The sequence below is a fragment of the Pseudomonas sp. EYE_354 genome (assembly GCF_023148575.1).
In the GTDB taxonomy this organism is placed as follows: Bacteria; Pseudomonadota; Gammaproteobacteria; order Pseudomonadales; family Pseudomonadaceae; genus Aquipseudomonas.
In genome coordinates this window covers 1-57,671 of record NZ_JAHXNQ010000010.1, presented here as the reverse complement: position 1 = coordinate 57,671, position 57,671 = coordinate 1, and the positions used below count along the sequence as shown (strand labels likewise).

Sequence of the window (57,671 nt, the reverse complement as noted above, 5' to 3'; positions counted from 1 at the left end):
GTCGGCGCGCACAAACACGCTGCGCATTTTCAATGCGCCGACGCAGCGCAGAGAATGCACATGCCCGCTGGGCATCCAAAAACCGCGGTTGGGAGGCACTGTCCATTGGCGCTGCGCCGAGTGCACGACCATGACCCCTTCGGTGGCGTAGAGCAGTTGGTGCTTCTCGTGGCTATGCTCGGGGATCAGCCAGTTTTCCGGATAATCGGTGGCCGAACTGATCACGGACCACTCGGCCTCGTCGATCTCTTGCAGGAATTTATCCAGGGATTTGATCATTTCGCCCTTTTTGCGACAGTTGCCGCCCCGATTTCGTGAGACAGGCATTTGTGGCGAATCTAGCATGAATGCCGAAACAATTTGAAATGGGCAACCGGCACACGTACCGGTTGCGCCTGTTCGCTGCCTTGTATGGAACGCCTGCATGTCGACACTTACCGCGTCACCCGCTGCTGCACCCAGTACACCCCAAGTAAGCCCACTGGTCATGCGCATCCTCGGCGCCTGCGCCCTGGCGCATCTGATCAATGACCTGATCCAGGCGGTGTTGCCGTCGATCTATCCAATGCTCAAGGCCAACTACGGCCTGACGTTTGCCCAGGTGGGGATGATCACCCTGACCTTTCAACTGACCGCCTCGCTGCTGCAGCCGTGGATCGGCTACCACACCGACCGCCATCCCAAGCCCTGGCTGTTGCCGGCCGGCATGGTGTGCACCTTGATCGGTATTTTGCTGCTCGCCTTCGTCGGCAGTTTCCCGCTGATCCTGTTGGCGGCAGGGCTGGTGGGCGTGGGCTCGTCGACCTTCCACCCGGAAACCTCCCGCGTGGCGCGCCTGGCTTCGGGCGGACGCTATGGCCTTGCGCAGTCAACCTTCCAGGTCGGCGGCAACACCGGCAGCGCGTTTGGCCCCTTGTTGGCGGCGGCGATCATCATCCCCTACGGCCAGGGCAATATCGCCTGGTTCGGCCTGTTTGCGGTGTTTGCGATCTTCGTGCTCTACGGCCTGAGCCGCTGGTACCGCAATCACCTCAATCTGTTCAAGCTCAAACAAGGCGGCCAGGCCACCCATGGCCTGTCCAAAGCCCGCGTGTCCTTTGCCCTGGTGGTGTTGGCCGTACTGGTGTTCTCCAAGTACTTCTACATGTCCAGCCTCACCAGCTACTTCACCTTCTACCTGATTGAGAAGTTCGGCCTGTCGGTGGCCAACTCGCAGCTGTACTTGTTCCTGTTCCTGGGTGCGGTCGCTGCCGGGACGTTCTTCGGCGGCCCGATCGGCGATCGGATCGGCCGGAAGAAAGTCATTTGGTTTTCTATCCTCGGCGCCGCGCCCTTCACCCTGGCGCTGCCCTACGTCGACCTGTTCTGGACCGCCGTGCTCAGCGTGGTGATCGGTTTTATCCTGGCCTCGGCGTTCTCCGCCATCGTGGTGTTTGCCCAGGAACTGGTGCCGGGCAATGTGGGGATGATCGCCGGTGTGTTCTTCGGTCTGATGTTCGGCTTCAGCGGCATCGGCGCCGCGTTGCTGGGGCTGCTCGCGGATAACCACGGCATCGAGTACGTGTACAAACTGTGCTCGTTCCTGCCGCTGGTGGGCATTCTGACGGTCTTGCTGCCGTCGACTAAAGGCGTTTAGCCATCTCGCTGCACAGTGTCAACGCACTGCGCAGCGCTACCGCGGCCGAATCGTGCTTAAATCCCTGTTTGGCAGCTCCGCGCGCGCTCTGCGTATTGCCACTTGCAAGGATCACCGCATGCGCCTGTCGGACTTTATCCTCAGTAACCTCGAACCGATCCTGCAGGACTGGGAAGACTTCGCCGCTACGATCCAGACACCAGGTATCGCCCTGGACCAGGAGGGTCTTCGCGATCACGCCGCGCAAATGCTGCAGGCCATCGTCGACGACCTGCGCACCAAGCAGACGATGCAGGAGCGGCTGGACAAAGCCCAGGGCCTGGCCCCGCAGCAAGACACCGAAACCCCTGCCGAAACCCACGCCGTAACACGCTTGATGGCGGGGTTTTCCATCGACCAAATGGTGTCCGAGTACCGCGCGCTGCGCACCAGTGTGCTGCGCCAGTGGCTCAGGCACATCAAGGGCAACACGGCGCTGGACGTGGAAGACATGAACCGTTTTCACGAAGCGATTGACCAGGCCCTCGCCGAATCCATCGCCAGCTATTCGCGCGCGGTGGAAGCCTCGCGCAATGTGTTCCTGGGTATTCTCGGTCATGACTTGCGCACGCCCCTGGGCGCTATTCTGCTGGGCGCCGACATGCTCAGACGCGCGCCATCGGGCAGCGACCGCGACATCCGCGTGGCCGGGCAAATCTACACCAGCGTTCAGCGCGCCAGCCAAATCGTGGGCGACCTCCTCGACCTGACGCGCTGCCAGATGGGCCCGGGCATTCCGGTAAGGCGCGTGCAGGTCGACCTCGCGCCGATCTGCGAGCGCATCGTGGCAGAGATCCAGGCGTTTGATCCGAAGGCAATGCTGCGCTTTGAATCACATACGGCGGCGGTTGGCCTGTTCGACGGCGCGCGAATGGAGCAGGTGTTCTCCAACATCATCAGCAACGCGGTGCATCACGGTGATCGGCACGCCCCCATCAACGTGGCGCTGACCGTCACGCAAGACAGCTGCGTGTTCAGCGTGCACAACCACGGCAACCCGATCCCGAACGACGTGCAGCCCTTCATTTTCAACCCCATGGGACGTTTTTCCCAACGTGCGGTGATTGAGCAAGGCCCTACCGAAGGGCTGGGCCTGGGCCTGTTTATCGCCTCCGAAATCGTCGCCTCCCACCAGGGGCTGATTGAAGTCGAATCAGACCGCCAAAGCGGCACGCTGTTTCGCGTGACGGTGCCGCTGAACGGCGCATGATTGCCGCAGTAGCCGTTCGCCACTTACGCTCCGAAAACGCCTGCACAACGCCTATAATCGCGCGTGTCCACGTCCCTCAGGCAGATTCGGCAGCACATGACACTCGACCCACCCACCATTTTGGCGCTCACCGTGGCCCTTGCGGCTGCGGCCGCGCTCTACCTCACCGTTGAATGGCGCAGCGTGCGTGAACCGTCGCTGCTGCTGTGGAGCGCCGGTTTCGCCACGATCACCGTCGGTTCCACCCTGGCCCTGCTGCGTATCAACGGTTCTCTAGTGATCGGTATCTGGTTTGCCAATGGCTTGCTGGTGACCGCGCACTTTCTGTTTTTACTCGGCGTAGCCCGGTTTACCCAAAGCCGCTTGTCGCCGGCATGGTTCCTGCTGCCCTTGGTCTGGTTCAGCATGCTCGCGCTACCCGCCGACCAGGCATGGTCCAAGGCCATGCTGGCAGTGCAGTCACTGTTGGTCGCCCTGCCCACCCTGCGCGCCAGTTTCCTGTTGCGGCCCCATGGCCGGTCGTTGAGCGTGGGCGCGGTGCAGCTGCGTTTCGTGCTGCTGATTCATGGGCTTTTTTATCTGGCCAAGGCGCTGTCGGTGGTGATCCCCGGCACCCTGATCGACTTGGCCGCATTCAAGGGCGAGATCATCCAGGTGTCCCTGGTGGAAGGCGCCATGGCGATCATGCTGATTGCGTTGTCCATGACCGGCTCCGAGCGCTACCGCCGTGAACAACAGATCGCGCGCCTGGCCGCCCGCGATCCACTCACCGCCCTGTACAACCGCCGTGCCCTCGACCTGCGAGCACCGCGCCTGTTGGCCCAGATCACGCCGGCCCAGCCGGGCGCGCTGCTGCTGATCGATATCGACAACTTCAAATCGGTCAACGACCTCCATGGCCACACCGCTGGCGACCGCCTGCTGATCGCCCTGAGTGAAATGATCCGTGGCATCGTGCCTCGGGGCGCCGTAGCGGCGCGCTTGGGTGGGGACGAGTTTGTGATTTTGCTCAACCAGGCCTCTGCCGAGCAGATCGTTGAACTGGGCAGTGCCTTGCGCGAGCAGTTTCAACACTTGGCTGCGCAAAGCTTCAGCACGCCGCAGCCAGTGACGTTGAGCATAGGCGCGAACCTGTTCGACCAGCCGCCAGCGAGCCTGACAGCGTTGATCGAACAGGGCGATTCGACGTTGTATGAATCCAAACGTGCCGGGCGCGACCGTATTCGGTTGGTGGATCGCACGGTGGGCCGCGCTAACGGCGCATCCTGACAACCGCCGCCTGCGGGGGCGGTGGCCTGCTGCGTTAAGTGGAAGTGGAAGTGGAAGTGGAACTGGATCGTTGATCACACCACAGACTCCAAGCGATTCAACATCAGCCTGGGGCGTGAGCTGCCTTATGAAAGAGGACGATCTGTGATCAACGGTAATTTTGCAATTAATGGGCACATCGATCCGCCGCGCCAAGTACAGCCCCCCACTGAACAACACGACACCACGCCAGTCTCGCGTGCCAAACGCGGCATCGCCAACACAGGCAAGCTATGGCCGCAAAACAGAGTGGTTACGGTCTCCTTCATGGACGTGCCGTCGCGCGCTCGACGCCTTATAAAACAATGCGCCGCCACTTACTCACCGCTGGTCAACATACAATTCAAGTTTGTTAAGGACCCTGACGCTGATATCCGCATATCGACGCACAAGGACATACAAGGGAACTGGTCGTGTCTGGGCACAGACGCCTTGAAAGTGCCCAAACACAAACCCACCATGCACTTCGATATCCAACACACGACTGAAACGATGTTAGCCATGACCGTACTCCATGAATTCGGGCACGCGCTGGGCCTGGAACACGAGCATCAACATCCGGACAGAACCCTGGATTTCAACACGCCGAAAACGTACACCATTTACAAAGACAGTACGGGCTTGGACAAAATAAAGATTTACTTGAATGTCCTTAAAAAACTGAACAGGGCCGAACACACATACTCAGCGTACGACGCCAACTCCATCATGCATTACAACTTCCCCGCCAGCGTGCTCTGGAAGCAAGACGCCACCGGGGATAACTTAGTGCTTTCGGAACAGGACAAAGCGTTTCTGGCGACCCTCTACCCCCTCGCGCCGCCGCCGTCCGAAGACGTCAACACCCTCAAAGAACTGGTCCGTTTTCTGTCCAGCTTGCTGCTTTCCCCGCTCTCGGCATGACGCGGCCAGCCGCACCGGCGTATCTGCAACGCGTTATCGGGCGGGCTCTGTTCAGGCCAGCCGGCCAATTGTCAGCGCGCCAAGCCCGAACAAACACACCACCCCTAGCCCATACGCCAGTGTGCGCCACGGCTGCGAACCGGCCAGGTAAGTCAGCGTGTGCACCAGCCTGGCCAACGTGAAGCCGCCGAAGCACCAGGCTGTCGCCACCGCGGATGTCTGCAGCGCGACGCACAGCCCGCCCAGCGCAAAAAACACGGGGATGTTCTCCAAGTCGTTGGCCCACGCTTTGCTCGCCCGCCCTACCTGCGGCAGCTCGACATCCCGCACAGCGCGCTTGAGGAATGCCGCATCTTCAGGGTTGGTAAACGCCAGCCGCCGAAGGCGGAAAAACCCCTGGTAGCAGGAAACCGCAAACATCTTCAGGCACAGCACCAGCACACACAGGGCATACAAACGCAGCAGCTCATTCATCGCGCACCCCGTTCACCACGAGGTAGAGCAGCGGCCCCACGGACACGAACACGGCCGTCAGCACCAGGTACGGCAGCACCGAAGCAGCCGAACGCCCACGTCGGCGCGTATCGCGGTACATCCACACCCCCGCCAGCGCTGCCATCAAATACAGGTCGATCAGCACTTGCGCGGTGTCCGGCCGTGACATCAGTTCCTGCCCAAAGGCCAGCAGCGATTGCTCGGCCGTCAACATCGTCACCAGGGTGTACAGCGAAAACCCAAGCAGAGCGGCCAGGGCGAGAGAGGATCGTTGCATGGTCTGTTCCTTGACGTGATCGAGGCCCACCTTAGTGATAAGGTCTGGCCCCTCGCAATGACCTCGGAGGTCATGAAAACGTCATGGACACGCGTGCCACCGCCGGCGCACAACTGCGCCAACTGCGCCGACAGGCCAACCTGAGCCAACTCGATCTGGCCTTGCTCACCGGCGTTTCCCAGCGCCACCTCAGCTGCATCGAGACCGGCCGCGCCAAGGCCGGGCCGGGCACGTTGCACACACTGCTGACGGCACTGGAAGCACCGCTGGATCACGCCAACCGCGTGTTCCTCGCCGCCGGTTACGCACCGCGCTACGCCGCCACTGCCCTCGCCTCGCCGGCCATGACCGCGATTCGCGAAGCGCTCAGCCATGTGCTGCACGCCAACAACCCGGCGCCGGCCATTCTGCTGGACAGCGAGTGGCGCGTACTGGCGGCTAACGCCAGCACCGGCGTGCTGTTTGAGTTGGTGGGGATCAAGCCGGACGCGGCCGATGGCCTTAATCTGCTGACCACGCTGCTGCAGGCGGGAGGCCTGGGCGACCACCTGATCAACGCCGAAGAGATCCGCCGCCTGGCCTGGCAGCGGGCGACACGCGAGGCACTGGGCAATCCGGCGCTGGCCGCTGTGCTGGCGAATCTGCCGGTGCCGGCCTGCCCCGAATTGCCCAGCGAATTGCCGCCGCTGGTGCTGACGCGCATCCGTTCAAGCCGGGGCGAGCTGACGTTTCTGTCGACTTTCACCACCTTCGGCATGCCTCAGGACATCACCCTGACCTCGTTGCGTATCGAGCATCTGATTCCCGCTGATGACGCGACCTGGCAGGTGATGCGCGGCGCCTGCGCCGATTATTCCGCGCTGGTTTTGTGAAATATCTGTACGTAGACTGCGGCGATACCACAACTGAAGGCGGCGAAGAAAACGTCATGCAAGTTACCGAAGTCTCCATTGCCCAATTGCGCGCTGCGCTGGAATCCGGCCAGACCACGTCTGTTGAACTGGTCAAGGCTTACCTTGCACGGATCGACGCCTACGACGGGCCGCAGACCGCCACCGCGCTGAACGCCGTGGTGGTGCGCAACGCCCATGCCCTTGAAGAAGCCCAGGCCAGCGATGCGCGCCGTGCCAAGGGCGAAACCCTGGGGCCATTGGACGGCATTCCCTACACCGCCAAAGACAGCTACCTGGTCAAAGGCCTGACCGCAGCGTCAGGCAGCCCCGCGTTTGCCAAGCTCGTCGCCCAACGCGATGCCTTCACCATCGAGCGCCTGCGCGCCGGCGGTGCCATCTGCCTGGGCAAAACCAATATGCCGCCGATGGCCAATGGCGGCATGCAGCGCGGTGTGTATGGCCGTGCCGAGAGCCCGTATAACGCGGACTACCTCACCGCGCCGTTTGCCTCCGGTTCGTCCAACGGTGCCGGTACCGCCACCGCCGCCAGCTTCGCCGCCTTCGGCCTGGCGGAAGAAACCTGGTCGAGCGGGCGTGGCCCGGCGTCCAATAACGGGCTGTGCGCCTATACGCCTTCGCGCGGGGTGATTTCGGTGCGCGGCAACTGGCCGCTGACCCCGACCATGGACGTGGTGGTGCCGTTCACGCGCACCATGGCCGACCTGCTGGAAGTGCTTGAAGTGGTGGTCGCCGAAGACCCGCAGACCCGTGGCGACCTGTGGCGCCTGCAACCCTGGGTGCCGATCCCCAGCGTCGCGCAGGTGCGCCCCACCGCTTACGCCGAGTTGGCCGCCGACAGCAGTGCCCTCGCCGGCAAACGTTTTGGCGTCCCGCGCATGTACATCAACGCCGACCCCGCTGCGGGCACCAGCGAAAAACCCGGTATCGGCGGACCGACCGGGCAAAAGATCAATACCCGCGCCAGCGTGATCGATCTGTGGAACGCCGCCCGCGAGGCGCTGGAAGCCGCCGGTGCCGAAGTGATCGAGGTGGATTTCCCACTGGTGTCCAATTGCGAAGGCGACCGCCCCGGCGCGCCGACGGTGTTTAACCGTGGCCTGGTGTCCAAGGCCTTCCTGCACGATGAGTTGTGGATGCTGTCGGCCTGGGCGTTCGACGATTTCCTGCGTGCCAACGATGACCCGACGCTTAATCGCCTGGCGGACGTGGACGGCCCACAGATCTTCCCCCACGACCCAGGCACCCTGCCCAACCGCGAAGACGACCTTGCCGCCGGCATGGACGAATACGTGCGCATGGCGCAGCGCGGCATCACCCCGTGGAACGAGATCAGCACCCTGCCCGACGGCCTGCGCGGTCTTGAACAAACCCGGCGCATCGACCTGGAGGACTGGATGGACACACTCGGCCTGGACGCCGTGCTGTTCCCCACCGTCGCCGACGTGGGCCCGGCCGATGCCGATGTCAACGAAGCCAGCGCCGACATCGCCTGGAGCAACGGCATCTGGGTGGCCAACGGCAACCTCGCGATCCGCCACCTGGGCGTGCCCACCGTCACCGTGCCGATGGGCGTGATGGCGGATATCGGCATGCCGGTAGGGCTGACGTTTGCCGGACGTGCGTATGACGACTCGGCGTTGCTGCGCTTTGCCTCAGCGTATGAGGCAACCGGCAGCAAGCGTCAGGTACCGCCGCGTACGCCGCCATTGCCTGCCGAGACCCGCTGAGTCAACGCACGCCTGCGGTGGGAGCGACGCCGCTCCCACCGTTGCGGCGCAACCACTCATCCACCACATCGCCCAGAGTCTTGGGCGTTCCGTTGCGAATCCAGGCCATGAACGGCCGGTCGAATTTAAACCTCGGGCCGCAGTGTTCGAGCATGAAACGCCGTACGTTCTGGGTGTTTTTGTAATGGGGCGTCACGGGGGTGACGCGTGTAAGGGGGTCGCTGTGCCAGTTAAAATCCATTTTTTTCTCGGGCAGTGGTTCAGTCGGCAATAGCATAGCGATGTGCCAGATTGCCAGGAAGCGCCAGGACCAATCGGTTGAAATCAATCTGAGCCACGCGGCTCACCACGCCACCACCGCTCGCACCGTCACCAATGCCTCGCACAGCGTCGGCAGGTCCACCGAGCCCAGCGCCAGGCGCAGCGCATGGGGGACGTGGGCCGACACCGCAAAGGGCTCGGCGGTGGACACCGAAATGCCCGCGCGCTGCAAGGTCATCGCCACTTGATCAGCGCGCACTTCCTCCGCCAGGGGTAACCACAAAAAGTACGATGACGGATGGGCGGTGTACGCCAGGCCCTTCAGTACCTGCGCCGCCAACACCTGGCGCGCCTTGGCGTCCTCGCGTTTTTGCGCTTCCAACCGCGCCACCGTACCGTCTTCGAGCCAGGCCACTGCAATGGCACTCATCACGCCGGGCACATTCCAGGTGGTGGCCATGATGCTGCGTTCCAGCGCTTTTACCCAAGCCATCGGCGCCGCGACAAACCCCACGCGCAGCCCGGTGGCGACACTCTTGGAAAAGCCACCGACGTACAGGGTGCGCTCCGGCGCCAGGCTCGCCAATGGGGGTGGCGCGTGTTCGGCCAGGAACGCGTAAGCCGCGTCCTCGATGATCATCAGGTTGTGCTGTCGGGCGATGGCGACGAGTTGCTCGCGCTGCGCCAAGTCCATCACCCAGCCCAGCGGATTGTGCAGCGTCGGCATGCTGTACACCGCGCGCACCGGGCGCTTGCGACACAAGGATTGCAGGCAATCCAAATCCGGACCGGTGGCGCTGACCGGGATCGCGACGATTTCCAGGTGCAGGGTTTCGGCCAGCACCTTGAACCCGGAGTAGGTCAACGCGTCCACGGCAACCACATCCCCGGGCTTGAGCAAGCTCATCAGCGTCACCGCCAGGCCGTGCTGGGCGCCGCTGACCATCAGCACCTGCTCGGCGTCCACCGCCACCCCCCGGCTCAGCAGGTGCCGCGCCACCGCCGCGCGTTCATGCACGCGGCCGGCATGGGGTTGATAGCGCAGCAGCGCTTCGAGGTCGCCGGACAGCGCCAACTGGCGCAAGGCACTGCGCAGCAGGTCAGCCTGGCCCGGCAACGCGGGGTAGTTGAAATTGAGGTCGAGCAGGCCCGCCGCCACCGCCATCTGGCCACCGCCCTGCCCCGGCGGCAGCGAAATCTCGCGAACGAAGGTGCCGCGCCCGGTTTCACCGCTGACCAGGCCCATGGCTTCAAGCTCGGCGTACACACGGGTGGCAGTGGCCAGGGCCAGGCCGTGGCTGGCCGCCAACTGGCGGTGGGTAGGCAGGCGCGTGCCGGGGGCCATTTGCCCTGAACGAATGGCTTGGGCAAACGTGTCGACCAGCGACTTATAACGTGCACGGGGCATCGGCGATGTATCCATGACAATTTTTTGATTGTCTTAATCTTCGGTCCTAGGATGGGCGCCACGCAACCGGACTTTGCAGGTCAACTCCCATGGAACGCACATCCCCCCTCAGCGCCCCGGACAGCAGCACCCGAGGCTGGATCAACGGTTTCATCGGCGTGGTGATTTTCAGCGGCTCATTGCCCGCCACCCGCCTGGCCGTGATGGAATTCGACCCGGTGTTCCTCACCATGATCCGCGCCACCCTGGCCGCCGTGCTGGGCCTGCTTCTGCTGTGGCTGTTCAAGGATAAACGTCCTGCGCACCGCCAGTGGCTGCCGTTGGTGATTGTGGCCCTGGGCGTGGTGATCGGCTTCCCCCTGCTCACCGCCCTGGCCCTGCAATACGTGACCTCCGCGCACTCCATCGTGTTCATCGGCCTGCTTCCTCTGGCCACCGCTGTGTTTGGCGTACTGCGCGGTGGCGAACGCCCGCGCCCGGTGTTCTGGCTGTTTTCGGTCCTGGGCAGCGGGCTGGTGATGGGGTACGCCGTCGCCCAAGGCCTGAGCGCGGCGCCCGCTGGCGATCTGTTGATGCTGTTGGCGGTGCTGGTGTGCGGCCTGGGGTATGCCGAAGGCGCCAAACTGTCGCGCAGCCTGGGCGGTTGGCAGGTGATCTGCTGGGCGCTGGTGGTGGCGTTGCCGGTGGTGTTGCCGTTGAGCCTGCTGCTGGCGCCGTCGAGTGTCAGCGGCATCAGCCTGCCGGCCTGGCTGAGCCTGGGCTATGTCTCGCTGTTCAGCATGTTGATCGGCTTTGTGTTCTGGTACCGCGGGCTGGCCCAGGGTGGCATCGCCGCCGTCGGTCAATTGCAATTGCTGCAACCGTTCTTCGGCCTGGCACTGGCGGCCGGCCTGCTGCGTGAACAGGTGAGCGCAGGCATGGTGCTGGTCACGCTGGCCGTGATCGCCTGTGTGGCTGGGGCGAAGAAATTCGCCCGCTAACGCTGCGGCGCGACCATCTTGAATTTGATGTGGATGTCGTTGGACACCACGCTGTTACCGGCCCACTCCCCCTCGCCGATCTTGAAATCACCGCGATTGAGGTCGAATTCGCCATCAAATATGCCAATACCGTCCAGTTCCTTGAGCACCACTTGCACCTCAACCGGGCGCGTGGTGCCCTTGATGGTCAGGTTGCCGGCGATCTGGAAACGGTTGTTGCCCAGCGCCTTGACCGCGGTTGATTCATACACGCCCACCGGATAGGTCGCCGTATCGAACCAGGACGCGCGTTGCAGGGTGTCATTGGCGTCCTCGCTGCCCGCATTGATGCTGGCGAGCTGAATCTTGAGCATCGCATGGCCCGCCTCGGGCGCCTGGGTATCGAAGCTCAAGGCCCCCTCGAATTCGCCGAACGTGCCATACATACGCTGCCCCAACTGGTCGTAGGTAAAACTGATCTGGCTGGCGGTAGGGTTGACGTCTTTGTACTCCACCGCCTGGGCGCTGGTGATAAGCCCCAGAACAAGGGCAACCGGCAACAATCGTCGTGTCATGCACCGCTCCGCAAAGGTTGGATATATTCCCATCAGGCGCTCGTCCTGCTAAACAGAGTAGCTGCCTGCGCCACAACAATAAGAATAAGGACTTTGCATGCACAACGCTTCCCTGCAAGACACCACCGCCGCCCATGGCCGCGAAGACTGATCCTGGTCTACATTGACTGTCACCGCTACTCGAGGATTGCACCGATGACTCGTCTCACCGCCAAGGACTTCGCCCCCGAACTGCTGGAACTCTACGACGGCTACGCCCATGGCAAGCTCAACCGCCGCGAATTTCTCGACCGCGCCGCGCTGTTCACCTTCGGCGGCCTCACCGCCTCGGCGTTGCTCGCAGCGCTGAGCCCCAATTACGCCCTGGCCGAACAGGTGAAATTCACCGACCCGGATATCATCGCTGACTACATCACCTATCCGTCACCCAAGGGCAACGGTAGCGTGCGTGGCTATCTGGTGCGCCCGGCCAAGGCCACGGGCAAGTTGCCGGCGGTGGTGGTGGTCCACGAAAACCGTGGCCTGAACCCCTATATCGAAGACGTGGCCCGTCGGCTGGCCAAGGCCGGGTTCATTGCCCTGGCACCGGACGGCCTGACGTCCGTCGGCGGTTACCCCGGCAATGACGAAAAAGGCGTGGCGCTGCAACAGACCGTCGACCCCACCAAGCTGATGAACGACTTCTTCGCCGCCATCGAATGGCTGATGCACCACGACAGCAGCACCGGCAAAGTCGGCATCACCGGTTTCTGCTACGGCGGCGGCGTCACCAACGCAGCGGCGGTGGCCTACCCCGAACTGGGCGCGGCGGTATCGTTCTACGGGCGGCAACCCGAGGCCAAGGACGTGCCGCGTATCAAGGCGCCGATCATGCTGCACTTCGGTGAGCTGGACACGCGGATCAACGAGGGTTGGCCAGCTTACGAGCAGGCCTTGAAGGCGGCGGGCACGACCTACGAGGCGTTCATCTACAAGGGCGCCAACCACGGCTTTCATAATGATTCGACGCCACGCTATGACGAAGCGGCGGCAAACCTGGCGTGGGAGCGCACACTGGGCTGGTTTCGCAAGTACCTTGGCTGACGACAACGGTGTGTTTTTCGTAAGATCGACGCTTTCAGAGCCCTACCGCCTAACGAACGAATCACTCGCGAGAAAGCAACAGCATGCCTGAACACCGTCAATTTGCCCTACGCCCTGTCACCGCTTTGATTGCCCTGCTCGCCACTGGCAGCTGCCTGGCCGCTTCCGACCTGCGGGGGTTGGTGGATGCCAGCGTTGAACCCCTGATGCAGCAGCAAGGTATTGCGGGCCTCTCGGTGGCCGTGGTGAACAAAGGCCAGGTGCATTACTTCAACTACGGCGTCGCCGCCAAAGACACCCGGCAACCCGTCACTCAGGACACGCTGTTTGAAATCGGCTCACTGAGCAAAACCTTTACCGCGACCCTCGGCGGTTATGCCCAGGCCACCGGCGCGCTGACACTCACCGACAAGGCCAGCCAACACCTGTCGGCGCTCAAAGGCAGCGCCTTCGACAACATCAGCCTGCTGCAACTGGCCACCTACACCCCGGGCGGCTTGCCGCTGCAATTTCCGAACGCGGCCGACAGCCCCGAGACCATGCTGGGCTACTTCCAGCACTGGAAACCCGCCTACGCCCCTGGCGCTCAACGGCTCTATTCCAACCCGAGCATCGGTCTGTTCGGCTACCTCACCGCGCAAAGCCTGGGCCAGCCGTTCAATGTGGCGATGCAGGACACCTTGCTGCCCAAGCTGGGCCTGACGAACACCTATGTCCGCGTGCCGGCCGACAAGGCCGCGCTGTATGCCCAAGGCTATGACAAGAATCAACAACCGGTGCACGTCGGCCCCGGCGCCCTGGACAGCGAAGCCTATGGCATCAAGACCAGCACCCGCGATCTGGCGCACTACGTCATGGTCAACATGCACCCCGGCACCCTGGAAAAGCCGCTGCAACAAGCCATCGCCACCACCCACACCGGGTATTACACAGTCAACGGCATGACCCAGGCCCTGGGCTGGGAGTACTACCCCTACCCCATCAGCCGACAAGCGTTGATCGACGGCAACTCCACATCGATGGCGATGGAGCCGCACAAGGCTCAGTGGCTGGCCACGCCCCAGGTACAGCCGGCCAATGTGCTGTTCAACAAAACCGGCTCCACCGGCGGGTTCGGGGCGTACGTGGCGTACGTGCCGAGCAGGGACATCGGCGTGGTGATCCTGGCGAACAGGAACTACCCGAACGCGGAGCGGGTGAAGGTGGCCCATGTCATCTTGAGCGCGCTGGACCAATAAGCCGCTACTTGAGCACGCGCTTGTAGTAGTCGTCATCTGGAGCCGGCTGGAAGTGAATATCACGAATAAACACTTCCAACCTTTTGAGCCTGGGCTTGGCGCAATGCTGTCCAATGACGAACAAGTGCTCGATAAGTTGCTTGTACGTCGCGTCCATCAGGGCGCTTGCGCGATCGAGTACACCCGCGTCGCCAAAGGCTCGGACGATCTCGTTCTTTTGTTCAGAGGAGCGCTTTCCTTGGCCAGGGGCTGACCGGCCAGGATCATTAAAAATGACTTTGGCCCACCCTCCAGATCCGTTGCGAATCCTTTTTTTTCGAAGTGCGGAATATGGTTCACATCGCAATAGTCATTGACGTATCGGTAGTAAACGGCCAACTCATACAACAAGGCTTTCAACGCGAGATAAAGTGCTTCATCCACCGGTTTCAAACACTGGCACGCGTTCAATAAAAACACGAAAAAACAGCCCGTATTGGCTTGAGCAATCAGGCGGTATTCCTCCAGCGTCGGCAGCACACTGCCATCACTGACTGACACGTCGAGGTGTTGCCCTATATGCAAGGCTTCGAGGCTGTCCAGGCCGGCGCTCAGGACATCCACATTGCCCAATTCAGCCAGGCGCTGAAGACCGCCCAGGTAACCGTACATCCCGGAGATAATCGCCACCGTCGAACCATACGCCGCCCAAACCGACGGCTGCCCCCGGCGCAAACTGTCACCATCGAACACGTCGTCATGTATCAATGAAGCCGTGTTCATCAGTTCAACCGCCTCACACAGCACACGTGCCTGCGCGGCAGACAACACACTCGCCAATGGCTCAGCCGTATGGGACTGGGCGATACCCCCCACGCGGCCCATCAATTGGATATCTACGTGCCGGGAACTTATGCCGGTTATATGTGGAGTGATGCGCCGGCGGACATCTTGATGATTCTGTCCGACCTGGTGGGCTGGTTCAGTTGCCAGGACGAGTTCGCCGATGAGGACTGTGACGACCCCGAGGTGCTCGAACGAGTGATTCGTGACGTCCACACCCGTGCGTTCACCTCAAACAGCGTGAGCCGCGCGCCCCTGGCCTGCGCACTGGCGGACATCGTGCATAGAGCCCCCCGCCTCATGCCGCCGATCTGGAAGCAACGCGTGGCCGAGCAATATGCAAACTACCTCGCGCCGTGCGCCATCGCACTGATGCATCGGCGGCACCGGACACAGCCAGGTATCGAAGGTTACGAGCACATTTGGCAAAACGCCGGTGGGTTTCAGGTCTGCGTGGAGTTCACGTACCTGGCGCAAAACATCAATTTATCAGCCGAGCTCTACTACAGCCCGCCGTGGCAGGAGCTGCGCAGCCTGGCGCTGAACGTGTTCAAGGCGGTCAACGATGTGCTGTCGTTTCCAATCATGGAAAACCCCGACGAGGACGTTTTCAACCTGCTGACTCATTTCAGGCGCACCCACGGCTATAGCGTGGAGCAAGCAACCCGGATGGTGTCCCAACGCATTGAGCAGTGGGCCGAGCGGTTCGCCCTGGCCCAGGCGGCGCTGCCCGCACGGCTGGCAGCCCTGGGATTTGACGAGCGCAGCCAGGAACAAGCGAGGATCTGCGCCCAGGCCCTGCATAACCAATGGCGCTGCAACATCGCCTGGCATCTGGCGGTGCCGCGTTATCGAGAGATACGCTTTTCTGGCTGAAGCCAAGGTAGCGGTCTTGCCTACGCACCTGACGGCGCGCTTGAAGGCGAATCCGCATACGCCCACGTCATGCGAAACGACGCGCCGCCCCACTCCGAGTCCATCACGCGCACGTGCCCGCCGTGCCACTGCGACACCCGCTGCACCAGTGCCAGGCCCAGGCCAAAGCCGCCGGTGCGGCGGTCGCGGCTGGCGTCGAGGCGCATAAACGGTTGGAAAATCTTTGACCGGCCCTCCTCCGGCACGCCAGGGCCGTCGTCGCACACACGCACTTCATAGCCGTCGCCAAACCTGACCAGCGACACGTCCACGCGGTGTTCGGCGTAGCGGATGGCGTTGCGCAGCAGGTTGATCACGGCCCGCGCCATAAAGCGCGGTTCGATCTGGATCACGTCCACGTCGCAGGTGCGCAGCGACAATTGAATACCGGCAGCCTCGGCCTCCAGGGCCACGCTGCCGATCACGCTGTCGAGCCAGCTATGGGCTTCGATGGGTTCGCGGGTGACTTGGGTGGCGCCGCGTTCCAGGCTGGCGTAGGTCAGCAACTCGGAGACCATTTCTTCCAACTCACCGAGGTCGGCGTACATGTCGGCGATCAGTTCGACGCGCTGGCGCGGGTCGGCCTGCTGCTTGAGTTGGTCGAGTTCGAACGACAAACGCGCAATCGGCGTGCGCAGCTCGTGGGACACTGCGTTGGTCAGTTCACGTTGGTTGGCGATCAGGTGTTCGATGCGCTCGGCCATCTGATTGAAGTGCCCGGCCAGCTCGCGCACGGTGGAACGGCGCGGCAGCAAAATGCGCGAACCCAAGTCGTTGTCGCCAAAACGTTGTGCGGCCAGGCGGATGTGCTCCAGGTCACGCCAGTGCGGACGCACCCAGAAATACAGCACGATGGCCAGGCAAACCCCAAGAAAACCATAGGCCCACAGGTACAGCCACTTGGGCTCTTCGGGCAGTTTGATTTCCAGCACCTGCGGCCCGCCATCAATACGGGCGAGGAACTCCACGAAGTCGCCACGCACCACCAGCAAGCCGCTGTTGAGCAGCGCCTGTTCGCGCTCAGTCAGGGCCAGCGCGTCTTTTGCCACCAACTTCAAGGGCAGGCCGTAATGCGGTTGCAGCTCGGCCAGCCGCGCCTGACGCGCATCGGCGGGCAGCCCGCGCAGTTGCTCGACCAGGGCGTAGGCCGGGCCGCGCATGGCTTCGCGGTTATAGGTTTCGTTGGCCTCGGGCAGCAACTCATCGAAGGTGTAGTTGACCAGCCAGATAGCTCCCGCCAGGCCCAGGGCCAGGATCACGTACAGGCGCAGAAACAGGCGCAGCATCTAGACCTCCCACGCAAACGGATTGAACAGATAGCCCTTGCCCCAGATGGTCTTGATGCACACCGGCTCACGGGGGTTGTCGTTGAGCTTGGCGCGTAGTTTGCTGATGTACACGTCAACGCTGCGGTTGAGGCCGTCGAAGGCGATGCCGCGCATGCGGTTCAGGATGTCATCGCGGGAAAGGATGGTGCCTGCGCTGCTGGCCAGCAGCCACAGCAGCTCGAATTCCATGGTGGTGAGGTCGATCCTGTCGTCCCCGAGGCTGACCACGCGGCAACTGCGATCAATCGTCAACCGACCGAATTCCACGGCACCACGCACCGTCGGCTCCGGCGCCTGGCGGCGTTGCAGCGCTCGCAGGCGTGCCAGCAGCACCGGTGGCTTGATCGGTTTGATCACATAGTCGTCGGCACCGGACTCCAGGCCGAGGATGTGGTCCAGGTCATCTTCCTTGGCGGTGAGGATCACAATCGGCGTGTCGGACACCGCGCGAATCCCGCGACACACCTGCAGCCCGCTCTGCCCCGGCAGCATCAGGTCGAGCACGACAATCTTGGGTTTGAAATCCAGGAAGGCGGCCAGGGCCTCATCGCCACGGTGCACCACTCGCACCTCGAAGCCATGCTGCGCCAGAAAATGCGCGACCAGCCCCGCCAGCCTCTCGTCGTCCTCAACGAGCAGGACCTTGCCCAGCCCCAGGTTTTCCATATGTTCTCAGTGCAGACGCAGATTGAAGAGGCGCCATTATAGGTGGCAAGCTGGGCAACTGACGCAACCGGTCGCCCCCCAAAGACCAAGCTTCATGCTTTTAAGAGTTTTTAACAAATAGCCCGCACTCTTTAACGCCATTCACAGGGAGCTGTATGCGCAAGGACTATCTGGCGTTCTTTGTTTCGCTGTTCCTGTCCCGCCTGGCGGACCAGATTCTGTTGTTTATCGTGCCGCTGATGGTGTTCCAGACCACCGGCAGCGTGTCCTGGGCCGGGCTGGCATTTTTTGTCGAGTCGCTGCCTCGTTACCTGGCCTTCCCGGTGTGTGGCGCCTTGTGCGACAAGTACTCGCCGCTGCGCATCCTGCACATCAGCCAGGTTTACCGGGCAATGGCCTGCGTTGCCGCGGTGGCGCTTCATGGGGTGTTCGACGGCATTTACTGGCTGGTGTTGTTGTCGGCGCTGTGTGGGGTACTGACCACCCAGGGCATCATGGCGCGGGAAGTGGTGATGCCGCACATTTTCAAGCACTACACCTACGCCAAAACCCTGTCCTACTCACAGATCGCCGACCAGGGCGGCCTGGTGCTGGGCCCGCTGGCGGCGGCGCTGATGCTTGAGGTGTGGGCGTGGCAGTGGGTGGTGCTGGGCGTTGGCGGATTGTTCGTGCTGGCGGACGTGGCGATGCGGGTCTGGCAGCGCAACACCACGGTGCGCCTGGAAACCTATGCACAGCATCGCGATATCTGGCTGAAACCTCTGCGTATTGCGTTCGGGCATATCCGCAGCCTGGCAGCGCTCAGGCGCGTGATCACCCTGGCCATCGGCGTGAACCTGTTGATCGGCGTGACGCTGGCCACATCCGCCGCCATGATCACGGGCCAGTACGCCGCCGGCAAAGACGCCTACGCCCTGCTGCAAGCCGCCGGCGCCGGGGTCACGATCGTGATTCTGTTTTATCTGGCGCGGTCTTCGTTGCCGCTGAAAGTCATGGGCGGCGTGTCGTATTCGATGATTGCCGCAGGGGCATTGATCATGGCGATCAGCCCCAACGCGGGGGCCTATACGCTGGGTTTCCTGCTGGTGACCGGCTTCGACAAGATGTTCAACGTGTACCTGCGCAGCACGCGTCAGCAGGTGATTCCCGTGGAGGATTTCGGCAAGACGGTGGGCGTGATCACCCTGCTCAATAACCTGCCGCAACCGCTGGCAGGCTTGACGGTGGCGGTGTTGGCCGCACCACTGGGCACGCAAACGGTGATCCTGTTGCTGACCGGGATCGCCGCCGTGATCGGCGTGGCCGTGGCCTCAGGCTGGCACGCCACTGTGAAAGCGGAACTCGACGTCGGGTGACTCAATCAGCTCCTGTTCGGCTGCCCTGACGCGCTCGATCACCTGGGCGATGTCCTTGGCGTCGCCGTATTGATAGGCCAGCTTCAGGTAACCCTGAAAGTGCCGCGCCTCGCTTTTGAGCAGGCCAAAGTAGAACTTGCTGAGTTCTTCGTCCAAATGTGGCACCAGCGCTTCGAACCGCTCGCAACTGCGCGCTTCGATAAATGCGCCGACCACCAGGGTATCCACCAATTTCACCGGCTCGTGGCTGCGCACCACCTTGCGCAAGCCCGAGGCATACCGGCTGGCGTGCAACTGACGCAGTTCGATCTTGCGCTTTTTCATCAGGCGCATGACTTGCTCGTGGTGCACCAGTTCTTCCCGGGCCAGGCGCGACATCATATTGATCAGGTCGACATGGCCGTAGTACTTGGCGATCAGGCTCAGGGCGGTGCTGGCGGCCTTGAATTCGCAGTTCTTGTGGTCGATCAGCAAGGTTTCCTGATCGGCCAGCGCGGCCTGGACCCAGGCATCAGGGGTGCGGCAACCGAGGAATTCGTGGATTTCTGGCAGGTTCATCGGGCTCACGGGCAAAAGGATCACAAAAGGCCGGCGATTATACCGACCACGCCGCAGACCACCAGCCACTGGCCTTGATGTGCATCAACATGACGTGCGGCGCGGGGCAACTATAGTGAATGAACGCCCACCCCTTTTGGAGATTCCGAGCATGCAAGCCATTCGCAGCATTTTGGTGGTCATCGAGCCCGAGCATTCGGATAGCCTGGCCCTCAAACGCGCCAAGCTGATCGCCGGGGTGACCGGTGCAAAGCTGCATTTGCTGGTCTGCGACAAAAAGCATGAGCATTCGGCGCTACTCAGCCTGCTCAAGACGGGTTTGCAGGAAGACGGCTACAGCGTCACCACCGAACAGGCCTGGAACGAAAACCTGCATGAAACCATCATCGAGGCGCAGCAGGCCGAGGGCTGCGGCCTGGTGATCAAGCAGCACTTTCCCGACAGCCCGTTGAAAAAGGCGCTGCTGACCCCGGCGGACTGGAAGCTGCTGCGTTACTGCCCGACAGCGGTGCTGCTGGTCAAGACCTCTACCCCCTGGGCCGGCAAGGTGATTCTGGCAGCCATCGACGTGGGCAATACCGATGACGAACACCGCTCACTGCACACCTCGATCATCGACCACGGTTTCGATATCGCCAGTCTGGCCAAGGCGCAGTTACACGTGATCAGCGCCCATCCGTCGCCGATGCTGTCGGCGGCAGACCCGACGTTCCAGCTCACCGAAACCATCCAGGCGCGCTATCGCGAGCAATGCAAGGCATTCCAGGCGGAGTTCGATGTGGATGACAGGCATTTGCACATTGAGGAAGGTCCGGCGGATGTGTTGATCCCTTTCGCGGCGCAAAAGTACCAGGCCGCCGTTACCATCATCGGTACAGTGGCACGCACCGGTCTAACCGGCGCCTTGATCGGAAATACGGCAGAAGTGGTTTTGGATAAGGTGGAGGGCGACGTGCTGGTGCTCAAACCACAGACACTTATGAACCAATTGGAAAAGCTGGCGAGCAAACCCTGACGGTCAGGGGCCTAGCGCCTCTTTGAGAAACCCCGGCGCGATATAGCGCTGGTAGTGGGCTTCGGACAGGATAAAGAACTCACGGTCGATGGCGTCGCGCAGATCCGGCAGCGGCCAGTCGCGAAACTCCGGCAGCAGCACCATGCCATAGGCTTGCAGATTGGAAATCACCCGCGCGCCCCGAGCGATCAGTTGGTAGGCCCAGCAGTAAGGCGACTGGTGCGGCACGAAGCGGATCTTGCGCTGCTCAAGCTGGCCGCGCAGGGCCGCGGGATCGAACACCTCCAGCTTGCCGGCCATCACCTGCACCAGCAATTGCTCCAGGCGCAGCCAGACCGCCCGTTTTTCCTCTTCGTGATAGCCGTTCCACTGGACCACTTCGTGGTGGAAGCGCTTGCAGCCGCGGCACACCAGATCACCGTAAACCGTGGAGCACAGGCCGACACAGGGGGTTTTGATGGTTGGGCTGGGCATGGGCAACGGCACGCTAATCAGCGAAACAATGCGCCATGTTAGCCCTTTGTCTAAGAGTGATCACCCAGCAAACTTGCGGTGGCAACTTACCTTTAGACATTTTTTGCCGTAGAATCACCCGGCCTTGTAAGGCGCCAATAATCCGCTGGAAGCTGTTTTCAAAGCGTCACGAGCACAGTCGTTCCTTCAGAACGGTGTTGGCGATGGTTATTACCCGGTAGGTAGATAACCAGCGCCAACCCTCATCAGCCCCGTTCTGCAGGCGTAAAACTTTGAAAGCAGCTTCTGTGAGGAATGTCGGCAGCGCTGGCTTTGCGGCCCAAAAAGCCCCCGAGCGCATGCGTGCCGTTCATTTCTGGATGAGCGTCCCGTGGGACCACTGATGAGGGTAATAACTGTGCTTGAAGCCTACCGCAAACATATCGAAGAGCGCGCAGCACTGGGTATCGTTCCCCAGCCGCTTAACGCCGAACAAACCGCAGGCCTGGTCGAGCTGCTGAAAAATCCCCCGGCTGGCGAAGAAGAATTCCTCGTTGACCTGATCACCAACCGCATTCCACCAGGCGTTGACGAAGCTGCCTACGTCAAGGCCGGTTTCCTGTCTGCCCTGGCCAAGGGCGAAGCCACTTCCCCTCTGATCGACAAAAAGCGCGCGGTTGAACTGCTTGGCACCATGCAAGGCGGCTACAACATCGTGACGCTGGTCGAGCTGCTGGACGACGCCACGCTTGCGCCTGTCGCCGCCGCCCAACTCAAGCACACCCTGCTGATGTTCGATGCGTTCCACGACGTGGCTGAAAAAGCCCGCAACGGCAACGAGCACGCCAAGTCCGTGATCCAATCCTGGGCTGACGGCGAGTGGTTCCGCAACCGCCCTACCCTGGCCGACAAGATCAGCCTGCGCGTGTTCAAGGTGACCGGCGAAACCAACACCGACGACCTGTCTCCTGCGCCTGACGCCTGGTCCCGCCCAGACATCCCGCTGCACGCCCTGGCCATGCTGAAAATGGCCCGTGAAGGCATCGTGCCAGACGAGCAAGGCAAGACCGGCCCGATGAAGCAGATCGAAGAAATGCGCGGCCAAGGCTTCCCTATCGCCTACGTCGGTGACGTGGTCGGTACCGGCTCTTCGCGTAAATCGGCGACCAACTCCGTACTGTGGTTCTTCGGCGACGACGTGCCTTACGTGCCGAACAAGCGCGCCGGCGGCTTCTGCTTCGGCAGCAAGATCGCTCCGATCTTCTACAACACCATGGAAGATGCGGGCGCACTGCCGATCGAATTCGACGTGACCAACATGAACATGGGCGACGTGATCGACCTGTACCCCCATGCTGGCAAAGTCTGCAAACACGGCACCGACGAAGTCCTCACCACCTTCGAAATGAAGACCCCGGTGCTGTTGGACGAAGTCCGTGCCGGCGGCCGTATCCCGCTGATCATCGGCCGTGGCCTGACCGACAAGGCGCGTGCCGAGCTGGGCCTGGGCCCTACCGACCTGTTCAAGCTGCCTGAAGCCCCTGTCGACACCGGCAAAGGTTTCACCCTGGCGCAGAAAATGGTCGGCAAGGCCTGCGGTCTGCCGGAAGGCAAAGGCGTTCGTCCAGGTACGTACTGCGAACCGAAGATGACCACCGTAGGTTCCCAGGACACTACAGGTCCTATGACCCGTGATGAACTCAAAGACCTGGCGTGCCTGGGCTTCTCGACCGATCTGGTGATGCAGTCCTTCTGCCACACCGCGGCTTACCCCAAGCCGATCGACGTGACCACCCACCACACCCTGCCTGACTTCATCATGACCCGTGGCGGCGTATCGCTGCGTCCAGGCGACGGCATCATCCACAGCTGGCTGAACCGCATGCTGCTGCCGGACACCGTCGGTACCGGTGGTGACTCCCACACCCGTTTCCCGATGGGCATTTCGTTCCCGGCCGGTTCCGGTCTGGTCGCGTTCGCCGCAGCCACTGGCGTGATGCCACTGGACATGCCGGAATCGATCCTGGTGCGCTTCAAAGGCAAGATGAAACCTGGCATCACCCTGCGTGACCTGGTTCATGCCATTCCTTACTACGCGATCCAGTCCGGTTTGCTGACCGTAGAAAAGAAAGGCAAGAAAAACGCCTTCTCCGGCCGCATCCTGGAAATCGAAGGCCTGAACGACCTGACGCTGGAACAGGCTTTCGAGCTGTCCGACGCCTCGGCCGAACGTTCGGCTGCCGGTTGCACCATCAAGCTGTCCAAAGAGTCGGTCACCGAGTACCTGAACTCCAACATCACCCTGCTGCGCTGGATGATCGGCGAAGGCTACGGCGATGCACGCACCCTGGAACGTCGCGCCCAAGCGATGGAAGCCTGGGTAGCCAACCCTGAGCTGATGGAAGCCGATGCCGACGCCGAATACGCTGAAGTCATCGAGATCGACCTGGCGGAAATCAACGAGCCAATCCTCTGCGCCCCTAACGACCCGGACGACGCTCGTCTGCTGTCCAGCGTTGCCGGCGAGAAGATCGACGAAGTGTTCATCGGTTCGTGCATGACCAACATCGGTCACTTCCGCGCGGCCGGCAAGTTGCTGGAACAGGTCAAGGGTCAGCTGCCAACCCGTCTGTGGCTGTCGCCGCCGACCAAGATGGACGCTCACCAACTGACCGAAGAAGGCTACTACGGCATCTACGGCAAGGCTGGCGCACGCATGGAAATGCCGGGCTGCTCGCTGTGCATGGGTAACCAGGCACGGGTAGAACCGAACTCCACCGTGGTGTCGACGTCGACCCGTAACTTCCCGAACCGCCTGGGTGATGGTGCTAACGTCTACCTGGCTTCGGCTGAGCTGGCGGCAGTGGCCTCCACTCTGGGTCGCCTGCCGACCGTCGAAGAGTACATGGGCTACGCAGCGAAACTGGACACCATGGCCAGTGACGTCTACCGCTACCTGAACTTCGACCAGATCGCTGAGTTCCGCAAGATCGCAGCAAGCGCCAACATCCCGGTGATTCAAGCCTAAGGTGTTGATGTAAAAAACGCCGCGTATCGAAAGATGCGCGGCGTTTTTTTATGCTTGGAACACAGCTTTTTATGTCACCACAAAACACATGCGCGAGCTCTTCACGGCCTGAAAGACCGTGCTGGGCATCAAGCAATAAACGAATACACCAAGGCCGTAATCGCCACCAGGCCTACCGCCGTGACAAACACGTTGGACGCCTGCCAACGGTACTTGGCCATGGCCGGCACCTTACGGATGGCGTACATCGGCATCAGGAACAGGATGGACGCGATGATCGGCCCGCCCAGGGTCTCGATCATGCCGAGAATGCTTGGGTTGAGCGTGGCGACGATCCAGCACACCACCAACATGAACGCCGCCGTCATGCGGTCCAGCGTCTTCGCCCCCGGGCGACGACCGCTCTTGAGCACCAACCCCTTAAGGCCTTCGCTGGCGCCTATGTAGTGGCCCAGGAACGACTTGGCAATCGCCACGAACGCAATCAATGGCGCAGCGAATGCGATGGTCGGGTTGTTGAAGTGGTTGGCCAGATACGACAGGATCGACAGATTCTGCGCCTTCGCTTCGGCCAGCTGTGCCGGCGACAGGGTCAGCACGCAGCTGAACACGAAGAACAGCACCATCACCACCATCAACAGGTGCGCGCGGGACAGGATCTGCGAGCTGCGCTCATCGGCGCGATCACCGTACTGGCGCTTCTGGTCTACCGCGAAGGCCGAAATGATCGGCGAGTGGTTGAACGAGAACACCATCACTGGAATCGCCAGCCACAACGTGTTGAGCAACGCGGACGGTGCCGGCACCACACTCGCGGTGCTGAGAATGCCGCCATTCCAATGCGGCACGAGGTACACGGCAAGAAACAGCAATGCGACGATAAACGGGTACACCATCAGGCTCATGGCCTTGACGATCACTTGCTCACCGCAGCGCACCACTGCCAACAGGCCCAGGATCAGCACGAAGGACAGGATTGCCCGCGGCGGCGGCAGGATATGCAACTGATGCTCCATGAAGCTGCCGACCGTGTTGGTCAACGCCACGCTGTAGATCAGCAGGATCGGAAAAATCGCAAAGAAGTAGAGCAAGGTGATCAGCGCGCCGGCTTTGATGCCGAAGTGTTCCTCGACGACGTCGGTGATGTCCGAGCCTGCACGGCCGGACAGCACGAAGCGGGTCAGGCCACGGTGCGCGAAAAAGGTCATCGGGAACGCCAGCAGCGCGAGGATCACCAGCGGCCAGAAACCACCCAGGCCCGCGTTGATCGGCAGAAACAAAGTACCGGCGCCAATGGCGGTGCCGAACAGACCGAGCATCCAGGTGGTGTCCTGGCGGCTCCAGCTTGAGAGGGTTGCAGGTGTCGTCTCATAGCGTTCGTCGACGCTATTGGCCTGATCATTCATCCGGTCGGATCTCCGCATTTGCACGGCCGGGACGAGTCAGAAAAACCTGACAGGCAGCGTCCCGACCATAGAAGGGGCCGGATTGTCCGGGATTCTCGTGAATAAGCAAAGACTTAGCTGAGGAACGGTGATGCGGTGCAGTGGTTTTTACAATCGACTCGACGCCGACAAGGGGGCGTGCTTTTGGCTGCACATATACAAGAAAACATCTACAGACCTAATCACTTAAAGCGCACTTTCGGAAACTACCTACTTACACTTCAGACGTAATTCTTATTTAAACCTTGTTTAGCAGAATCATTGTTACAGACCTATTCAAGGCATTGAGCGCGTTTTTCATCACACTTATATTCCGTGCACTCTTTCTATGAGTAGCCGATCGATATTGATCAATTTTAAATAACAATAAGTGACCCACTTCAGGTCAGGATTTCCCCATGAAAACATACCGCGTTATGGCTGCACGCCTGTTTCTCGCCGCACTGCTTGCCCCCTCCATCACCCATGCACAATCGATACAGACCGAGCCTGATGTCCGCGCGTTCGCCTCATCGCCCCGCTGGCTGACAACCAAGGTCTACCTTGAAGGTGCCCCGGACATCGACGTCAAAGACAAATACCCCGGCGTAGTTGGCATCTCCATGTGGGACCCCGACCGCAATCGCTATGAGTTTTTCTACACGGACACAGGCCTATCGAAGTATGAGCACGGCGGCGGGGGCTACTTCATGGTCACCGGCGACCGGAAAACCCATATCCTCGTGCCCGACAAAGGCCCCAACCGCACGGTCGTGCGCCGCCTGGAGGCGCTGAATAACCAGGCGTTCACCTACTCCCGCGAAGTGCCCCGCGACATGATCGAAACCAATGCGCCCGTGCGTATCTACGTCGTTCATGCCCCCTATACAGGTACGGTTCAAACCACCCCTTCCAGTGCCTATGCGCAATAACAGCCAAGCCCGGCACACCCCTTGAAAACTTGCACCCCACTGTTCATCAACAGGTGACCACCTATGCACGCCTTGTTTAAATCCTGCGTACTTCCCACTGCCTTCCTCTGCGCCCTTATTACTGCCGGGGCCCACGCACAAGTCCAATCCCCCAGCCGCGTAACACAACCGGCTATTACAACTGACAATGCCATCATGTTGACGGTTTTTCTCAAACACGACCAATCGCGCCCATTAAGCGAACTGCGGGCCCAACTCGATAAACAAGAGTTCTATAAAGTATTTCCGCCTGCCGGGGTCGAGGTGGTCAGTTGGAATATCACCATGGGTATCGGCCAGGTCGTGGTGCTGCGCTTTCCCGCTTCGCGCCTGTCGGCGGTGAATCTGGCCCTGGAGAACACCGCCTGGGGCGCTTACCGCACCGAGTTCTTCCCGACTTACGATTTCCGCGACATCGCCCAGGCGCAACAAGACAAGGCACGACAAACCCGCTGACGCCCAAACCCACGCACAGCGCCCGCCGCCCCGCGCGAGCGCTGGCGTGCCGGGCCGACTTCTTTCGCCTGCGGGCGCTTCTGCTTACAAAATCCCGCATAATCCAGACATCGAAGCCCATAGCAAGAGCCGCCCATGCCCGCCACTGTTCTGGTCCTGGTTGAAACCATCAACGACTACCTGCCCATTATCGAGAGCAATGACTTTCACGTGATTCTGGCGCCCACGCCCCTCGAACGCGCCCAGGCCATCAAGGCTCACGGCGACCAGGTCCAGGCGGTGCTGACCCGTGGCCCGCTGGGCCTGTACGCCGAGGAAATCGCCGCCCTGCCGCTGCTGGAAATCATCTGCGTGATCGGCGCCGGCTATGAACATGTCGACCTGCAGGCCGCCAGCAATCGCGGGATCGTCGTCACCAACGGCGCCGGGGTAAATGCACCTTCGGTGGCCGACCACGCCATGGCGCTGCTGCTGTCTCTGGTGCGCGGCATCCCGCAGACCGACGCCGCCGTGCGCCGCAACGAATGGCCCAAGGTCATGCGCCCCTCGCTGGGTGGCAAGCAGCTGGGCATTCTCGGACTGGGTGCCGTGGGCCTGGAGATCGCCAGGCGCGCATCCCTGGGGTTCGGCATGCAAGTGAGCTATCACAATCGCCAGCCACGGGACGACGTGGACTACACCTACTGCGCCACCCCCGTGGAACTGGCGCGCACCTCGGACTTCCTGATCCTGGCCACCCCCGGCGGTGCCGGCACGCGCCACTTGATCGACCGCAACGCGCTCGACGCCCTGGGGCCCAATGGTTATCTGGTCAATATCGGCCGCGGCAGCGTGGTGGTCACTGCCGACTTGATTACCGCCCTTGAACAACGCCGCATCGGCGGCGCCGCCCTGGATGTGTTCGATGACGAGCCAGAGGTGCCCGACGCCCTTAAGCGCCTCGGCAATACCGTGCTCACCTCCCATGTCGCCGGCCTGTCGCCCGAGGCGGCTCATGACACCGTGCAACGGGTGGCCGACAACCTGGTGGAGCACTTCGCGGGGCGCCCGGTGCTCACGCCGGTGGCGTTGCCGCCGCCCGTAAAATGACCGATCAGGCACGCTGATTATCCTCCAACACGCTAACCTATTAAGCCGCCCCGACCTTGTCGCTGGGCGGCTGTGCGCATTAGATTAGGAAATAGTCCGAGGCCTCTAGAATAAGCAGAAGGGATAAGCATGGCGCTGAACGACCAATCGACCCAGATTCGCCCTGGCGAAGAACTTGATGCCAGCCTGATCGATCCCTACCTCAAGGCCCATATTCCAGGCCTGAGCGGCACCCCCACGATCAGCCAGTTTCCGGGAGGCGCGTCCAACCTGACCTACCTGCTGGAATACCCCGGCCAGGAATTCGTGCTGCGCCGCCCGCCCTTTGGCCACAAGGCCAAGTCCGCCCATGACATGGGCCGCGAATTCCGCATTCTTAACAGGCTTAAAGACGGTTTCCCGTATTGCCCCAAAGCCTATGTGCATTGCACCGACGAGTCGGTGATCGGCGCCGAGTTCTACGTGATGGAGCGCGTCAACGGCATCATCCTGCGCTCCGACCTGCCCGCCGAACTGGGGCTGGACGCCACGGCGACTCAGGCGCTGTGCAAAAGCTTTATCGACAAATTCGTCGAACTGCACCAGGTGGACTACACCGCCTGCGGTCTGGGCGACCTGGGCAAACCCGAAGGCTATGTGGCGCGCCAGATCCGCGGCTGGAGCGAGCGCTACGAAAAAGCCCTGACCCCCGACGCGCCCAAATGGGAAGCGGTAACTGCCTGGCTCAACGACAAGATGCCCGCCGACCACCCCACCTCGAGCATCGTGCACAACGACTACCGTTTCGATAACGTAATCCTCGACCCGCACAACCCGATGCAGATCATCGGCGTGCTCGACTGGGAACTGACCACCCTCGGCGACCCGCTGATGGACCTGGGCAACACCCTCGCCTACTGGATCGAAGCCGCCGACCCGGCACCGGTGCAATTGATGCGCCGCCAGCCGAGTAACGCCCCCGGCATGCTTACCCGTCGCCAGTTCGTCGACTACTACGCCGAGCGCGCAGGCATCCAGATCGACAACTTCGACTTCTACTACACCTACGGCCTGTTCCGTCTGGCCGGCATCGTGCAGCAGATCTACTACCGCTTCTTCCATGGCCAGACCCAGGACAAACGCTTTGCGCAGTTCATTCAGATGAACAAACTGCTGGAGCAGATGAGCCTGAACGTCATTCGTCAATCAGCCCTCTGATCGCACAAAAACAAGGAACCCCCATGTCCAAGACTCATCTGTTCGACCTCGACGGCAAAATTGCGTTTGTGTCCGGCGCCAGCCGTGGCATCGGCGAGGCCATCGCCAAGTTGCTGGCCCAGCAAGGCGCCCACGTGATCGTATCCAGCCGCAAGCTCGAAGGCTGCCAGCACGTCGCCGACGCGATCATCGCCGACGGCGGCAAAGCCACGGCGGTGGCCTGCCACATCGGTGAGATGGAGCAGATCACTCAAGTGTTCGCCGGCATTCGCGAGCAGTTCGGTCGCCTGGATATCCTGGTCAACAACGCGGCCACCAACCCGCAGTTCTGCAACGTACTGGACACCGACCTGGGTGCGTTCCAGAAAACCGTTGACGTGAACATTCGCGGCTACTTCTTCATGTCGGTGGAAGCCGGCAAGCTGATGCGCGAAAACGGCGGCGGCAGCATCATCAACGTAGCGTCGATCAACGGCATCTCGCCGGGCGTGTTCCAGGGCATCTATTCGGTGACCAAGGCCGCCGTGATCAACATGACCAAGGTGTTCGCCAAGGAATGCGCCGAGTTCGGCATCCGTTGCAACGCCCTGCTGCCGGGCTTGACCGACACCAAGTTCGCCTCAGCCCTGGTAAAGAACGACGCCATCCTGAAAATGGCCCTGGCGCAGATCCCCCTCAAGCGCGTGGCCGACCCGAGCGAAATGGCGGGTGCGGTGCTGTTCCTGGCCAGTGACGCGTCCAGCTACACCACCGGCGTGTCGCTGAATGTGGACGGTGGTTTCCTGTCCTGACATCGCCTGGTTTGTTCAGATCGATTTGCGCGTAACCTTGGCGCAGATCGATCTGTCTCAGGATGAAACATGGAATTGCACATCGTCATCACCGGCCGCAAGGACCTCGCCGCCCAGCTTTATCAGCAATTGCGCGAAGCCATCGCCACCGGGCGACTGTGCGCAGGCGCACAACTGCCGCCAAGCCGCCTGCTCGCCGAGCAGTTGGGTATCTCGCGCAAAACCGTTTCCGACACCTACGCCAACCTGACGTACGAAGGCCTGCTGGTCGGCAGGATCGGTCGGGGCACCTTCGTCAATGCGTGGGCACCGGCACCTGAGCGTGAACTCACCGCCACCGACCTGGCCTGCGCCGCCAACCTGGCCAAATGGCAGTCGCTGCCCACCCCCATGCGCCACCCCACCCACGACAGCCTCCTGCGTTACGAATTTATCGGCGGCGCCACCAGCCGCCAGCAGTTCCCCCAGGATGAATGGCGCCGCTGCACCCAGGATGCGCTGCGGCGCATTGCGCAGAACAGTGGCTTCTACAGCCAGCCCGAAGGCCTGTCGTCGCTACGAAGTGCGATTGCCGGGCATATTGCGTTTTCCCGTGGCGTCAAATGCGGCGATGACGACATCGTCGTGACTAACGGCGCGCAGCAGGCGATCGACCTGCTCGCCCGCGTGGTACTGGAACCGGGCAGCATCGTCGCCATGGAAGACCCCGGCTACAGCCCCGCGCGTCAGCTGTTCACGGCCATGGGCGCCCGCGTCGCCGGCGTGCCGGTGGATGACCAGGGCATTGTGGTCGAGCAAATTCCCGACGGGACGCGGTTGATCTATGTGACGCCATCCCACCAATTCCCCCTCGGCATGCCCATGAGCCTGGCGCGTCGTGAAGCGTTGCTGGCGCGCGCGTTCGAATTGGGGGCGATCATTATCGAGGACGATTACGACAGCGAATTCCGCTACGAAGGTCGCCCCACCGACTCGCTGCAAAGTATGGACACCCGTGGCGTGGTCACCTACGTCGGCACCTTCTCCAAAACCCTGCTGCCCGAGCTGCGCCTGGGCTACCTGGTGCTGCCGCCGGCGATCCACGGCGCGCTGATCAAAGCCAAGCAACTGACCGACCAGCACAGCTCCACGCTGGCGCAATGGGCGCTAGCCAAGTTCATCAGCGAAGGCTATCTGCTCAAGCATATTCGGCGCTGCCATACGGTGTATGCCGGGCGCCGTGAACGCATCCTGCAACGCCTGGCCGGGGATCTGTCGCCGTGGTTCGAGGCCGTGCCCAGCGTGGCCGGGTTCCATCTGGCCGCGCTGTGCACGGTGCCGGTGGATATTCCACAGTTGGTGGCATTGGCGCGCCAGGCGCAGGTCGGGTTGTATCCGCTGGAAGTGTTCTTCCACGACGCCCCCGTGCGTGCGGGGCTGATTATCGGTTTTGGCGCCATCGAAACCCTGGACATCGACCCGGCGCTGGACAAGGTGCGCAGCATTCTTCAGCAGATTGCCTAAGGGGCTTTGCGGCAGTTTGGTCGTTAGTGCTGACGCCCCTGTCGCAGTAAATCGCCCCAACGGCGGGCACAGGTTTGACCGCGTCCAGCCAGGCATTCAGGGGCGTTTGAACTCGCGCCGCAGCGCTTCAATGCGCTGACGGCACAAGCAGCCTTCAAGATGGTCGTTGACCATCCCCATCGCCTGCATCAACGCATACATCGTGGTCGGCCCCACGAACGTCCAGCCACGCTTTTTCAAGGCCTTGGACAGCCTTACCGAGGCCGGCGAGGTGGGATTGCCCGACCAATAAGCCAGGTCCACCACGGCCGGACGCTCTTGCGGGCCGGGTTCAAACGTCCATAGCCACCTCGCCAGCGAGCCGGTTTCATCCACCAGCTCACAGGCCCTGCGCGCATTGTTGATGGCAGAAACAATCTTGGCCCGATTACGCACAATGCCCGCATCCTGCATCAAGCGTTCGATATCCGCCTCGCCGTACTGCGCCACCCGGCGAAAATCAAAGCCGTCGAACGCCTGCCGGAAGTGCTCACGCTTGCGCAGAATGGTGATCCACGCCATGCCCGCCTGGAAGCCTTCCAGACAAATCTTCTCGTACAGCTGGATATCAACCGCCACCGGCACGCCCCACTCATGGTCGTGGTAATGCGGATACTCCGCTGCCGACGTGCGCCACGCGCAATAGGTGCGTCCGGCCGGGTCGGTAATCAGTCCTGATGCGTCCATCCATCACCTCATGTGCCGAAAACGGATCATAAGCGAAAAATTTCGCACCCCGCCAATGGCTCAAGCCTGACCCTCAGCGACCAACTGGTCAGACCGGAACCCGTCAATTGACGAATAATGACTTGTTATTTCAAAAATACTTGGCCTAGACTGGAGACGCACTGGACTTACCGGTATGACCACAACAATTAAGCCCTGGAACCACCAGGGCACCGAATAGAGATCCCTCCCATGCTCAGATGGTGCTCGCGTTCGATTTTCCTGCAAGTCGTGATTGGTCTGATGCTCGGCATCGCCTGCGGCCTGGCCCTTCCCGAATTCTCTTCGCAACTCAAACCCCTGGGTGACGGCTTTATCAAGCTGATCAAAATGCTGATTGGCCTGATCGTGTTCTGCGTGGTGGTCAGCGGTATTTCCGGCGCCGGCGACCTGAAGAAAGTCGGGCGTATCGGCCTCAAGTCAGTGATCTACTTTGAGGTACTCACCACCATCGCCCTGGTGATCGGCCTGGTTCTGGCGTTCAGCACCGGCATCGGCCAAGGCGCCAACATCCACCTGGAGCAACTGTCCTCCGCCGGCCTCAATGAACTGGCCGACAAAGGTCAGCACATCAAAGGCACCAGTCAATTCCTGATGGACCTGATCCCCAACTCGGTGATCGGCGCATTTGCCGAGAACAACGTGCTGCAAGTGCTGCTGTTCTCCGTGCTGTTCGGCAGCGCGCTGAACCTGGTGGGCGAAGCGGCTTCCGGCATCACTCGGCTGATCAACGAGCTGAGCCACGTCATTTTCCGCATCATGGGCATGATCGTGCGTCTGGCGCCGATCGGCGTGTTCGGCGCCATCGCCTTCACCACCAGCACCTACGGGCTGGATTCGCTGCAACACTTGGGCAGCCTGGTGGGCTTGTTCTACTTGACCTGCCTGGCGTTCGTCGCACTGATCCTCGGCGCGGTGATGCGCCTGTCAGGGCTGCGCATGCTGCCGCTGCTCAAGTACCTGCGTGAAGAGCTGCTGATCGTCATGGGCACTGCCTCCTCCGATGCCGTGCTGCCGCAGGTCATGCGCAAACTCGAACACCTGGGCATCGGCAGCTCCACCGTGGGCCTGGTGATTCCAACGGGGTATTCGTTCAACCTCGACGGTTTCTCGATCTACCTGACCCTGGCTATCGTGTTTATCGCCAACGCCACCGGCACGCCGTTGTCGATGACCGACTTGCTGACCATCCTGCTGGTCTCGCTGATCACCTCCAAAGGCGCCCATGGCATTCCGGGCTCCGCGCTGGTGATTCTGGCGGCAACGCTCACCGCCATTCCGGCGATTCCAGTGGTGGGCCTGGTGCTGGTACTGGCGGTGGACTGGTTCATGGGCATCGGCCGCGCATTGACCAACCTGATCGGCAACTGCGTCGCTACCGTAGCCATCGCCCGCTGGGAAAAGGACATCGACATCCAGCGCGCCAACAAGGTGCTCGACGGCCAGCAAGGGTACGCCTTCCAGGCCAAGAAGCCGGTACTGCCGGCGCATCAGGAGTTTTGACCGTACAGGGCCGGGAAGCCGGCCCCTCATTCATTTTTAAGGAGCGTACGACGTGATCAGCACCTCAACCGTCGTCAATTCAGTCGTAGAAAAACTGCGCGCCGCCCTGGCGCGGGGCCAGTGGCGCCGCGGCGAGATGCTCCCCGGCCAGCGCGAACTGGCCGAACAGATGGGTATCAGCCGCCCCAGCCTGCGCGAGGCGGTGATCGTGCTGGAAACCCTCGGACTGGTGCGTTCAATGCCCGGCAAAGGCGTGGTGGTGCTGGAAACCAGCGTCAGCGAACCACAGTCAAACGACGCGGTGGCCGACGCCAGCCTCGAAGACATCCTGCAACTGCGCTACACCCTGGAGCCGTTCATTGTTGGCCTGGTGGCCCAGTCCATCAGCAGCAAGGAAGTCGGGCAACTGCGCCTGACCCTGATGGACATGCGCGAAGCCCTCGACGCAGGTGACGCCGAAGCGGGCATGAACGCCTACCTCGGCTTCCACGAAGAACTGTTCGCCCTCACCTCCAACCCGATCTTCCAGAACGTGGTGCAGCAGACCAGCAACGCGCTCAAGCAAAGCGCCCAAGTGCTGCGCAACTCCCCCGAGCACCTGGCCGAACGCCTTCAGGAAAACGAAGCGGTGGTGCGCGCCATCCGCAACAAGAACAGCGCCCTGGCCAGTGCCGAAATGCGTCGGCACATCCTTCAGGAAGGCCAGCGCATGGGCATCGCCCTGAACATCCCGGATGACCATCTGGGCAGCTGACTTTATGGAGACGACCATGACCGCCCACGCCCTGCAACGCGAGCCGCTCCTCCCCGCCCTGCGCCTGGTGGCCGGTAAAAAGCCTTCGGTGGATGACATCTATCCACGGCTGTTCGACGCAATCCTCGAGCAGCGCATCGCGCCCGCCAGCCGCTTTACCGAGGAAAGCCTGGGTGAAAGCTTTGGTGTGAGTCGCAGCGTGATCCGCCGGGTGTTGGCCAAGCTGTCCCATCAGCAGGTAATCATCCTGCGCCCCAACCAGCGCGCCCAAGTGGCGGCGCCGGATGCCCAGCAGGCGCGGCAGATCCTCGAAGCGCGGCGCATGACCGAAATCACCGTGGTGAAACTGGCGTGTGCCCAGGCCACGTCCGCACAGATACGCCAACTGCGCGAGTTGATCGCCCGCGAACGCGACTGCATCGAGCGCGACCAACGTGGACCGGCGATTCGCTTGTCGGGGGAGTTTCACCTGCAACTGGCGGTGATGGCGGGGAACGGTCCGTTGGCGCAGTTCCTCAACAGCCTCGTGCCGTTGACGTCGCTGATTATCGCGCAACTGGAAACCAGGGCCTGCACGTATTGCGCGTGGCAGGAGCACGTGGCGATTGTGGATGCGATTGAGCACCGGGACTCGAACACCGCGGTGACACTGATGACCCAGCACCTGGATCACCTGGAAAGCAAATTACTCAAGCGCCACTGAACCGGAGCGAAAGCCTTCCCCAGATCCACCCTTATTTGATTGCGGGTGTTCCAACAAAAAACACCCCGTGAAAGCGTAGCCCTCACAGGGTGTTGGGGGTGACCCTATCATTAGCCCCCGTATCTGAGGATACGGGGGCTTTTGTGTTACCGCCTGATCAAGCCGGTTGCAGCACCGACTGACCGCTCAACGCCAGGTCGAGCAATTCACGGTTGGCCACGGCATACATGGCGTAGTCCGTGCCGACCGCAGCACGAATTTCCACCATCATTGCGCGCCAGCGATCAGCCATGTCCTGGTGCTGCTCAAGCCACAGTGCCACACGGGCTTCCATGTCTTGTGGCGCGTCGGCCATTTGCAGAACAGCAATGGTGATCGCCCGTTGCTGCCAGTCCACATCGTCGCGGAACGCTTCGCGGGCCTGGGCCTGCCAGTTGTTGGCCACCGGCAGATCGCTGATCTGCTGCAGGTACCATGGCAAGTCCAGCGCGCTGCCGACGGCGAAGTAGGCCTTGGCCACTTCGGCGGCGTCATGCCCGGTGACGTCAGCGGCTTCGATGATCGGCAGCAAGGTGTACAGGTGCGTAGTGCCCGCCACCATACGGGCCAACAACTCAGGTACGCCGGCTTCGGTGTAAGCCTGGTAACGGGTCTGCCAGCCTTCGCGGGTCGGCCCTTCCAGCAGTTCGTCGAGCTTGAGGCCCAGCGCAGCCAGGTGCGGACCGAAGTGCGCGGTATCGCGCCCGGCGTCCTGCTCATTGCGGCGGCTGCGCAGGAACCAGCGCGTAGCACGACGCCCCAGGCGCATCAGCTCGTCCATCAGCTCCAGTTGCACCTCGGCAGACACCTGGTGGTCCAGGGCTTCGATCTGACGGAACCAGTGCGGGAGGTGGAAGATGTCACGCACGATCACATACGCACCCGCCACGTTCGCCGGGCTCATGCCGGTCGACTCTTTGAGGCGTTGAACGAAGGTGATGCCCATGTGGTTGACCAGATCGTTGGCGATCTGGGTGCTGACAATCTCGCGCTTGAGACGGTGGCGACGCATGGCCTCGGAGAACTTGGCCACCAGGCTTGGCGGGAACGCGGTCTCCATGTCGCGGGTCAGGTACTCGTCATCCGGCACCTGGGACTTGAGCAAGGCTTCCTTGAGGTCGATTTTGCTGTAGGAGATCAACACCGACAGCTCCGGACGCGTCAGGCCCTTGCCGTTCGAAGCGCGCTCGGTGAGCTGCTCCTCGGTCGGCAGGTACTCGATGGCGCGGTCCAGCTTGCCACGGCCTTCCAGGTCGCTCATCAGGCGCTTGTACTCGGCGGCGCGCTCGTAAGCCTTGCGCGCAGCCAGGGACAACGCCTGGGTTTGCTTGTAGTTGTTGCCCAACACCAGGCTGCCGACTTCGTCGGTCATGCTCGCCAGCAACTGGTTGCGTTGCTTGTCGGTCATGTCACCGGCCTGCACCACTTCGTTGAGCAGGATCTTAATGTTCACTTCGTGGTCGGAGCAGTCCACACCACCGGCGTTGTCGATAAAGTCGGTGTTGGAACCGCCGCCATTGAGGCCGAATTCCACACGACCCAGCTGGGTCATGCCCAGGTTACCGCCCTCACCCACCACTTTGCAGCGCAGCTCGTTGCCATTGACGCGCAAGGCGTCGTTGGCCTTGTCGCCCACGTCGGCATGGCTTTCGGTGCTGGCCTTGACATAGGTGCCGATCCCGCCGTTCCACAACAGGTCCACCGGTGCCTTGAGCAAGGCATTGAGCAGTTCGGTCGGGGTCAGCTTGTCGGCCTGGATGTCGAAGCGCTCTTTCATCTGCGGCGAGATGGCAATGCTTTTCGCGCTGCGCGAGAAAATACCGCCGCCCTCGGACATGATGCTGGTGTCGTAATCGCTCCAGGCCGAACGCGGCAGCTCGAACATGCGCTGACGCTCAACGAAGCTGGTCGCCGGGTTCGGGTTCGGGTCGATGAAGATATGCAAGTGGTTGAAGGCCGCGACCAGTTGCAGCTTGTCCGACATCAACAGGCCGTTACCGAACACGTCACCGGCCATATCGCCGACGCCCACCACGGTGATGCTGTCTTCCTGCACATTGATGCCGCGCTCACGGAAATGGCGCTGCACACCCACCCACGCGCCCTTGGCGGTGATGCCCATTTTCTTGTGGTCGTAACCGGCCGAACCACCGGAGGCAAACGCGTCGCCCAGCCAGAAGCCGTAGTCGATGGCGATGCCGTTGGCGATGTCGGAGAAGGTTGCGGTGCCCTTGTCCGCTGCGACTACCAGGTACGGGTCATCGTCGTCATGGCGCACGACGTTGGCCGGAGGCACCAGGGCGCCGTCCTTGAGGTTGTCGGTGATATCCAGCAGGCCGGAAATGAAGATGCGGTAGCAGGCGATGCCTTCGGCCGCGATCTCGTCCCGGGTACCGCCCAACGGCAGGCGACGCGGCAGGAAACCGCCTTTGGCGCCCACCGGCACGATCACCGAGTTCTTCACCTGCTGGGCTTTTACCAGGCCCAGCACTTCGGTACGGAAGTCTTCTTCACGGTCGGACCAGCGCAGGCCACCGCGCGCAACATTGCCGAAGCGCAGGTGCACACCCTCAACCCGTGGCGAGTAGACGAAGATTTCAAACTTCGGCACCGGCTTGGGCAGCTCGGGAATGGCACGTGGGTCGAACTTGAAGCTGAAGTAGGACTTGTTCTGGCCGTTGGCGTCGGTCTGGTAGAAGTTGGTGCGCAGGGTAGCCTTGATCAGGTCCAGGTAGCGACGCAGGATGCGGTCTTCGTTGAGCACCTGAACATCGTCCAGGGCGCTGAGGATCGCTTGTTCCAGGCGCTGCTGCTTGTCGTCCAGATCGTCGGCGGTGAGCTTGCGCGCCAGGTAGAAGCGAGTCTTGAACAACCGGGTCAACTCGCGGGCGATGTCGGTGTGGTTGTTCAGGGTGCTGGCGATATAACCCAGGTCGAAGCCCAGGCGGATCTGTTTCAGGTAACGGGCGTAGGCACGCAGCAATGCCACGTCGCGCCATGGCAGGCCGGCGGTCAGCACCAGGCGGTTGAACGCATCGTTCTCGGCATCGCCATGCACAATGTGCACGAACGCATCCTGCAGGGTGTCGTTGAGCTGCTGGATATCCAGGTTCACGCCTTCGGCGGCGATGAACGCAAAGTCATGGATCCAGAACTCACGGCCATTGGCATGACGCAGGCGATAGGGGAATTCACCCAGCACGCGCAGGCCGAGGTTTTCCAGGATCGGCAGCACATCGGACAGCGCCAGCGGGGTGTCGGCGTGGTAGAGCTTGCAATGCAGCTCACGCTGGCCGGAAACCTGGCCCAGCGGCTGATAGAAGCTCATCACCAGCGGGTTGGCTTCGGTCAGGCTGAGCAGGTGCTGCATGTCGACCACGGCCGAATGCGCGGCGAAACGCTCGCGGTAACCGGCCGGGAAGCCTTTCGGGAAGTCCGCCAGCACGTTGGTGCCCTGGGCTTCGCCGAAGCTTTCCACCACCAGGCTGGAGTAGTCGTCCTGCCAGCTGCGGCAGGCCTGCACCACTTCTTTTTCCAGTTGCAGCGTGTCGATGTCGAGGCGGTTCTTCGGGTCTACCCGCAGAATCAGTTGGACACGGGCCAGTACCGATTCGGAGAAGAACGTCCAGAATTCGCAGTCCGATGCTTTCAAACGATCCATCAGCACTTGCTGGATCTTCTGGCGCACTTCGGTGGAGTAGATATCGCGCGGCACATAGGCCAGGCAGTAGCAGAAACGGCCGTACGGGTCTTTGCGCAGGAACACGCGGATCTTGTTGCGTTCCTGGATCTGCACGATGGACATCACGGTGCTGAACAGCTCGTCGACCGGGGTCTGGAACAGGTCATCGCGGGGCAGCACTTCAACGACCTGCGCCAGCTCCTTGCCCAGGTGCGCCTTGGCCTGAAAGCCCGAACGGCGCTCAATCTCGGCGACTTTGCGGCGGATATAGGGGATGACCCGCACGCTTTCGCCATACACCGACGAGGTGTACAGGCCCATGAAGCGGTGTTCCTTGATCACCTTGCCGTCGGCATCGATCTCGCGGATCGACACGTAGTCCGGGTAGGCCGGACGGTGCACGCGGCTTGGGTGCGCGGCCTTGGCGAACGACAGCACGGTCGGTTCACGCAGGTACGCCACGGCGTAGTCTTCGATGCGCAGGTCGTCGGCGGTCAGGCCGGCGCGCAGCAGTTTGGTCAGACCGAGGAAGGAGCTGGCGTCATATTCGATATGACCGCCGTCCGCCTCGTCACGTACCACGAATTCTTCATAGCCCAGGAAGGTGAAGTGGTTGCCCACCAACCATTCCAGGAAGTTCTTGATCTCGGCTTTTTCTTCGCCATCGATCTCGAAGCGGCTGGCGTCGAGACCGGCCAGCAGGTCCTGGACCTTGGCTTTCATTGGCTCGAAATCGGCCACGGCCACGCGCACTTCGCCCAATACCTGCTCGAGTTCTTTGCTCAGCACGCTCAGCTCGGCGGCGTTGGCGCAGCGGTCGATCTCCAGGTACATCAGCGATTCTTGCCCGATGCCTTCGCCCTGGGTGCCTTTTGGCAGGATTTCCAGCAGCTCGCCTTTGTTGCCGCGACGCACGCTGAGCACGGTGGTCTGCAAGGTGTGGATGCTGTAGCCGCGACGGTTCAGCTCGGTACGCACCGAGTCCACCAGGAACGGCAGGTCATGGTGCAGCACTTCGACCGCGGTGTGGGTCGACTGCCAGCCATGACGTTCGTAATCGGGGTTGTAGACCCGCACTTGCGGTTGGGTGTGATCGAAGCGCTCAAGCAAACGCCAGGCAGACAGGGTGCAACCGGCCAGGTCGGAAAGGCGACGCTGGGTCAGTTCGTCCAGGGAAATGATGCCGAAGAATTGTTCAGCGAACAGCGCCACTTGTGGCAGTGCCTGTTCACTGATGTGCTGCGCCAGTGCCGCTTGCAGTTGATGCTGGAAGTCGGCCTTGCTGGCTGCGGTGAAGAACGCCATCTGTGGTACTCCGCTTGGGCTTGTTATTGATGGAAGCGTCGCGTGTTATCCCCTTGCGGGGAGACCGTCAGCGCTGATCGCTGGTAACGAGTTAAGCACCATAAACGAATCAGGGTGACAGGTGGGTGAAGCTGGACAGGACAGTCAGGTCACATACAACTTCCATAAGATGCGCATCCAGCCGGGTGACGGTACGACGGGCAGGTCAGACGCCTGGCCAATGCACATCCGTTGCGCAGCTTAGCGAGTGTAGGAAGACCACTCTTGCAGCGCTGCGACATATTCGGTCATCGGTAAGCAGGGTCCAGGTTGCGACGGGTGCAACCCTGGTTTTGCGGCGCCGAAACAGGCGATTTTCACCGCTCTGAGTACTGAAAATGACTGATTTTACCCGCCAGGTCATACCCGACGCGTGACACAGGATGCAGCAGAACATTCGCCACAATGGCACAATTGCCTCGCGCAACGCCCCACCCCACCCAGGATTCCCCATGCTGCAGCTGAAAACCGACGCCCTGATGGCCACCCCGTGTGACGACGAAGAAGACAACATGGCCATGCTTTGCTGCCACGGCAAGAACGGCGAGATGTTCATGCTGACCCGTTATCCGGACGAAGATGAAGTGGAACTGACCTGGGATTACGAGCCCTCGACCCTGGACGGGCTGAAGGTCACGCTGGGCGCCACCACCCTGCTGGTACAGCTCGCGGCCGGTGATGCCGATGCACTGGGCGGCAAGGATCAGTTGCAAATCACCCACGCCACGTCCGCTTCCGACCTGGCCGAGGTGGAAGAAACCTTGCAGAACATCCTCAAGGGCACGGGCACCTACACCCGGCTCTAAGCGGGTTTGCGAGCGGCATGGCGCTATTTGGGGTGAACGGGCCTGTTGTTGGGGTGAGCGCCCCACCCACCGCGGCCTACACAAAAATCCTACAAGTTTTGCCAAAAATACCCGTTACGCCGTTAGTCGCCGTACCCCTCGATGCATTAAAGTAATGCCCCCCAGCCCGGTGTTTGCCTCACCGCACACGGGCTCATCTTTCCAGGAACCGTCATCGATGGAACATCGTGAAGCGCTGCTCGCGCTGCGAACCTTTCTTTCTACGCAGATTCTCGGCCAGGAAAAACTCATCGATCGCCTGCTGATCGCCTTGCTTGCCGACGGCCATATGCTGGTAGAAGGCGCGCCGGGCCTGGCTAAGACCAAGGCCATCAAAGAGTTGGCCGAGGGCATTGAAGCGCAGTTCCATCGTATCCAGTTCACCCCCGACCTGTTGCCCGCCGACATCACCGGTACCGAGATCTATCGCCCGGAAACCGGCAGCTTCGTGTTCCAGCAAGGGCCGATCTTCCACAACCTGGTGCTGGCGGACGAAATCAACCGCGCACCGGCCAAGGTGCAGTCGGCATTGCTCGAGGCCATGGCCGAGCGCCAGGTCAGCGTGGGCCGCAGTACCTATGACCTGTCGCCGCTGTTTCTGGTGATGGCCACGCAAAACCCCATCGAGCAGGAAGGCACCTACCCATTGCCCGAGGCTCAGCTCGACCGCTTCCTGATGCACGTCAAAATCGGTTTTCCGGACGCCGCCGTAGAGCGCCGTATCCTGCAACAGGCCCGTGGCGAAGCCCTCAATGGGGAAACCAAACCCGAACGCCGCGTCAGCCAGCAGGCGATATTCGCCGCGCGCAAGGAAATCCTCGGCCTGTACATGGCCGACGCGGTGGAGGAATACCTGGTGCAATTGGTCATGGCCACGCGCACGCCGGCCAAGTTCGACCCCGAGATGGCCGAGTGGATCGCCTATGGCGCCAGCCCGCGCGGTTCCATTGCCCTGGACCGCTGCGCGCGCGCCCATGCCTGGCTGGCCGGTCGCGACTTCGTCAGCCCGGAAGATATCCAGGCCGTGCTGTTCGACGTGCTGCGCCACCGCATTATCTTGTCGTTCGAGGCCGAAGCCGCCGGCATTGACCAGGATCGCGTGGTGCAGCGCATTCTCGACGTCGTTGCCGTCGCTTGAAGTCGATGAACGCCGGCGATGGTATCCGCGTCACGCTCAGTGAGCTGATTGAGATGCGCCACCGCGTGCGCGAAGTGCAGCTGTTTTCCACGCCCAGCCAGCGCAGCCCCTTGATCGGCCTGCACCACTCCAAGCTGCGTGGGCGCGGGGTCGATTTCGACCAAGTGCGCGTCTACCAGGCCGGCGACGATGTGCGCACCATCGACTGGCGGGTGACGGCACGCACCCAGGAACCGCACACCAAGCTGTTCCACGAAGAGCGCGAACGCCCGATCTTCATCATGGTGGAGCAAAGCTGTCGGTTGTTTTTCGGGTCGGGCCAGATGTTCAAATCAGTGCTCGCCGCCCAGGCCGCGAGCCTGATTGGCTGGGCTGCCCTGGGGCACAACGACCGCGTCGGCGGGTTGGTGTTCGGCGACAACGAGCACTACGAAATCAAACCGCGACGCAGCAAGCAAAGCCTGCTGCAACTGCTGAACCGCCTGGTGCGGGTCAACCAGAGCCTCGACACGCAAACCCGCCCCGAAGCCGACGCCCTGGGCATGGCGTTGCGTCGAGGGCGCGAAGTGCTGCGCCCCGGCAGCCTGGTGATTGTGATCTGCGATGAGCGCGCCCTCACCGAAAGCGCCGAGCAACAATTAAGCCTGCTGTCGCGCCATTGCGACCTGCTGCTGTTACCGGTCTCCGACCCGCTGGACCACGCCCTGCCCGCCGCCGGGCTGCTGCGCTTCGCGCAACGAGGCGCACTGTTGGAACTGGACACGCTCAACGTCGACTTGCGCCAGGCCTACAAAGCCCAGGCCGAAGCGCGCATCGCCCGCTGGGAATTGCTCGCGCAGAAGTTGCGCGTGTTGCTGATGCCCTTGAGCACCCAGAGCGAAATGGTCGAGCAACTGCGCGAATACCTCAACCCGCAACGCCCGGCAAAAAAACAATGAGTAACCTCGACCAACTGCAACCGCTGATCGCCCCGCCGCCCATCGGCTTCTGGCCGCCCGCGCCGGGCTGGTGGTTGCTGCTGCTGGTGATCCCGCTGCTCGGTTGGGGGTTGTGGTGGCTGCGCCGCTTTTTGCCCACGCGGCGCCCCCTCGCCCGCGCCGAACAACCGCTGGACCCGCTGCGCATCGCCGCCCTGGCGGAACTGGCGCTGATGCCCAAGCCCTACGACGGCGCGCCTGCGGGAGCCTGGCTGCAACAACTCAACGGCCTGCTCAAGCGTTTGTGCCGCAACGACTACCCCTACAGCCAGAGCCACACCCTCAATGGGCGCAAATGGCTGGCCTTCCTTGATAACCGCTGCCCGGCCGCCGGCCTGACGCGCTGGATGGTACTGGTCGAAGGCGCCTACAAGCCCGAATGCAAGCTCGACGACAAGGCCATCGCCGGGCTGACCCAGGCGGTCGATACCTGGATTCGCAAACATGTTTGAATTCGCCTGGCCGTGGATCTTCGTCCTGCTGCCCTTGCCCTGGGTGATGCGCTTGCTGCTTCCTGCGGCCGACAGCGGCGAGCCGGCCCTCAACATCAGCTACCTCAGCGACCTCGAAGGCTTGGCCAAGCGCCGTGCCCGCGTGAACCTGCCGGGCTGGCGCCAGCAAGCACCGTTCGTGGTGCTGTGGTTGCTGTTGCTGACCGCAGCCGCACGCCCGCAATGGCTCGGCGAACCGCTGCCGATTGCCGCCAGTGGCCGCGATTTGCTGGTGGCGGTGGACGTGTCCGGCTCCATGGACTTTCCCGACATGCACTGGCAGGACGAAGACGTCAGCCGCCTGAGCCTGGTCAAGCACCTGCTCGGCGACTTCCTGGAAGGCCGCGACGGCGACCGCGTGGGCCTGATCCTGTTCGGCAGCCAGGCCTACCTGCAAGCACCACTGACCTTCGACCGGCGCACCGTCCGCATCTGGCTGGATGAAGCGCGCATCGGCATCGCCGGCAAAAACACTGCGATTGGCGACGCCATCGGCCTGGCGCTCAAACGCCTGCGCCAGCGTCCTGCGCAAAGCCGCGTGCTGATCCTGGTCACCGACGGCGCCAACAACGCCGGCCAGATCGACCCGTTGACCGCCGCGCGCCTGGCCGCCGAAGAAGGCGTGAAGATCTACCCCATCGGCATCGGCGCCGACCCTGAGCAAACCGGCTCCCTGGGCATCCTCGGCGTCAACCCGAGCCTGGACCTCGACGAGCCGGCGCTCAAGGCCATCGCCGCCGCAACCGGCGGCGAATATTTCCGTGCCCGCGATGGCGAAGAACTGCAAACCATCAAGGAAACCCTCGACAGGCTCGAACCCGTCGAACAGCAACCGACCCAGGCCCGTCCGGCCCAGGCCTTGTACAGCGGCCCGCTGGCCCTGGCGCTGATCCTGAGCATGCTGTTGGTGATTCAAGAACGCTGGCCGAACAACGCCCTGCAACGCGTGCTTAACAAACTGTCGAGCAAGGGGATCTTCCTGCAACAACACCCGCAATGGCGCCAACGCCTCAAACGCCTGCGCTTGCGGAGGCGTCGATGAGCGACCTGTGGCCACACCTGTTCCGCCCCTGGTGGCTATTGCTGCTGCCGCTGCTCGGCTGGTTGCTGTGGCAGTTGTGGCACCGGCAAAAACGCGCCGGCCGTTGGCAGATGATCCTGCCCCCGGCGTTCCATGCCGTGCTGCTCAGCGGCGGCAGTGGCCGTGAAAGTAAATCGCCGTGGGTGGTGCTCGGGATTGCCTGGTTACTGGCGGTGCTGGCACTGCTTGGCCCCAGCTGGCAACGGGTGGAGCAAATCAGCCAGAAGCCGTCCGACCCGTTGGTGGTGTTGCTGGAACTGACCCCGGAAATGCTCGCCACCGACAGCCCGCCCAATCGCCTCGAACAGGCGCGGCGCAAGCTGTATGACCTGCTGCAGGCGCGCACCGATGCGCAGACCGCCATCGTCGTGTATGCCGGCAGCGCCCACACCCTGGTGCCGCTGTCGGATGACCTGGCCACCAGCCGCAACCTGCTCGAAGCCCTGCGCCCCTCGATCATGCCCGAGCCCGGCCACCGCGCCGACCTGGCCGTGGACAAAGCCCTCGGCCTGCTCAACCAGAGCGGCCTGGGCCAGGGGCGCCTGCTGCTGATCGGCTCGTCGCTTTCCAAACAGGAACGCCAAGGCATTCGCCTGTTGCTGCAAAGCAACCAGGCGCCGTCGTTGTCGATCCTCGGCATCGGCAGTCGCGACGGCACGCCGGTGACCCAGGAAAGCGGCGAATTCCTCAAGGACGAACAAGGCGCGATCCTGATCCCGCGCCTCGACAGCCCGACGCTCAAGGCCTTCGCCAGCGAAATGGGTGGCCGCTACCGTGCGGCGCGCCTCGACGACAAGGACCTGCGCCAGCTCGGCGTGCTCGACCCACCGCAAGCCCTGCGCAACGACGGCCAGTTACTGCACCTGGACAGCTGGGCCGACCAAGGTTACTGGCTGCTCTTGCCGCTGTTGCTGCTGGCAGCGTGCGCCGGTCGGCGTGGCTGGCTGTTTTGCCTGCCGTTGCTGCTGATGGCCGCGCCGCAACCCAGTTATGCCTTCGAGTTCCAGGACTTATGGCTGCGCCCCGACCAGCAAGGCCAATACCTGCTCAAGAAAAAACGCCCCGCCGAGGCCGCCGAACATTTTCAGGACACGCAATGGCAGGGCGTCGCGCTGTACGAAGCGGGAAACTATGCCGAGGCCATCAAACGCTTTGCCGAGGGCGATGACGCCTATTCCCACTACAACCGCGGTAATGCGCTGGCCAAGTCCGGCGAGCTGGAAGCGGCCATCGACGCCTATGAACAGGCCCTTGAAGCCCAACCCGACCTGCAACCAGCCCTGAAAAACAAGGCCCTGGTGGAAACCCTGATGCAGGAACAGGCCCAGCCCGAGCCCGAGCAGCCGGCCAAAAACGAAGATGACGAAACCCGTCAACCCGGCCAAACTGCGCAACCGGGCGCCAGCGGGCAAACCACCCGCGGCGGCGACGAGTCATCCCAGGGCCAGGGCGAAGCCAGCCCCGGCGACGCACAGGCCGGCGCCACGCCGCCAACCGGCGGTAACGAAGTACCGGGCAGCGAACTGGGGGACGAGCAAACCACCACACCGCCGCTGCGCCCCACCGACGCCAGGCTCGACGGTGAACATCGCCAGGCCCTGGAACAATGGCTGCGGGAGATCCCGGACAACCCCGGCGAACTGCTGCGACGCAAATTCTGGTACGAACAGCAACAACATCAGGACAAGACTCGATGAGCCGCCGCACCCCCCTTCTGCTTCTGCTCGCGTTATCGGCCAGCCACGTCCAGGCGGCCAGCCTGGTCGCCAGCGTCGACCGCAGCCGCCTCAATTCCGGGGAAACGGTGGAACTGACAGTGGAATCCAGCGACGTGACCCAGTTCGGCAAACCGGACCTGTCGCCCCTGGATGCGCAATTCGAAGTCAGCGGCACGCGCCAGCTCAACCAACTCACCACCCTGGGCGGCGACAACCACGCCACCACGCGCTGGATCATCACCTTGCTGCCCAAGCAAAACGGCACCGTGGTGATCCCACCGCTGCAGGTGGGCGAGTACACGACCCAGCCGATCAGCCTGCAGGTGCTGGAAACCACCAGCCAGGACAGCAACGCCGAACTGGCGCCGGTGTTTGTCGAAGCCAATCTCGACCAGACAGACGTGTACGTGCAGGCCCAGGCATTGTTGACCGTGCGCGTGTACCACTCGGTGTCGCTGTATGACGACAGCAGCCTCACACCCTTGCAGATCCCCGATGCACGCGTGGAGCAACTGGGCGAATCGCGCACCTACGAAAAAGTCATCAACAGCATCCGCCATGGCGTGATCGAAACCCGCTACGCGATCTACCCGCAGCACAGTGGCGCCCTGGCTATTCCAACGCAGACCTTCAGCGCCACGCTGGTGGAGTCGCGCCCGCCCCAGGAAAACACCCTGCAAGGCACCAAGCCCGGCAAGCTGATCCACGTGAGTTCGGCGCCGCTGGCGCTGCAAGTCAAACCCAAGCCGGCGCTGTACCCCGCCGACACGCCCTGGCTACCGGCGCGCAGCCTGACCCTGACCGAAAGCTGGAACCCCGAGCCTGAGCACGTGCAGGTCGGCGACTCCCTGACCCGCAGCCTCACGCTCAAAGCCGAAGGCCTGTCCAGCGCGCAACTGCCGGCCCTGCCCAGCACCGAGATCAGTGGTTTGCGCCGCTACCCCGACCAGCCGGTGCTCGGCAACCAGACCAGTGACCGCGGTCTGATCGGCAGTCGCGAAGACCGCGAGGCCCTGGTGCCTAATCGCGTCGGCCCACTGGAACTGCCGGCCGTGGAGGTGGTGTGGTGGAACACCCACGAGGACCACCTCGAGCGCACCAGCCTGCCCGCCCGCACCCTGCAAATCGCCAACAACCCGAGCCTGGCGATCGACACGCCGGCCACGCCGACCATCATCACCGCACCCGACGACAGTCACCTGTGGCTGTGGCAACTGAGCACCCTGCTGCTGGCCTGCACCACCCTGCTCGGCTTCGGCCTGTGGTGGCGCGCACGCTCGCAACCGGCCGTCCTGCGCGCCGCGCAAACCGGCCCCAGCCCGCGCACGCTGCTCGACGACCTCAAGCGTGCAACCCAGGCCAACGACCCCCAGGCCACGCGCCAGGCACTGGACGCCTGGGCGCGCCAGCAACCGGAAACCCTGGCCGACATGGCGGCGCGGTTCGTGCCGCTGTCGGACGCCTTGGATGGGTTGAACGGTGCGCTGTACAGCGAGGGCGGCCATTATTGGCTGGGGGAAGACCTGTGGCGCGCGATCAAGGCCATCCCGATGGCCGAGCGCGAGCAAGACCTGGCACTGGATACCACCAGCCTGCCGCCGCTGTATCCCAAATAACCTTGATTCAGGCTGCATGCCCCTGCGCGAGCAAGCCCGCACGGGTGGATCTGCGTCGCCTGATCGACATGCATTGTTAAAGGCCAGCAATCCGTGTCCCTTTAATTTGCAGGACGTTTCCTAGACAATCCCACGGCCTTGCGCCTGCTCACGCCACTGGCTAGCCTTCGCTCCGTCGCTGCATATCAGCGATCGGGTGTGAGAACCCGTGAACCAGTAGGTGCCAAGTGCCACAACCGTCCGCTCCTGTTATATGGCGGCTGTGTGCGGGCAGACTTCGGTCTGGCCGGAGTCCTACTGTCCGGTATTCTCACCCCGTACATAGCTGCCACCCTTTTGTCGAGTGAGACCGACGCTTGGGTGGCTCCCACTTTCAGTAGGCGCTTTCCCATGAAAAAAATTGTCCCCGATCCACCCTGTGCCCCCCTCTTAATCGCCCACGAAGACCTCAGCTTCGAAGACGCCATCGCCAGCATTTCCTCGCTGCTTCGATGCGCCACCACCACCGCCACCGAGACGGCCGAAGGCTTGACCGGTACCCAGCGCGACATGGCCTACGCCACCGCGCATTTGATCGACATGGCCAAAACCCTGGCCGACCGCGCGCTGGATTGCCTGAAACCCAACCCGACCCACGCCCCATAACCCTGTGAGAGCGGCTTGCCTGCCGGCCTAACGTTGACTGGCGGGCAAGCCTCACCGTTGTCCCACGCCGTGTGGGACGTTGGGTTCGCATTCCGGGTAAACTCCCCTCCTTTTCATCTTCTCCACGGAGTTCGCCTTGCGTCTGTTCCACACCTCCGACTGGCACCTTGGCCAAAACCTGCACGGCCAGGAACGCGACTTCGAGCACACCTGTTTCCTTGAGTGGCTATTGCGCCAGCTCGCCGCGCAGCAGCCGGATGCGCTGCTGATCGCCGGCGATATCTTCGACACGGTCAACCCGCCGCTCAAAGCCCAGGAGCGCCTGTATGACTTCATCATCAGCGCCCATGAGCAGAACCCCAAGCTGACCATCGTGATGATCGCCGGCAACCACGATTCCGGCTCGCGCATCGAGCTGCCCGCGCCGCTGATGCGGCGTTTGCGCACCCATGCCCTCGGCCGCGTGCTGTGGCTCGATGACGGCCAGCTGGACGCCGAGCGCCTGCTGATTCCGCTGCCGGATGCCAAAGGCAAGATCGCCGCCTGGTGCCTGGCATTGCCATTCCTGCGCCCGGCGGAGGTCACTGGCGCGCAGCTGGGTGACGACTACCTGCGCGGGATTGGCCACGTGCATGAAAAGCTGATCGCCGCCGCCAATGCCAAACGCCAGAAAGGCCAGGCGCTGATCGCCATCAGCCATGCGCATATGGCCGGCGGTTCAGTGTCGGAAGATTCCGAGCGCAGCCTGATCATCGGCAATGCCGAGGCGCTGCCGGCCACACTGTTCGACAAAAGTGTCGGCTATGTTGCCCTCGGTCATTTGCACAAGCCGCAGCGGGTGAACGGCGAGGAACGCATTCGCTACAGCGGTTCGCCGATCCCGTTGTCATTTTCGGAGATCGGCTACAAACATCAGATTCTCGATGTGGCCTTCCAGGGCCAATGCCTGGTGAGTGTCGAACCGATCCTGATCCCCCGTTCGGTCGACCTGCAACGCCTGGAAGCCGCTCCGCTGGCGGACATCCTCAGACAACTGACCGACCTGCCCGACATCGACCTGCTCGCCGAAACCCAGCGCCACCCCTGGCTCGAAGTGCGCGTGCGCCTGGACGAGCCACAACCGGACCTGCGCCAGCAAATCGAAACCGCCTTGCAGGGCAAGGCCGTGCGCCTGGTGCGTATCGCCGCCGAGTACGCCGGCAAACGCGGCACCGATGAGGCGGACAATGAGCGCCTGATCGAACTCGACCAACTCACGCCCCAGGAGCTGTTCAGCCGCGCGTGGCAGGACAGCTACGGCAGTGAGGTGGATGAACAGACCTTGAAGGACTTCGCCGTGCTGCTCCAGGAAGTGCAACAGGCGGGTGAACAGCCATGAAAATCCTTGCCATCCGCCTGAAAAACCTCGCCTCGCTGGCAGGTCCGTTTGAAATCGACTTTACCGCCGAACCCCTGGCCAGCGCCGGGCTGTTCGCCATTACCGGGCCCACCGGTGCCGGTAAAAGTACCTTGCTCGACGCCTTGTGCCTGGCATTGTTTGGCGCCGTGCCGCGCCTGGGTGACACCGGCCAGGCCAAGATGCCGGATGCCGACAGCGATATTTCCATAGGTGACCCGCGCACCCTGCTGCGCCGCGGCACCGGCGGCGGTTATGCCGAAGTGGATTTTGTCGGGGTCAGCGGCCGACGCTATCGCGCACGCTGGGAAGCCAACCGTGCCCGCGACAAGGCCAGCGGCAAGTTGCAGAACAGCCGCCAGAGCCTGATCGACCTGGACAGCGACCAACTGCTGGCCAGCCAGAAAACCGAATACAAAACCCAGCTCGAACTGGCCCTGGGCCTGAACTTCGAGCAGTTCACCCGTGCGGTGCTGCTGGCGCAAAGCGAGTTCAGCGCGTTTCTCAAGGCCAACGACAACGAGCGCAGCGAACTGCTGGAAAAGCTCACCGACACCGCCCTGTACACCCAACTGGGCCGCCGCGCCTTCGACAAGGCCAAAGAGGCCAAGGACGCGCACAAGCAACTGCAGGACCAAGCCACCGGCGTGGTGCCGCTGCAAGCCGAGGCCCGTGCCGAACTGGACCAGCAACTGGCCGACGCCAGCCAACGCTTCAAGACCCAGCAAGCGCAACTCAAGCAGTTGGAGTTGCAACACACGTGGCTCAAGGAACTGCGTGAATGGCAGGAGCGCCAACTCAGTGCGACCGAACAACTGCAACACGCCCAGGCGCAATGGGCAGGCCAGGGCCCGCAACGCCAGGACTTGAACCACCTGGAGCAACTGGCGCCGCAACGCCATCACTTCGCCCGTCAGGCTGAACTGGACAGCGCGCTGACGCCGTTGGCCGCGCAGATTGAGCAGCATATCGAGCAGCAACAGGCGCTCACTACCCGCCAGGAGCAGGCCCGGACACAGCAGGCATCCGCCCAGGCGGCCTTGGCCGAGGCCCTGAAAAGCCAGGCCGACGCCGTCCCGCTGTTGCGCCAGGCCTTCGAGCAACAAAGCACCCTCGCCCACCTGACCAAGGACCTGGCCAAACGCACCGAGGAGCATCAGCAACAGCAAACGGCCTGCATGGAAGGCCAGACGTTGCTCAACAGCCTGCAAGAGAAACAGGCCCTCGTCGCCGGGCGCCTGCAACGCCTTGCGGCCGAACTTGAGCGCAGCGCCGCCCTGGCGCCGTTGAGTGATGGCTGGACCTATCAACGCGAGCGCCTGCAACAGTTGATGGTGATTGGCAGCCGCCTGAAAAAAGGCCAGGAAGAACTGGCGCAACTGGAAGAACGCGCGACCCGTACGGCAGAAAAGTTCACCGCGCAGCGCGAAGCCCTGGACCTGCTGTACCAGGAAGCCGGCGCCGAACCCCAGGCGGTGGCCGAACAGATCCAACTGCTCGCCAGCCTGCTGCAAGACAATCGCAAGCAACAGCGTGCCTTTGAAGACCTGACGCGCCTGTGGGACAGCCAGCAGCAACTGGACCAGCAGGCCGCCGCGCTGACGCAGAAACTCGCCGACGCGCAGCAACAACGTGAACAACTCAACGCGGCCGGCCTGCACACCAAAGCCGAACTCACGGTGGCCGAACAGACGCTGACGGTGACTCGGCAACTGCTGGAACGCCAGCGCCTGGCGCGCAGTGCCAGCGTCGAGGAGTTGCGCGAGCAGTTGCAGGAAGGCCAGCCCTGCCCGGTGTGCGGCAGCGCGGAACACCCGTACCACCAGCCCGAAGCCTTGCTGCAAAGCCTCGGCCGCCACGATGAATCCGAGGAGTCGGCCGCGCAAAAAGCCGTCGACACCCTAAAGGAAAAACTCACCGAGTTACGCGCAGAAGTGGGCGGCTTGATTGCCCAGCAAAAGGAGTTCCTGCAACAACAGGAACACCTGGCGACGCAACAGCATGCACTCAAGCCAAGCCTGGATGCGCACCCGTTGGCCGCGTCCCTGTTCAATCAGGAAGCGGCCAAACGCAGCGCCTGGCTGGCGCAGCAACTGGCCCAGCTCACGCAAAGCATTACCGCGGACGAACAACGCCAGGGCGCCCTGCTCAACCTGCAACAAAATGCCGGGCGCATGCAGCAACAACTGCAAGCCGCCCAGGACGCCAGCCAGCAGGCCCGCCAGTTGCTGGTGGACCAGCAGCGCGAGCTGTCCAACGACCGCGAACGCCTCGACGAAGAACTCAGCGCCTTCGCCAGCCTGTTGCCGGCCGAGACGCTGGAGGGGCTGCGCAGCGAACCGGCAGCGACGTTCATGCAGTTGGATCAGCAGGTCAGTCAACGCCTTGAGCAACTGGGCCATCAGCGTGACGAACTGGCCGAACAGCAAGAGCGCCAACAGGCCATCGAGCACCAACAGACCCACCAGCAGCACCGGCAACAACAACTGCAGGCGCTGGCCCAGCAGGTCAGCGAGCTGGCCAGCCAGCAACAGGCCGCCCAGGCAACCCTCAGCGCCCTGTTGGGCGATCACCCGAGCGCCGAGCATTGGCAGCAGCACCTGGACCACGCCGTCGCGCAGTCACGCCAGGGTGAAACCGAGGCGAACGAGCAACTGCAGCAAACACGAGACGCGCTGGTGCAACTGGCCGCCGACCTCAAGGCCTTACAGGAACGCCAACAGGCGCTGCACGCCGAACTGCACACCCTCGCCACCCGCCTAAGCGACTGGCGCGCCCTGCACCCAGAACTCGATGAGGCCGGCCTGAACCGCCTCCTGGCCTTCGACGACGCGCAGATCAACGCGCTGCGCCAACAGCTGCAACACAGCGAAAAAGCTGTCGAACAGGCCCAGGTCCTGTTGCAGGAACGCGAACAACGCCTGGCCGAACACCAGGCCTTGCATAACGGCAACCTCGAAGCCGAGCAACTGGACAGCGCCCTCGCCGCCCTCAACACACAATTGGCCGACAGCGAGAAGCAGGTCGCCGAACTGCGCGCACGCCAGGCCGAAGACCAGCGGCGCCAGGAGGCCAACAGTGCGCTCGCCGCGCAGATCGCCACCGCCTACGAAGAGTGGCAACGCTGGGCACGCCTGAACGCGCTGATCGGCTCGGCCACCGGCGATACGTTCCGCAAGATCGCCCAGGCCTACAACCTCGACCTGCTGGTGCACCACGCCAACGTGCAATTGCGCCAATTGGTGCGCCGTTACCGTCTCAAGCGCGGCGGCAGCATGCTCGGCCTGTTGGTGATGGACACGGAAATGGGCGATGAACTGCGCTCGGTGCATTCGCTGTCCGGCGGCGAGACGTTCCTGGTGTCGCTGGCATTGGCCCTGGGCCTGGCGTCGATGGCCTCCAGCACGTTGAAGATCGAGTCGCTGTTTATCGACGAAGGGTTTGGCAGCCTCGACCCCGAGTCGCTGCAACTGGCGATGGACGCCTTGGACGGTTTGCAGGCCCAGGGCCGCAAGGTGGCGGTGATTTCCCACGTGCAGGAAATGCACGAGCGCATCCCGGTGCAGATCCAGGTCAAGCGTCAGGGCAACGGGTTGAGCACGCTGGAGGTCAAGTGAGCGAGGCGGTGCTGTATTCGTTTCGGCGCTGCCCGTATGCCATGCGCGCACGCATGGCCCTGGGTTACGCCGGGGTTGTGGTGCGCATTGTCGAGGTGAGCCTTAAGGCCAAGCCGGCCGACATGCTGGCGCTGTCGCCCAAGGGCACGGTACCGGTGCTGAGCGTGGGCGGCGAGGTGATTGATGAGAGCCTGGCGATCATGCAATGGGCACTGGCGCAGAACGATCCCGATGGCTGGTTGCTACAGGACGGCGCGGCCACCCTGCAACTGATCGCCGAAAACGATGAAGGCTTTAAACATCATTTGAATCGATACAAGTACGCCGAGCGCTACCCGGAACAGCCCATGACGGTCTATCGGGCAGAAGGTGAGGTGTTCTTGCAGAAGCTGGAAGGCTTGCTGACGCAACGAGACTTCTTGCTGGCCGATCACCTGAGCCTGGCCTAGGTAATCTGACTTGTCGGTGGCAGCAGGGCTGTGAAATCCGTCTTTCAACCAACCAGCAGCACTCTCGTAACCTGCGGCAACGCCCATCTGGAAGATCTCAAGCGCCTCCTGATACTGGCCTTTCCCTTGAAGATTGACACCCAAAGCAACAGCTGCCTTGCCATGACCCTGTTCAGCCGCACAACGGCGCATTTCTCGGGCAACATCAGGTGCGATGTCAATCGGAGCCAGCATGTCCCCCACAACGTACTGAGCTTGGGCATTACCCTGATCGGCAGCCTTGCGGAAGTAGCGCAAGGACATGGCCGTGTCCTGCTTCAACCCGGCGGAGCCGTTCTTCAGGAACATGCCAATAAAGTAGTACCCCGTTGCCACATTCGCGTCGATCAATTGCTGGCTAAGACGCAGGTGGTCCGCGCCACGGAGCGTGAAGTGGCCGCGCATGGTGCCGTTTTGCAGGTTGATATTGGCTTTGTAATGGCCATTTTCGGCAGCAATTCGGTAGAGGCGCTCGATCTCGGCGTCGACGCTTTTAGTAAACACGTCGTCGATGATCATCAGCTTGGAGTGGATGTACACTGGCATCCATGGCTTGCCGGCGGGCGAGTCGGCCGCGACCAGCGAGCACACATGAACTTTCAGGCCCGGACGCGGCTGCGGGGTGAGTGTGTCGCTCTCGATCTTCCTGATTTCGTCGTTAAGTACCGCCTGCCGATACCGGTTGTTTCTGGCGGTATCCTCCACGGCCTCCCGGGCCTTATCACTGAGGTTGCCGCCGCCCACGGTGTCGACCAGGCTGGTGAACATAAGCAACGCCTGTTGCTCCAGCAGTTCCGCCAGGTCAGGTGTTTGCGCGGCGGCTTTGGCTTTCGCCTGCTCAATGCGTTGTAGCTTGGTAATTTCAGGAATGGTGTCACCGCGCCCGAGACTTTCGAGCATGCGATGGGTATTCAATGACCCGGGGCCTACACCGTCTTTACTGGCATTGGTGATCACAAACAGATGCAGGTTGCCGTGCACACCTGGATCACGGCCTCCAAGCGTTTGCGCGGCGGCGGCTTTTTTGATCGCCTCGGCCAACGGCGGCCAGCGAAAGTATTGGTTTTCGATGTAGATGAACTGGGTCGCGTTATTGACCGCGTTCAGGTAGAGCGTGGCGATGTCGCGCTTTTGGTTTTGGGGTTGAGTGCGCACGAGTTGCGCCAACTGACGCGTGACACCGGGCGTGCATGTCAGCTGTGGTCCTATCTGCTTGGCCTGTCGGGACGCCAGCAAGTCTTCGCCTGTTTCCGCACGCCAGGCAGTCGCAAAGTTATGGTGCAAGTGCTCCAGAATCGGCCCACTGACTTGACTGGAAATGTCCTGGCGAGGCGTGTCACCCCGCGGGCCAAGATTGGGTGCAGGCTTACTGCCCTCGGAACGGTTCAGCGCGGTGTGATTGTCGTTGTCCCAATACTCATCAAGCATGTTGTGGCCCATGACGAAGCCAACGGCACGGTCCTTTATTTCATAGTCGACCAGGACTGTTTTCTGATGGTGGGTCGGAGCAATGGCCAGCGCGCTCAGCGTACCGACGCTGAGGTGCGGGTCGTGGCTTTTATAGTTGGCCTGATAAGCAATTTCGGCCCGCTCGAACACGCTGAAACCACGCCCGACGAAGACCGGCACATTGCGCGCCGCTCGCATCGCAGGCGCCAGGTGACCGGCAAATGCACAGCGGGAAAACCACTGCCGGTCATAGGCATATTGATCGTCAGTGGAGGGTTGCAGCGCTCGATCGCTAATACGGTACGGGCCTTTACCCGGCAGGTTGGCCTCGCCTCCCACGCCTGCGCTGTTGAACGGCGCCTCCCAGCCGAGTATCCGCACCTCCACACCGTCCCTCGCTTTGGCCATCAACAACTCGCCGATGCTCGGACTTACGCCGTCACGAATAAAATACATCGACGGCTGGAAGCCCCAGCAAATGATGTCGATGGTCCTGTTGGCCTGGGCTATTGCCAGATGCACGGCCTTGAAGGCTTCTTCCCCATTGATCAACGGCTGGTAGGTGGCCTTCGCGGGCGGGTATTCGGTGTTCTGCACGTACCACCGTGGCGTGCACGTCGCTTGCTGGGTGTGCTGCAGGGCCACGGGTACAACAATGTCGGTCTGAGTCATGCGATTTCCCCTTCCTGGTCACTGGCTGGGCTCACCACCTCGGCGTAAGAGGCGCGGTGATCGGTGTGCGAAATGGGTTGGCTCAACTCGCTATCAGGCTGCGAACGATGGTTGTGAAAACCCGCGTTGGCCAGGATCGCTTGTTCGTTATTGCGATAATCGCCGGGCACCGGGATCTGAAAACTCGCCCCGTTGGCCATGACCATGCGGTACTGCCGGGTTACGACTTGGTGATTGATTGCTATCTGGCCGGTGTTATCCAACACGCCCTGCTTGATAACCGCATCGTCGGCATAAAGCGTGTAAGGCATGCCTGCCCAACCCTGGTGGGTGGCGTTGGGGGTTCTCGGCACGCTTAACCACAAGGGTTGTCGGGACAGGCTCTGTGGATACTCAGGCTGTGCGGCGGTCATGCTCGCCGGACCGCTGTAATCGAAGTGCGCCGATTTGACGTTGTAGTCCCCCAAGGTTCCCGACTCGATGCAACGCTGATCCAGGGAGATGTAACTGCCGCCTGCGTTCAAGATGATTTTCTTTTTTGCCACGATATGGATTTCGTCTTCAGTGCTGGTAATGCTCAGCCCGTTGCGGGCGATCAGATCCAGAGTGTCGTTTTGTGCCTGGACAAGCACAGGCCCCTGATTGGCGATCAGCTTGATGCCCAGCTTGCGCACAAACAGGCTCAGCCCCTGCCCCACCCCGATGAACAGGCGCTTGACCACACTGATATCGGCCTCGCCACCGGCGTTGAGCATCAGATTGTTCTGCGCCGCCAGCTGCATGTGCTTGCCGCTGGTCAAGGCGATACCCTCAGGCGCGCTGAGCAACAAAACCGAAGCCTTGAGCTGATCGAGCGCCTCACGCATCAACGTCAATTGCGCCTGCACATCTGCCGGGGCCGCCTGAGCGGCCTGGGCATCGACCGACAAGCCACCCAACTGATCCGCGGCCTGTTGCAAACACCCCATGGCAGCGCTCATTTCCAACATCTGGCCGTTGGCCCGAGGCTGTACGTCAGCACTGATAAACAAACCCTTGCCACCACGAATCGCTCCCCAACCATCGGTACGCAGCTCGAAACCTTCACCACGCTTTTCGCGCCCGGCATCCACCAGATGCCCAAGATTGAGCTGGCTCTTGCCAC

General features: G+C 62.1%; 48 protein-coding genes and 2 pseudogenes (1 of these 50 running past the window's edge). 33 read left to right on the top strand and 17 right to left on the bottom strand.

Translation table 11 applies throughout. From position 1 onward, the window contains the following. On the bottom strand, positions 1 to 327 hold the beginning of the coding sequence (locus KZX66_RS15435) for a helix-turn-helix transcriptional regulator (protein WP_248080795.1). 495 nt of this gene lie to the left of the window's left edge; 327 of the gene's 822 nt are visible here — the first part of the coding sequence; its start codon is at positions 325 to 327; the stop codon falls past the left edge of the window. A 97-nt stretch (positions 328 to 424) separates the two neighbouring features. On the opposite strand from KZX66_RS15435, the gene KZX66_RS15430 reads away from it, so the two are divergent. The 4 genes from KZX66_RS15430 (at position 425) to KZX66_RS15415 (ending at position 5,096) form a co-directional block, all read left to right on the top strand. Next, positions 425 to 1,636 carry an MFS transporter gene (locus KZX66_RS15430; RefSeq protein WP_248080793.1) on the top strand — a complete coding sequence of 404 codons (1,212 nt, stop codon included), beginning with the start codon at positions 425 to 427 and terminating at the stop codon, positions 1,634 to 1,636. A 118-nt stretch (positions 1,637 to 1,754) separates the two neighbouring features. After that, positions 1,755 to 2,885, top strand: coding sequence for a sensor histidine kinase (locus KZX66_RS15425; protein ID WP_248080791.1), 1,131 nt, complete (start codon positions 1,755 to 1,757; stop codon positions 2,883 to 2,885). 96 nt (positions 2,886 to 2,981) lie between these two features. After that, the gene (locus KZX66_RS15420) at positions 2,982 to 4,154 is read left to right on the top strand and encodes a GGDEF domain-containing protein (RefSeq protein ID WP_248080789.1); all 1,173 of its coding nucleotides are present in this window, start codon (positions 2,982 to 2,984) and stop codon (positions 4,152 to 4,154) included. A 144-nt stretch (positions 4,155 to 4,298) separates the two neighbouring features. Then, complete coding sequence (locus tag KZX66_RS15415; RefSeq protein ID WP_248080787.1) at positions 4,299 to 5,096, top strand: M12 family metallopeptidase; 798 nt, start codon at positions 4,299 to 4,301, stop codon at positions 5,094 to 5,096. 51 nt (positions 5,097 to 5,147) lie between these two features. Here KZX66_RS15415 and KZX66_RS15410 read toward each other — a convergent pair whose 3' ends face one another. Further along, entirely contained in the window at positions 5,148 to 5,570 is a 423-nt protein-coding gene (locus KZX66_RS15410; RefSeq protein WP_248080784.1) for an MAPEG family protein, read from the bottom strand. Further along, entirely contained in the window at positions 5,563 to 5,868 is a 306-nt protein-coding gene (locus tag KZX66_RS15405; RefSeq protein WP_248080781.1) for a DUF2834 domain-containing protein, read from the bottom strand. The genes KZX66_RS15410 and KZX66_RS15405 overlap by 8 nt, the downstream gene beginning before the upstream one ends. Positions 5,869 to 5,951: 83 nt before the next feature. On the opposite strand from KZX66_RS15405, the gene KZX66_RS15400 reads away from it, so the two are divergent. Together KZX66_RS15400 and KZX66_RS15395 are read left to right on the top strand one after the other, a co-directional pair. Next, positions 5,952 to 6,740, top strand: a complete 789-nt coding sequence (locus KZX66_RS15400) for a helix-turn-helix domain-containing protein (RefSeq protein ID WP_248080777.1) — start codon at positions 5,952 to 5,954, stop codon at positions 6,738 to 6,740. Between the two features lie 56 nt (positions 6,741 to 6,796). Then, the gene (locus KZX66_RS15395; protein ID WP_248080774.1) at positions 6,797 to 8,509 is read left to right on the top strand and encodes an amidase; all 1,713 of its coding nucleotides are present in this window, start codon (positions 6,797 to 6,799) and stop codon (positions 8,507 to 8,509) included. A 1-nt stretch (position 8,510) separates the two neighbouring features. On the opposite strand, the gene KZX66_RS15390 is transcribed toward KZX66_RS15395, so the two are convergent. Both KZX66_RS15390 and KZX66_RS15385 read right to left on the bottom strand, forming a co-directional pair. Next, positions 8,511 to 8,750: a DUF6434 domain-containing protein gene (locus KZX66_RS15390; RefSeq protein ID WP_248080770.1), complete on the bottom strand. Its 240-nt coding sequence runs from the start codon at positions 8,748 to 8,750 to the stop codon at positions 8,511 to 8,513. Between the two features lie 102 nt (positions 8,751 to 8,852). Next, positions 8,853 to 10,178 (bottom strand): PLP-dependent aminotransferase family protein, encoded by a 1,326-nt coding sequence (locus tag KZX66_RS15385; RefSeq protein ID WP_248080768.1) that lies wholly within the window; start codon positions 10,176 to 10,178, stop codon positions 8,853 to 8,855. 89 nt (positions 10,179 to 10,267) lie between these two features. Between KZX66_RS15385 and KZX66_RS15380 the strand changes: the two genes are divergently transcribed. Further along, entirely contained in the window at positions 10,268 to 11,158 is an 891-nt protein-coding gene (locus KZX66_RS15380) for a DMT family transporter (protein ID WP_248080765.1), read from the top strand. Here the strand turns inward: KZX66_RS15380 and KZX66_RS15375 are convergent. Beyond that, a complete protein-coding gene (locus KZX66_RS15375) occupies positions 11,155 to 11,712 on the bottom strand; it encodes a YceI family protein (protein ID WP_248080762.1) in 558 nt (185 codons plus the stop codon). The two genes, KZX66_RS15380 and KZX66_RS15375, sit on opposite strands and share 4 nt — an antisense overlap. A 195-nt stretch (positions 11,713 to 11,907) precedes the next feature. Here KZX66_RS15375 and yghX point away from each other — a divergent pair, with 195 nt between their 5' ends. Further along, positions 11,908 to 12,795: a YghX family hydrolase gene (gene yghX, locus KZX66_RS15370; protein WP_248080759.1), complete on the top strand. Its 888-nt coding sequence runs from the start codon at positions 11,908 to 11,910 to the stop codon at positions 12,793 to 12,795. Positions 12,796 to 12,878: 83 nt separating this feature from the next. Then, on the top strand, positions 12,879 to 14,033 hold the full coding sequence (gene ampC, locus KZX66_RS15365; RefSeq protein WP_248080756.1) for a class C beta-lactamase: 1,155 nt from the start codon (positions 12,879 to 12,881) through the stop codon (positions 14,031 to 14,033). A gap of 4 nt (positions 14,034 to 14,037) precedes the next feature. Here the strand turns inward: ampC and KZX66_RS15360 are convergent, their stop codons facing one another. Beyond that, entirely contained in the window at positions 14,038 to 14,190 is a 153-nt protein-coding gene (locus KZX66_RS15360) for a hypothetical protein (RefSeq protein WP_248080754.1), read from the bottom strand. Then, a complete protein-coding gene (locus KZX66_RS15355) occupies positions 14,190 to 14,840 on the bottom strand; it encodes a polyprenyl synthetase family protein (RefSeq protein ID WP_248080752.1) in 651 nt (216 codons plus the stop codon). Before KZX66_RS15355 ends, KZX66_RS15360 begins: the two co-directional genes overlap by 1 nt. A 24-nt stretch (positions 14,841 to 14,864) precedes the next feature. Between KZX66_RS15355 and KZX66_RS15350 the strand changes: the two genes are divergently transcribed. Next, complete coding sequence (locus KZX66_RS15350) at positions 14,865 to 15,731, top strand: hypothetical protein (RefSeq protein ID WP_248080750.1); 867 nt, start codon at positions 14,865 to 14,867, stop codon at positions 15,729 to 15,731. Between the two features lie 20 nt (positions 15,732 to 15,751). Here KZX66_RS15350 and KZX66_RS15345 read toward each other — a convergent pair whose 3' ends face one another. Both KZX66_RS15345 and KZX66_RS15340 read right to left on the bottom strand, forming a co-directional pair. Beyond that, positions 15,752 to 17,056 (bottom strand): ATP-binding protein, encoded by a 1,305-nt coding sequence (locus KZX66_RS15345; protein ID WP_248080748.1) that lies wholly within the window; start codon positions 17,054 to 17,056, stop codon positions 15,752 to 15,754. Continuing rightward, positions 17,057 to 17,764 carry a winged helix-turn-helix domain-containing protein gene (locus KZX66_RS15340; protein ID WP_248080746.1) on the bottom strand — a complete coding sequence of 236 codons (708 nt, stop codon included), beginning with the start codon at positions 17,762 to 17,764 and terminating at the stop codon, positions 17,057 to 17,059. 155 nt (positions 17,765 to 17,919) lie between these two features. Between KZX66_RS15340 and KZX66_RS15335 the strand changes: the two genes are divergently transcribed. Then, complete coding sequence (locus tag KZX66_RS15335) at positions 17,920 to 19,119, top strand: MFS transporter (RefSeq protein ID WP_248080744.1); 1,200 nt, start codon at positions 17,920 to 17,922, stop codon at positions 19,117 to 19,119. Here the strand turns inward: KZX66_RS15335 and miaE are convergent. Beyond that, complete coding sequence (gene miaE, locus KZX66_RS15330; protein WP_248080742.1) at positions 19,075 to 19,677, bottom strand: tRNA isopentenyl-2-thiomethyl-A-37 hydroxylase MiaE; 603 nt, start codon at positions 19,675 to 19,677, stop codon at positions 19,075 to 19,077. The two genes, KZX66_RS15335 and miaE, sit on opposite strands and share 45 nt — an antisense overlap. 151 nt (positions 19,678 to 19,828) lie before the next feature. Here miaE and KZX66_RS15325 point away from each other — a divergent pair, with 151 nt between their 5' ends. Further along, positions 19,829 to 20,692, top strand: a complete 864-nt coding sequence (locus KZX66_RS15325; protein ID WP_248080740.1) for a universal stress protein — start codon at positions 19,829 to 19,831, stop codon at positions 20,690 to 20,692. Between the two features lie 3 nt (positions 20,693 to 20,695). Here KZX66_RS15325 and KZX66_RS15320 read toward each other — a convergent pair whose 3' ends face one another. Further along, a complete protein-coding gene (locus KZX66_RS15320; protein WP_248080738.1) occupies positions 20,696 to 21,166 on the bottom strand; it encodes a DUF1289 domain-containing protein in 471 nt (156 codons plus the stop codon). Between the two features lie 397 nt (positions 21,167 to 21,563). Here KZX66_RS15320 and acnB point away from each other — a divergent pair, with 397 nt between their 5' ends. Continuing rightward, positions 21,564 to 24,173, top strand: a complete 2,610-nt coding sequence (gene acnB, locus KZX66_RS15315; protein WP_248081135.1) for a bifunctional aconitate hydratase 2/2-methylisocitrate dehydratase — start codon at positions 21,564 to 21,566, stop codon at positions 24,171 to 24,173. A 128-nt stretch (positions 24,174 to 24,301) separates the two neighbouring features. On the opposite strand, the gene KZX66_RS15310 is transcribed toward acnB, so the two are convergent. Then, positions 24,302 to 25,579, bottom strand: a complete 1,278-nt coding sequence (locus KZX66_RS15310; RefSeq protein ID WP_248080736.1) for a serine/threonine transporter — start codon at positions 25,577 to 25,579, stop codon at positions 24,302 to 24,304. Between the two features lie 437 nt (positions 25,580 to 26,016). On the opposite strand from KZX66_RS15310, the gene KZX66_RS15305 reads away from it, so the two are divergent. The 6 genes from KZX66_RS15305 to KZX66_RS15280 all read left to right on the top strand — a co-directional run bounded on the left by KZX66_RS15305 (position 26,017) and on the right by KZX66_RS15280 (position 31,604). After that, the gene (locus KZX66_RS15305) at positions 26,017 to 26,529 is read left to right on the top strand and encodes a DUF4822 domain-containing protein (RefSeq protein ID WP_248080734.1); all 513 of its coding nucleotides are present in this window, start codon (positions 26,017 to 26,019) and stop codon (positions 26,527 to 26,529) included. A gap of 63 nt (positions 26,530 to 26,592) precedes the next feature. Beyond that, positions 26,593 to 27,024 carry a hypothetical protein gene (locus KZX66_RS15300; RefSeq protein ID WP_248080733.1) on the top strand — a complete coding sequence of 144 codons (432 nt, stop codon included), beginning with the start codon at positions 26,593 to 26,595 and terminating at the stop codon, positions 27,022 to 27,024. Positions 27,025 to 27,159: 135 nt separating this feature from the next. Further along, on the top strand, positions 27,160 to 28,113 hold the full coding sequence (locus KZX66_RS15295; protein WP_248080730.1) for a 2-hydroxyacid dehydrogenase: 954 nt from the start codon (positions 27,160 to 27,162) through the stop codon (positions 28,111 to 28,113). Positions 28,114 to 28,242: 129 nt separating this feature from the next. Then, positions 28,243 to 29,310: a phosphotransferase family protein gene (locus KZX66_RS15290; protein WP_248080727.1), complete on the top strand. Its 1,068-nt coding sequence runs from the start codon at positions 28,243 to 28,245 to the stop codon at positions 29,308 to 29,310. 23 nt (positions 29,311 to 29,333) lie between these two features. Then, a complete protein-coding gene (locus KZX66_RS15285) occupies positions 29,334 to 30,101 on the top strand; it encodes an SDR family oxidoreductase (protein WP_122488127.1) in 768 nt (255 codons plus the stop codon). Between the two features lie 69 nt (positions 30,102 to 30,170). Beyond that, positions 30,171 to 31,604, top strand: a complete 1,434-nt coding sequence (locus KZX66_RS15280) for a PLP-dependent aminotransferase family protein (RefSeq protein WP_248080724.1) — start codon at positions 30,171 to 30,173, stop codon at positions 31,602 to 31,604. A 96-nt stretch (positions 31,605 to 31,700) separates the two neighbouring features. Here KZX66_RS15280 and KZX66_RS15275 read toward each other — a convergent pair whose 3' ends face one another. Next, the gene (locus tag KZX66_RS15275) at positions 31,701 to 32,330 is read right to left on the bottom strand and encodes a DNA-3-methyladenine glycosylase I (protein WP_248080721.1); all 630 of its coding nucleotides are present in this window, start codon (positions 32,328 to 32,330) and stop codon (positions 31,701 to 31,703) included. A 216-nt stretch (positions 32,331 to 32,546) separates the two neighbouring features. Between KZX66_RS15275 and KZX66_RS15270 the strand changes: the two genes are divergently transcribed. From KZX66_RS15270 to KZX66_RS15260, 3 genes are read left to right on the top strand one after another with little or no spacing between them, the layout of a single operon-like run. After that, positions 32,547 to 33,872: a C4-dicarboxylate transporter DctA gene (locus tag KZX66_RS15270; RefSeq protein ID WP_248081132.1), complete on the top strand. Its 1,326-nt coding sequence runs from the start codon at positions 32,547 to 32,549 to the stop codon at positions 33,870 to 33,872. Positions 33,873 to 33,924: 52 nt separating this feature from the next. Further along, positions 33,925 to 34,626, top strand: coding sequence for a FadR/GntR family transcriptional regulator (locus KZX66_RS15265; protein ID WP_248080720.1), 702 nt, complete (start codon positions 33,925 to 33,927; stop codon positions 34,624 to 34,626). 16 nt (positions 34,627 to 34,642) lie between these two features. Then, positions 34,643 to 35,329: a GntR family transcriptional regulator gene (locus tag KZX66_RS15260; protein WP_248080719.1), complete on the top strand. Its 687-nt coding sequence runs from the start codon at positions 34,643 to 34,645 to the stop codon at positions 35,327 to 35,329. 157 nt (positions 35,330 to 35,486) lie between these two features. Here KZX66_RS15260 and KZX66_RS15255 read toward each other — a convergent pair whose 3' ends face one another. Continuing rightward, on the bottom strand, positions 35,487 to 40,355 hold the full coding sequence (locus KZX66_RS15255) for an NAD-glutamate dehydrogenase (RefSeq protein WP_248080718.1): 4,869 nt from the start codon (positions 40,353 to 40,355) through the stop codon (positions 35,487 to 35,489). A 491-nt stretch (positions 40,356 to 40,846) separates the two neighbouring features. Between KZX66_RS15255 and KZX66_RS15250 the strand changes: the two genes are divergently transcribed. From KZX66_RS15250 to KZX66_RS15200, 11 genes and pseudogenes are all read left to right on the top strand, one after another. Further along, entirely contained in the window at positions 40,847 to 41,200 is a 354-nt protein-coding gene (locus KZX66_RS15250) for a hypothetical protein (RefSeq protein ID WP_248080717.1), read from the top strand. A 217-nt stretch (positions 41,201 to 41,417) separates the two neighbouring features. After that, entirely contained in the window at positions 41,418 to 42,377 is a 960-nt protein-coding gene (locus KZX66_RS15245; RefSeq protein WP_003174327.1) for a MoxR family ATPase, read from the top strand. A 5-nt stretch (positions 42,378 to 42,382) separates the two neighbouring features. Next, positions 42,383 to 43,315, top strand: coding sequence for a DUF58 domain-containing protein (locus tag KZX66_RS15240; RefSeq protein ID WP_248080716.1), 933 nt, complete (start codon positions 42,383 to 42,385; stop codon positions 43,313 to 43,315). Further along, positions 43,312 to 43,806: a DUF4381 domain-containing protein gene (locus KZX66_RS15235; RefSeq protein WP_248080715.1), complete on the top strand. Its 495-nt coding sequence runs from the start codon at positions 43,312 to 43,314 to the stop codon at positions 43,804 to 43,806. Before KZX66_RS15240 ends, KZX66_RS15235 begins: the two co-directional genes overlap by 4 nt. Next, positions 43,799 to 44,887 (top strand): VWA domain-containing protein, encoded by a 1,089-nt coding sequence (locus KZX66_RS15230; RefSeq protein WP_248080714.1) that lies wholly within the window; start codon positions 43,799 to 43,801, stop codon positions 44,885 to 44,887. Before KZX66_RS15235 ends, KZX66_RS15230 begins: the two co-directional genes overlap by 8 nt. Further along, a complete protein-coding gene (locus tag KZX66_RS15225) occupies positions 44,884 to 46,623 on the top strand; it encodes a tetratricopeptide repeat protein (protein WP_248080713.1) in 1,740 nt (579 codons plus the stop codon). The genes KZX66_RS15230 and KZX66_RS15225 overlap by 4 nt, the downstream gene beginning before the upstream one ends. Further along, complete coding sequence (locus tag KZX66_RS15220; protein ID WP_248080712.1) at positions 46,620 to 48,260, top strand: BatD family protein; 1,641 nt, start codon at positions 46,620 to 46,622, stop codon at positions 48,258 to 48,260. The genes KZX66_RS15225 and KZX66_RS15220 overlap by 4 nt, the downstream gene beginning before the upstream one ends. A gap of 390 nt (positions 48,261 to 48,650) precedes the next feature. Continuing rightward, on the top strand, positions 48,651 to 48,905 hold the full coding sequence (locus KZX66_RS15215; protein ID WP_248080711.1) for a DUF3077 domain-containing protein: 255 nt from the start codon (positions 48,651 to 48,653) through the stop codon (positions 48,903 to 48,905). Positions 48,906 to 49,041: 136 nt separating this feature from the next. Then, entirely contained in the window at positions 49,042 to 50,283 is a 1,242-nt protein-coding gene (locus KZX66_RS15210) for an exonuclease SbcCD subunit D C-terminal domain-containing protein (RefSeq protein WP_248080708.1), read from the top strand. After that, the gene (locus KZX66_RS15205) at positions 50,280 to 53,918 is read left to right on the top strand and encodes an AAA family ATPase (protein WP_248080705.1); all 3,639 of its coding nucleotides are present in this window, start codon (positions 50,280 to 50,282) and stop codon (positions 53,916 to 53,918) included. The genes KZX66_RS15210 and KZX66_RS15205 overlap by 4 nt, the downstream gene beginning before the upstream one ends. Then, positions 53,915 to 54,364, top strand: a pseudogene (locus tag KZX66_RS15200) (glutathione S-transferase N-terminal domain-containing protein); the annotation flags it as partial. The gene KZX66_RS15205 and the pseudogene KZX66_RS15200, both read left to right, overlap by 4 nt. A 537-nt stretch (positions 54,365 to 54,901) precedes the next feature. Here KZX66_RS15200 and KZX66_RS15195 read toward each other — a convergent pair. Both KZX66_RS15195 and KZX66_RS15190 read right to left on the bottom strand, forming a co-directional pair. After that, positions 54,902 to 56,527: pseudogene (locus tag KZX66_RS15195) on the bottom strand (phospholipase); the annotation flags it as partial. Further along, on the bottom strand, positions 56,524 to 57,671 hold a 1,148-nt coding region (locus KZX66_RS15190; protein WP_248080702.1), incomplete at its 5' end, for a type VI secretion system Vgr family protein. The pseudogene KZX66_RS15195 and the gene KZX66_RS15190, both read right to left, overlap by 4 nt.

Coding starts and splice junctions, on each gene's coding strand:
- KZX66_RS15430 (WP_248080793.1), top strand. CDS start 425: ATGTCGACACTTACCGCGTCACCCGCTGCTGCACCCAGTACACCCCAA.
- KZX66_RS15425 (WP_248080791.1), top strand. CDS start 1,755: ATGCGCCTGTCGGACTTTATCCTCAGTAACCTCGAACCGATCCTGCAG.
- KZX66_RS15420 (WP_248080789.1), top strand. CDS start 2,982: ATGACACTCGACCCACCCACCATTTTGGCGCTCACCGTGGCCCTTGCG.
- KZX66_RS15410 (WP_248080784.1), bottom strand. CDS start 5,570: ATGAATGAGCTGCTGCGTTTGTATGCCCTGTGTGTGCTGGTGCTGTGC.
- KZX66_RS15405 (WP_248080781.1), bottom strand. CDS start 5,868: ATGCAACGATCCTCTCTCGCCCTGGCCGCTCTGCTTGGGTTTTCGCTG.
- KZX66_RS15400 (WP_248080777.1), top strand. CDS start 5,952: ATGGACACGCGTGCCACCGCCGGCGCACAACTGCGCCAACTGCGCCGA.
- KZX66_RS15395 (WP_248080774.1), top strand. CDS start 6,797: ATGCAAGTTACCGAAGTCTCCATTGCCCAATTGCGCGCTGCGCTGGAA.
- KZX66_RS15390 (WP_248080770.1), bottom strand. CDS start 8,750: ATGGATTTTAACTGGCACAGCGACCCCCTTACACGCGTCACCCCCGTG.
- KZX66_RS15385 (WP_248080768.1), bottom strand. CDS start 10,178: ATGCCCCGTGCACGTTATAAGTCGCTGGTCGACACGTTTGCCCAAGCC.
- KZX66_RS15380 (WP_248080765.1), top strand. CDS start 10,268: ATGGAACGCACATCCCCCCTCAGCGCCCCGGACAGCAGCACCCGAGGC.
- KZX66_RS15375 (WP_248080762.1), bottom strand. CDS start 11,712: ATGACACGACGATTGTTGCCGGTTGCCCTTGTTCTGGGGCTTATCACC.
- yghX (WP_248080759.1), top strand. CDS start 11,908: ATGACTCGTCTCACCGCCAAGGACTTCGCCCCCGAACTGCTGGAACTC.
- ampC (WP_248080756.1), top strand. CDS start 12,879: ATGCCTGAACACCGTCAATTTGCCCTACGCCCTGTCACCGCTTTGATT.
- KZX66_RS15360 (WP_248080754.1), bottom strand. CDS start 14,190: ATGGACGCGACGTACAAGCAACTTATCGAGCACTTGTTCGTCATTGGA.
- KZX66_RS15350 (WP_248080750.1), top strand. CDS start 14,865: ATGGGACTGGGCGATACCCCCCACGCGGCCCATCAATTGGATATCTAC.
- KZX66_RS15345 (WP_248080748.1), bottom strand. CDS start 17,056: ATGCTGCGCCTGTTTCTGCGCCTGTACGTGATCCTGGCCCTGGGCCTG.
- KZX66_RS15340 (WP_248080746.1), bottom strand. CDS start 17,764: ATGGAAAACCTGGGGCTGGGCAAGGTCCTGCTCGTTGAGGACGACGAG.
- KZX66_RS15335 (WP_248080744.1), top strand. CDS start 17,920: ATGCGCAAGGACTATCTGGCGTTCTTTGTTTCGCTGTTCCTGTCCCGC.
- miaE (WP_248080742.1), bottom strand. CDS start 19,677: ATGAACCTGCCAGAAATCCACGAATTCCTCGGTTGCCGCACCCCTGAT.
- KZX66_RS15325 (WP_248080740.1), top strand. CDS start 19,829: ATGCAAGCCATTCGCAGCATTTTGGTGGTCATCGAGCCCGAGCATTCG.
- KZX66_RS15320 (WP_248080738.1), bottom strand. CDS start 21,166: ATGCCCAGCCCAACCATCAAAACCCCCTGTGTCGGCCTGTGCTCCACG.
- KZX66_RS15310 (WP_248080736.1), bottom strand. CDS start 25,579: ATGAATGATCAGGCCAATAGCGTCGACGAACGCTATGAGACGACACCT.
- KZX66_RS15305 (WP_248080734.1), top strand. CDS start 26,017: ATGAAAACATACCGCGTTATGGCTGCACGCCTGTTTCTCGCCGCACTG.
- KZX66_RS15300 (WP_248080733.1), top strand. CDS start 26,593: ATGCACGCCTTGTTTAAATCCTGCGTACTTCCCACTGCCTTCCTCTGC.
- KZX66_RS15295 (WP_248080730.1), top strand. CDS start 27,160: ATGCCCGCCACTGTTCTGGTCCTGGTTGAAACCATCAACGACTACCTG.
- KZX66_RS15290 (WP_248080727.1), top strand. CDS start 28,243: ATGGCGCTGAACGACCAATCGACCCAGATTCGCCCTGGCGAAGAACTT.
- KZX66_RS15285 (WP_122488127.1), top strand. CDS start 29,334: ATGTCCAAGACTCATCTGTTCGACCTCGACGGCAAAATTGCGTTTGTG.
- KZX66_RS15280 (WP_248080724.1), top strand. CDS start 30,171: ATGGAATTGCACATCGTCATCACCGGCCGCAAGGACCTCGCCGCCCAG.
- KZX66_RS15275 (WP_248080721.1), bottom strand. CDS start 32,330: ATGGACGCATCAGGACTGATTACCGACCCGGCCGGACGCACCTATTGC.
- KZX66_RS15260 (WP_248080719.1), top strand. CDS start 34,643: ATGACCGCCCACGCCCTGCAACGCGAGCCGCTCCTCCCCGCCCTGCGC.
- KZX66_RS15255 (WP_248080718.1), bottom strand. CDS start 40,355: ATGGCGTTCTTCACCGCAGCCAGCAAGGCCGACTTCCAGCATCAACTG.
- KZX66_RS15250 (WP_248080717.1), top strand. CDS start 40,847: ATGCTGCAGCTGAAAACCGACGCCCTGATGGCCACCCCGTGTGACGAC.
- KZX66_RS15245 (WP_003174327.1), top strand. CDS start 41,418: ATGGAACATCGTGAAGCGCTGCTCGCGCTGCGAACCTTTCTTTCTACG.
- KZX66_RS15240 (WP_248080716.1), top strand. CDS start 42,383: ATGAACGCCGGCGATGGTATCCGCGTCACGCTCAGTGAGCTGATTGAG.
- KZX66_RS15235 (WP_248080715.1), top strand. CDS start 43,312: ATGAGTAACCTCGACCAACTGCAACCGCTGATCGCCCCGCCGCCCATC.
- KZX66_RS15230 (WP_248080714.1), top strand. CDS start 43,799: ATGTTTGAATTCGCCTGGCCGTGGATCTTCGTCCTGCTGCCCTTGCCC.
- KZX66_RS15225 (WP_248080713.1), top strand. CDS start 44,884: ATGAGCGACCTGTGGCCACACCTGTTCCGCCCCTGGTGGCTATTGCTG.
- KZX66_RS15220 (WP_248080712.1), top strand. CDS start 46,620: ATGAGCCGCCGCACCCCCCTTCTGCTTCTGCTCGCGTTATCGGCCAGC.
- KZX66_RS15215 (WP_248080711.1), top strand. CDS start 48,651: ATGAAAAAAATTGTCCCCGATCCACCCTGTGCCCCCCTCTTAATCGCC.
- KZX66_RS15205 (WP_248080705.1), top strand. CDS start 50,280: ATGAAAATCCTTGCCATCCGCCTGAAAAACCTCGCCTCGCTGGCAGGT.